This window comes from Mesorhizobium intechi, from assembly GCF_002879535.1.
Classification (GTDB): Bacteria; Pseudomonadota; Alphaproteobacteria; order Rhizobiales; family Rhizobiaceae; genus Mesorhizobium; species Mesorhizobium intechi.
In genome coordinates, this window is the sequence record NZ_PNOT02000169.1 from 1 (window position 1) to 57,671 (window position 57,671).

General features: G+C 63.0%; 47 protein-coding genes (1 of these 47 running past the window's edge). 19 read left to right on the forward strand and 28 right to left on the reverse strand.

Annotation, left to right across the window (positions count from 1 at the left end):
- From C1D09_RS14170 to C1D09_RS14190, 5 genes are all read left to right on the forward strand, one after another.
- Window positions 1–4,023, forward strand: a 4,023-nt coding sequence (locus tag C1D09_RS14170; protein ID WP_143974904.1) for a collagen-like domain-containing protein, incomplete at its 5' end; no start/stop codon positions are given.
- A 188-nt stretch (window positions 4,024–4,211) separates the two neighbouring features.
- The gene (locus C1D09_RS14175; RefSeq protein WP_143974905.1) at window positions 4,212–6,509 is read left to right on the forward strand and encodes a peptidase domain-containing ABC transporter; all 2,298 of its coding nucleotides are present in this window, start codon (window positions 4,212–4,214) and stop codon (window positions 6,507–6,509) included.
- Between the two features lie 30 nt (window positions 6,510–6,539).
- Window positions 6,540–7,946 (forward strand): HlyD family type I secretion periplasmic adaptor subunit, encoded by a 1,407-nt coding sequence (locus C1D09_RS14180; protein WP_143974906.1) that lies wholly within the window; start codon window positions 6,540–6,542, stop codon window positions 7,944–7,946.
- A 46-nt stretch (window positions 7,947–7,992) separates the two neighbouring features.
- Window positions 7,993–9,726 carry a tetratricopeptide repeat protein gene (locus C1D09_RS14185; protein WP_143974907.1) on the forward strand — a complete coding sequence of 578 codons (1,734 nt, stop codon included), beginning with the start codon at window positions 7,993–7,995 and terminating at the stop codon, window positions 9,724–9,726.
- A gap of 2 nt (window positions 9,727–9,728) precedes the next feature.
- A complete protein-coding gene (locus C1D09_RS14190; RefSeq protein WP_143974908.1) occupies window positions 9,729–9,911 on the forward strand; it encodes a hypothetical protein in 183 nt (60 codons plus the stop codon).
- Here the strand turns inward: C1D09_RS14190 and C1D09_RS14195 are convergent.
- From C1D09_RS14195 to C1D09_RS14225, 7 genes are all read right to left on the reverse strand, one after another.
- On the reverse strand, window positions 9,892–10,704 hold the full coding sequence (locus C1D09_RS14195; RefSeq protein ID WP_143974909.1) for an SDR family NAD(P)-dependent oxidoreductase: 813 nt from the start codon (window positions 10,702–10,704) through the stop codon (window positions 9,892–9,894). The two genes, C1D09_RS14190 and C1D09_RS14195, sit on opposite strands and share 20 nt — an antisense overlap.
- The gene (locus C1D09_RS14200) at window positions 10,704–11,735 is read right to left on the reverse strand and encodes a sugar phosphate isomerase/epimerase family protein (protein ID WP_246135740.1); all 1,032 of its coding nucleotides are present in this window, start codon (window positions 11,733–11,735) and stop codon (window positions 10,704–10,706) included. Before C1D09_RS14200 ends, C1D09_RS14195 begins: the two co-directional genes overlap by 1 nt.
- Entirely contained in the window at window positions 11,732–12,499 is a 768-nt protein-coding gene (locus tag C1D09_RS14205; protein WP_143974911.1) for an SDR family NAD(P)-dependent oxidoreductase, read from the reverse strand. The genes C1D09_RS14200 and C1D09_RS14205 overlap by 4 nt, the downstream gene beginning before the upstream one ends.
- Before the next feature lie 14 nt (window positions 12,500–12,513).
- Complete coding sequence (locus C1D09_RS14210) at window positions 12,514–13,620, reverse strand: ABC transporter ATP-binding protein (RefSeq protein WP_143974912.1); 1,107 nt, start codon at window positions 13,618–13,620, stop codon at window positions 12,514–12,516.
- A 67-nt stretch (window positions 13,621–13,687) separates the two neighbouring features.
- On the reverse strand, window positions 13,688–14,596 hold the full coding sequence (locus tag C1D09_RS14215; protein ID WP_143974913.1) for a carbohydrate ABC transporter permease: 909 nt from the start codon (window positions 14,594–14,596) through the stop codon (window positions 13,688–13,690).
- Window positions 14,589–15,524, reverse strand: coding sequence for a carbohydrate ABC transporter permease (locus C1D09_RS14220; RefSeq protein WP_143974914.1), 936 nt, complete (start codon window positions 15,522–15,524; stop codon window positions 14,589–14,591). The genes C1D09_RS14215 and C1D09_RS14220 overlap by 8 nt, the downstream gene beginning before the upstream one ends.
- Window positions 15,525–15,589: 65 nt before the next feature.
- The gene (locus C1D09_RS14225) at window positions 15,590–16,843 is read right to left on the reverse strand and encodes an ABC transporter substrate-binding protein (RefSeq protein WP_246135741.1); all 1,254 of its coding nucleotides are present in this window, start codon (window positions 16,841–16,843) and stop codon (window positions 15,590–15,592) included.
- 184 nt (window positions 16,844–17,027) lie between these two features.
- Between C1D09_RS14225 and C1D09_RS14230 the strand changes: the two genes are divergently transcribed.
- On the forward strand, window positions 17,028–18,236 hold the full coding sequence (locus C1D09_RS14230) for an ROK family transcriptional regulator (RefSeq protein ID WP_167514607.1): 1,209 nt from the start codon (window positions 17,028–17,030) through the stop codon (window positions 18,234–18,236).
- Window positions 18,237–18,339: 103 nt separating this feature from the next.
- On the opposite strand, the gene ccoS is transcribed toward C1D09_RS14230, so the two are convergent.
- From ccoS to ccoN, 8 genes are all read right to left on the reverse strand, one after another.
- Window positions 18,340–18,492, reverse strand: a complete 153-nt coding sequence (gene ccoS / locus C1D09_RS14235; RefSeq protein ID WP_143974917.1) for a cbb3-type cytochrome oxidase assembly protein CcoS — start codon at window positions 18,490–18,492, stop codon at window positions 18,340–18,342.
- On the reverse strand, window positions 18,489–20,780 hold the full coding sequence (locus C1D09_RS14240; RefSeq protein WP_143974918.1) for a cation-translocating P-type ATPase: 2,292 nt from the start codon (window positions 20,778–20,780) through the stop codon (window positions 18,489–18,491). The genes ccoS and C1D09_RS14240 overlap by 4 nt, the downstream gene beginning before the upstream one ends.
- Window positions 20,777–21,274, reverse strand: a complete 498-nt coding sequence (locus tag C1D09_RS14245; RefSeq protein ID WP_143974919.1) for a FixH family protein — start codon at window positions 21,272–21,274, stop codon at window positions 20,777–20,779. Before C1D09_RS14245 ends, C1D09_RS14240 begins: the two co-directional genes overlap by 4 nt.
- Window positions 21,271–22,830: a cytochrome c oxidase accessory protein CcoG gene (gene ccoG / locus C1D09_RS14250; RefSeq protein WP_143974920.1), complete on the reverse strand. Its 1,560-nt coding sequence runs from the start codon at window positions 22,828–22,830 to the stop codon at window positions 21,271–21,273. The genes C1D09_RS14245 and ccoG overlap by 4 nt, the downstream gene beginning before the upstream one ends.
- Window positions 22,831–23,032: 202 nt before the next feature.
- On the reverse strand, window positions 23,033–23,896 hold the full coding sequence (gene ccoP / locus C1D09_RS14255; protein WP_143974921.1) for a cytochrome-c oxidase, cbb3-type subunit III: 864 nt from the start codon (window positions 23,894–23,896) through the stop codon (window positions 23,033–23,035).
- A 2-nt stretch (window positions 23,897–23,898) separates the two neighbouring features.
- Complete coding sequence (locus C1D09_RS14260) at window positions 23,899–24,048, reverse strand: cbb3-type cytochrome c oxidase subunit 3 (protein ID WP_143974922.1); 150 nt, start codon at window positions 24,046–24,048, stop codon at window positions 23,899–23,901.
- Window positions 24,049–24,059: 11 nt separating this feature from the next.
- Window positions 24,060–24,791, reverse strand: coding sequence for a cytochrome-c oxidase, cbb3-type subunit II (ccoO, locus tag C1D09_RS14265; RefSeq protein ID WP_143974923.1), 732 nt, complete (start codon window positions 24,789–24,791; stop codon window positions 24,060–24,062).
- Window positions 24,792–24,800: 9 nt separating this feature from the next.
- Window positions 24,801–26,411 carry a cytochrome-c oxidase, cbb3-type subunit I gene (ccoN, locus tag C1D09_RS14270; protein WP_143974924.1) on the reverse strand — a complete coding sequence of 537 codons (1,611 nt, stop codon included), beginning with the start codon at window positions 26,409–26,411 and terminating at the stop codon, window positions 24,801–24,803.
- A 242-nt stretch (window positions 26,412–26,653) separates the two neighbouring features.
- On the opposite strand from ccoN, the gene C1D09_RS14275 reads away from it, so the two are divergent.
- Window positions 26,654–27,064: a hemerythrin domain-containing protein gene (locus tag C1D09_RS14275; protein WP_143974979.1), complete on the forward strand. Its 411-nt coding sequence runs from the start codon at window positions 26,654–26,656 to the stop codon at window positions 27,062–27,064.
- Window positions 27,065–27,066: 2 nt separating this feature from the next.
- Here C1D09_RS14275 and C1D09_RS14280 read toward each other — a convergent pair whose 3' ends face one another.
- On the reverse strand, window positions 27,067–27,795 hold the full coding sequence (locus C1D09_RS14280) for a Crp/Fnr family transcriptional regulator (protein ID WP_143974925.1): 729 nt from the start codon (window positions 27,793–27,795) through the stop codon (window positions 27,067–27,069).
- Window positions 27,796–27,952: 157 nt separating this feature from the next.
- Here C1D09_RS14280 and hemN point away from each other — a divergent pair, with 157 nt between their 5' ends.
- Window positions 27,953–29,302 (forward strand): oxygen-independent coproporphyrinogen III oxidase, encoded by a 1,350-nt coding sequence (hemN, locus tag C1D09_RS14285; RefSeq protein ID WP_143974926.1) that lies wholly within the window; start codon window positions 27,953–27,955, stop codon window positions 29,300–29,302.
- 12 nt (window positions 29,303–29,314) lie between these two features.
- Here hemN and C1D09_RS14290 read toward each other — a convergent pair whose 3' ends face one another.
- Window positions 29,315–29,746 carry a potassium channel family protein gene (locus C1D09_RS14290; RefSeq protein ID WP_143974927.1) on the reverse strand — a complete coding sequence of 144 codons (432 nt, stop codon included), beginning with the start codon at window positions 29,744–29,746 and terminating at the stop codon, window positions 29,315–29,317.
- A gap of 313 nt (window positions 29,747–30,059) precedes the next feature.
- Here C1D09_RS14290 and C1D09_RS14295 point away from each other — a divergent pair, with 313 nt between their 5' ends.
- From C1D09_RS14295 to C1D09_RS14310, 4 genes are all read left to right on the forward strand, one after another.
- Complete coding sequence (locus C1D09_RS14295; RefSeq protein ID WP_246135742.1) at window positions 30,060–30,563, forward strand: putative pterin-binding protein; 504 nt, start codon at window positions 30,060–30,062, stop codon at window positions 30,561–30,563.
- Window positions 30,560–32,749 (forward strand): ATP-binding protein, encoded by a 2,190-nt coding sequence (locus C1D09_RS14300; protein WP_143974929.1) that lies wholly within the window; start codon window positions 30,560–30,562, stop codon window positions 32,747–32,749. Before C1D09_RS14295 ends, C1D09_RS14300 begins: the two co-directional genes overlap by 4 nt.
- The gene (locus C1D09_RS14305; RefSeq protein WP_246135743.1) at window positions 32,749–33,825 is read left to right on the forward strand and encodes an HD domain-containing phosphohydrolase; all 1,077 of its coding nucleotides are present in this window, start codon (window positions 32,749–32,751) and stop codon (window positions 33,823–33,825) included. The genes C1D09_RS14300 and C1D09_RS14305 overlap by 1 nt, the downstream gene beginning before the upstream one ends.
- Window positions 33,826–33,970: 145 nt before the next feature.
- Window positions 33,971–34,333 carry a hypothetical protein gene (locus C1D09_RS14310; RefSeq protein WP_143974930.1) on the forward strand — a complete coding sequence of 121 codons (363 nt, stop codon included), beginning with the start codon at window positions 33,971–33,973 and terminating at the stop codon, window positions 34,331–34,333.
- A gap of 145 nt (window positions 34,334–34,478) precedes the next feature.
- On the opposite strand, the gene C1D09_RS14315 is transcribed toward C1D09_RS14310, so the two are convergent.
- The 3 genes from C1D09_RS14315 to C1D09_RS14325 all read right to left on the reverse strand — a co-directional run bounded on the left by C1D09_RS14315 (window position 34,479) and on the right by C1D09_RS14325 (window position 37,508).
- Window positions 34,479–34,817, reverse strand: coding sequence for a DUF779 domain-containing protein (locus C1D09_RS14315; RefSeq protein WP_143974931.1), 339 nt, complete (start codon window positions 34,815–34,817; stop codon window positions 34,479–34,481).
- Between the two features lie 66 nt (window positions 34,818–34,883).
- On the reverse strand, window positions 34,884–36,401 hold the full coding sequence (adh, locus tag C1D09_RS14320; protein ID WP_143974932.1) for an aldehyde dehydrogenase: 1,518 nt from the start codon (window positions 36,399–36,401) through the stop codon (window positions 34,884–34,886).
- A gap of 144 nt (window positions 36,402–36,545) precedes the next feature.
- Complete coding sequence (locus tag C1D09_RS14325) at window positions 36,546–37,508, reverse strand: helix-turn-helix domain-containing protein (RefSeq protein ID WP_143974933.1); 963 nt, start codon at window positions 37,506–37,508, stop codon at window positions 36,546–36,548.
- Window positions 37,509–37,826: 318 nt separating this feature from the next.
- Here C1D09_RS14325 and C1D09_RS14330 point away from each other — a divergent pair, with 318 nt between their 5' ends.
- Entirely contained in the window at window positions 37,827–38,183 is a 357-nt protein-coding gene (locus tag C1D09_RS14330) for a hypothetical protein (RefSeq protein ID WP_246135744.1), read from the forward strand.
- A 96-nt stretch (window positions 38,184–38,279) separates the two neighbouring features.
- A complete protein-coding gene (locus C1D09_RS14335; RefSeq protein WP_143974934.1) occupies window positions 38,280–38,972 on the forward strand; it encodes a N5-glutamine methyltransferase family protein in 693 nt (230 codons plus the stop codon).
- A gap of 54 nt (window positions 38,973–39,026) precedes the next feature.
- On the opposite strand, the gene C1D09_RS14340 is transcribed toward C1D09_RS14335, so the two are convergent.
- From C1D09_RS14340 to C1D09_RS14360, 5 genes are read right to left on the reverse strand one after another with little or no spacing between them, the layout of a single operon-like run.
- Window positions 39,027–39,293 (reverse strand): acyl carrier protein, encoded by a 267-nt coding sequence (locus tag C1D09_RS14340; RefSeq protein ID WP_143974935.1) that lies wholly within the window; start codon window positions 39,291–39,293, stop codon window positions 39,027–39,029.
- Window positions 39,294–39,348: 55 nt separating this feature from the next.
- Window positions 39,349–40,902 carry a class I adenylate-forming enzyme family protein gene (locus C1D09_RS14345; RefSeq protein WP_167514608.1) on the reverse strand — a complete coding sequence of 518 codons (1,554 nt, stop codon included), beginning with the start codon at window positions 40,900–40,902 and terminating at the stop codon, window positions 39,349–39,351.
- Window positions 40,892–42,919, reverse strand: a complete 2,028-nt coding sequence (gene asnB / locus C1D09_RS14350; protein WP_143974936.1) for an asparagine synthase (glutamine-hydrolyzing) — start codon at window positions 42,917–42,919, stop codon at window positions 40,892–40,894. The genes C1D09_RS14345 and asnB (C1D09_RS14350) overlap by 11 nt, the downstream gene beginning before the upstream one ends.
- Window positions 42,920–42,925: 6 nt before the next feature.
- Entirely contained in the window at window positions 42,926–43,909 is a 984-nt protein-coding gene (nadE, locus tag C1D09_RS14355; protein WP_143974937.1) for an NAD(+) synthase, read from the reverse strand.
- Window positions 43,906–46,662 carry a non-ribosomal peptide synthetase gene (locus C1D09_RS14360; RefSeq protein WP_143974938.1) on the reverse strand — a complete coding sequence of 919 codons (2,757 nt, stop codon included), beginning with the start codon at window positions 46,660–46,662 and terminating at the stop codon, window positions 43,906–43,908. The genes nadE and C1D09_RS14360 overlap by 4 nt, the downstream gene beginning before the upstream one ends.
- A 316-nt stretch (window positions 46,663–46,978) precedes the next feature.
- Here C1D09_RS14360 and C1D09_RS14365 point away from each other — a divergent pair, with 316 nt between their 5' ends.
- Window positions 46,979–47,704, forward strand: coding sequence for an AAA family ATPase (locus tag C1D09_RS14365; RefSeq protein WP_143974939.1), 726 nt, complete (start codon window positions 46,979–46,981; stop codon window positions 47,702–47,704).
- Between the two features lie 137 nt (window positions 47,705–47,841).
- Here the strand turns inward: C1D09_RS14365 and C1D09_RS14370 are convergent, their stop codons facing one another.
- The 3 genes from C1D09_RS14370 to C1D09_RS14380 all read right to left on the reverse strand — a co-directional run bounded on the left by C1D09_RS14370 (window position 47,842) and on the right by C1D09_RS14380 (window position 52,500).
- Window positions 47,842–48,054 carry a DUF768 domain-containing protein gene (locus C1D09_RS14370; protein ID WP_143974940.1) on the reverse strand — a complete coding sequence of 71 codons (213 nt, stop codon included), beginning with the start codon at window positions 48,052–48,054 and terminating at the stop codon, window positions 47,842–47,844.
- Between the two features lie 95 nt (window positions 48,055–48,149).
- Window positions 48,150–49,538 carry a calcium-binding protein gene (locus C1D09_RS14375; protein WP_246135745.1) on the reverse strand — a complete coding sequence of 463 codons (1,389 nt, stop codon included), beginning with the start codon at window positions 49,536–49,538 and terminating at the stop codon, window positions 48,150–48,152.
- A 382-nt stretch (window positions 49,539–49,920) separates the two neighbouring features.
- Window positions 49,921–52,500, reverse strand: a complete 2,580-nt coding sequence (locus tag C1D09_RS14380) for an AMP-binding protein (protein WP_246135746.1) — start codon at window positions 52,498–52,500, stop codon at window positions 49,921–49,923.
- A gap of 486 nt (window positions 52,501–52,986) precedes the next feature.
- Between C1D09_RS14380 and C1D09_RS14385 the strand changes: the two genes are divergently transcribed.
- The 4 genes in view from C1D09_RS14385 to C1D09_RS14400 are tightly spaced (at most 1 nt apart) and all read left to right on the forward strand, a layout consistent with a single transcriptional unit that may run on beyond the window.
- On the forward strand, window positions 52,987–54,210 hold the full coding sequence (locus C1D09_RS14385; protein ID WP_143974943.1) for a glycosyltransferase: 1,224 nt from the start codon (window positions 52,987–52,989) through the stop codon (window positions 54,208–54,210).
- Complete coding sequence (locus tag C1D09_RS14390) at window positions 54,207–55,466, forward strand: O-antigen ligase family protein (RefSeq protein WP_143974944.1); 1,260 nt, start codon at window positions 54,207–54,209, stop codon at window positions 55,464–55,466. Before C1D09_RS14385 ends, C1D09_RS14390 begins: the two co-directional genes overlap by 4 nt.
- Before the next feature lies 1 nt (window position 55,467).
- On the forward strand, window positions 55,468–57,465 hold the full coding sequence (gene asnB / locus C1D09_RS14395; RefSeq protein ID WP_143974945.1) for an asparagine synthase (glutamine-hydrolyzing): 1,998 nt from the start codon (window positions 55,468–55,470) through the stop codon (window positions 57,463–57,465).
- A gap of 1 nt (window position 57,466) precedes the next feature.
- Window positions 57,467–57,671, forward strand: the 5' end (the start) of a protein-coding gene (locus C1D09_RS14400) for a GumC family protein (protein WP_143974946.1). Its footprint extends 2,000 nt past the window's final position; 205 of the gene's 2,205 nt are visible here — the first part of the coding sequence; it begins with the start codon at window positions 57,467–57,469; the stop codon falls past the right edge of the window.

Genomic DNA, 57,671 nt, shown 5'->3' on the forward strand with positions numbered 1-57,671 from the left:
GGCGCAACCGGTGCCACCGGTGCGACTGGCGATACCGGCGCTACGGGTTCGACCGGAGCAACCGGCGCCACAGGTGCGACCGGCGATACCGGGGCCACGGGTTCGACTGGAGCAACCGGTGCCACAGGTGCGACCGGCGATACTGGAGCCACCGGCTCGACCGGAGCCACGGGCTCGACTGGAGCAACCGGCGCCACGGGCGCAACCGGTGATACAGGCGCCACGGGCTCAACTGGCGCAACCGGTGCCACAGGTGCAACTGGTGACACCGGCGCTACGGGTTCGACCGGAGCAACCGGTGCCACAGGTGCGACCGGCGATACGGGTGCCACGGGTTCGACTGGAGCAACCGGTGCCACAGGCGCCACGGGCGATACCGGCGCCACGGGCGCCACGGGCGATACGGGTGCCACGGGCTCGACTGGCGCAACCGGTGCCACAGGTGCGACCGGCGATACGGGAGCCACGGGCTCAACTGGCGCAACCGGAGCCACCGGCGCCACAGGTGCGACCGGTGATACCGGCGCTACGGGTTCGACCGGAGCCACGGGAGCAACTGGCGATACTGGCGCCACCGGTTCGACCGGAGCGACAGGCTCGACTGGAGCTACAGGCGCCACCGGTGCGACTGGCGATACTGGCGCAACCGGCGATACCGGCGCTACGGGTTCGACCGGAGCCACTGGTGCGACTGGCGATACGGGCACCACGGGCTCGACTGGAGCTACCGGCGACACTGGCGCAACCGGCGATACAGGTGCCACGGGCTCGACCGGAGCCACAGGTGCGACCGGTGATACAGGCGCCACGGGCTCAACTGGCGCAACCGGTGCCACAGGTGCAACTGGTGACACCGGCGCTACGGGTTCGACCGGAGCAACCGGTGCCACAGGTGCAACCGGCGATACCGGTGCCACGGGTTCGACTGGAGCAACTGGCGCCACGGGTGCGACCGGCGATACCGGAGCCACGGGCTCAACTGGCGCTACCGGAGCCACCGGTGCGACTGGCGATACGGGTGCCACTGGCTCGACTGGAGCAACCGGCACCACAGGCGCGACCGGCGATACCGGGGCCACGGGTGCGACTGGGGCCACTGGCGCGACCGGCGATACCGGAGCTACGGGTTCGACCGGAGCAACCGGCGCCACTGGCGCAACCGGTGCCACCGGTGCAACTGGTGACACCGGAGCAACAGGTTCAACTGGGGCTACAGGCTCAACTGGCGCAACGGGCGCCACAGGCGCGACCGGCGATACCGGCGCTACGGGTTCGACCGGAGCAACCGGCGCCACAGGCGCGACCGGCGATACCGGCGCTACGGGTTCGACCGGAGCAACCGGCGCCACAGGCGCGACCGGCGATACTGGAGCTAAGGGTTCGACCGGAGCAACCGGCGCCACAGGCGCGACCGGCGATACGGGCGCCACAGGTTCGACCGGGGCAACCGGTGCCACTGGCGCCACCGGCTCGACCGGAGCCACGGGGTCGACCGGCGCCACCGGTGACACTGGCGATACGGGCGCCACAGGTTCGACCGGGGCAACCGGTGCCACTGGCGCGACCGGCGATACGGGCGCCACGGGCTCGACTGGAGCAACCGGAGCCACAGGTGCGACCGGCGATACCGGGGCCACGGGTGCGACTGGCGCCACCGGTGCCACTGGCGCGACCGGCGATACGGGCGCCACGGGCTCGACTGGAGCAACCGGAGCCACAGGTGCGACCGGCGATACGGGCGCCACCGGCTCGACCGGAGCCACCGGCGCCACTGGTGCGACCGGCGATACCGGAGCTACGGGTTCGACCGGAGCAACCGGCGCCACTGGCGCAACCGGTGCCACCGGTGCAACTGGTGACACCGGAGCAACAGGTTCAACTGGGGCTACAGGCTCAACTGGCGCAACGGGCGCGACCGGCGATACCGGCGCTACGGGTTCGACCGGAGCAACGGGCGCCACAGGCGCGACCGGCGATACTGGAGCAACCGGCGCCACAGGCGCGACCGGCGATACGGGCGCCACAGGTTCGATCGGAGCAACCGGCGCCACAGGCGCAACCGGTGATACAGGCGCCACGGGCTCGACCGGAGCCACTGGTGCGACTGGCGATACGGGCGCCACAGGGGCGACCGGCGATACCGGTGCCACAGGCGCAACTGGAGCTACCGGCGCCACAGGTGCGACCGGAGCTACCGGCGCCACAGGTGCGACCGGTGATACCGGCGCCACAGGTGCGACCGGTGATACCGGCGCTACGGGTTCGACCGGAGCAACGGGCTCGACCGGAGCAACCGGCGCCACTGGTGAGACCGGCAATACCGGAGCCACGGGCTCACCTGGCGCAACCGGAGCCACCGGTGCGACTGGCGATACGGGCTCGACCGGCGCAACGGGTGCCACAGGTGCAACTGGTGACACCGGAGCAACAGGTTCAACCGGAGCCACCGGTGCGACTGGCGATACGGGTGCCACGGGCTCGACTGGAGCGACCGGAGCCACAGGTGCAACTGGTGACACCGGAGCAACAGGTTCAACCGGGGCTACAGGTTCAACTGGCGCAACAGGCGCCACAGGTGCGACCGGCGATACAGGCGCCACCGGCTCGACTGGAGCGACCGGAGCCACGGGAGCCGCGGGCGATACGGGAGCAACCGGTGCCACTGGCGCGACCGGCGATACAGGTGCGACTGGCTCGACCGGTGCGACTGGCCATACCGGGACAACTGGAGCCACAGGCGCGACCGGCGGTACCGGAACAACGGGCGCAACCGGTGCGACCGGACCCAAGGGCGACACCGGGCCGAAGGGCGCGACAGGTGCTACTGGCGCGACCGGTTCGACCGGTGCGACCGGACCCAAAGGCGACACCGGGCCGAAAGGCGCGACAGGTGCTACTGGTTCGACCGGTGCAACCGGACCCAAGGGTGATACCGGGCCGAAGGGCGTGACAGGTGCTACTGGTGCGACCGGTTCGACCGGACCCAAGGGCGACACCGGGCCGAAGGGCGCGACAGGTGCTACTGGCTCGACCGGTTCGACCGGTGCGACCGGACCCAAAGGTGACACCGGGCCGAAAGGCGCGACAGGTGCTACCGGCGCAACCGGTGCGACCGGACCCAAGGGTGATACCGGGCCGAAGGGCGTGACAGGTGCTACTGGTGCGACCGGTTCGACCGGTGCGACCGGACCGAAGGGCGATACCGGGCCGAAGGGCGCGACAGGTGCTACTGGCGCGACCGGTTCGACCGGTGCGACCGGACCCAAAGGCGACACCGGGCCGAAAGGCGCGACAGGTGCTACCGGCGCAACCGGTGCGACCGGACCCAAGGGCGACACCGGGCCGAAGGGCGCGACAGGTGCTACTGGCGCAACCGGTGCGACCGGACCCAAGGGCGACACGGGGCCGAAGGGCGCGACAGGTGCTACAGGCGCGACCGGTTCGACCGGTGCGACCGGACCCAAGGGCGACACAGGGCCGAAGGGCGCGACAGGTGCTACTGGCGCGACCGGTGCGACCGGACCCAAGGGTGATACCGGACCGAAGGGCCCGACAGGTGCTACTGGCGCAACCGGTGCAACCGGACCCAAGGGCGACACCGGGCCCAAGGGCCCGACGGGTCCGACCGGGGCAGCCGGTCCGACCGGACCCTCAAGCGGTCACAACGGCTTGATTGCTCCGTCAACCACGACCCTGGCGACGACGACCCAGAAGACCGCCAATGTCACGTCCGACTCGCTCGGCCTCAAGGACACCGCGAAATTCCTGGGTTCGGGTCTCGGCGACAGTGATCACGGCAACCAAGCGTCGTTCCGCAACCTGATCGGCCTGGCGTCCAAGTCGGTGGCGACAGATCTGCTCGGCGTCCTCAAGACGATCAGCGGATTTGGTCAGAACCAGAACAAGCCCTCCGGGACGAGCACGGATCTCACCTCGGACCAGACCAAGCCTGGCGCCGGCTACGCCAGCAACGAGCACACCGTCAAGACGTCCCTGAAGGATCTCTTGAAGCCGCACGAGTGAGCAGGAACCTTGAGGAAGGACCCCGGCGGAAAAACGGGCGAGCGTTCATCATCTCGAGACAGGAAGCGGCATGAGAGTCGCGCGCTCGACCAGTTCGGAGTACAATGCGGCGCTCCGGGAAACCTCGGCGGAAATGCCGAGGCCCGGCCGTCCTTGAAGTTTCGCCCTGCGTACCAGGTGAGAAGTCCATGGTGAACGTCCCCGCAAACGCCGAAAACCAGCCGGACTCGATCCGCGCCGGCGCCGTCGAGGCCGCGGCGGGCCAGCCGGGCGGCCAGAACACGGCGAGGGTACCCGGCGGTCCCGCCGAGCTCGACCAGGTCGGGCCGCGCCTCAAGGCAGTATTGCAGGCCGCCCGCTATCACGGCGTCGAACTCGACCCGGCCGAATTCAGGTCGGCGACCGCTGTTCCAACCGCCGCCGATCTCTCGGAGTGGGCGCAGAACGCCGGCATGTGGTCACGCGCCGTCCGCATCCGCTGGTCCCATCTCTTGCGCTTCCAGGACGCCGGACCGGTCGTCTTGTTGTTCAGCGATGGCGGCGCGGGTCTCCTTACCGGGGCAAGCGCCGAGCGCAATATCGTCTTCCTGAAGAGCGCCGACGCGCCCGAGGATGGCGAAGCCATCGCCGTCGATGAACTGCGCCTGTCCCAGGTGTGGACAGGCGACGCGGTAATGCTGCGCGCGACACGGTCCCAGGTCGCGGCGGATGCGCCCTTCACCCTTCACTGGCTCACCCAGCTGGTGCGGCTGGAAAGCCGGCCGCTGCGCGACATCGCCATCGCCTCGTTCACGCTCAGTGTCCTTACCATCTTGCCGCCGCTGATCGTCATGACGCTGGTCAACAAGGTGCTGCAGTTCAACAGCATCTCGACGCTCGTCCTGTTGTCGGCCATCATCGCCGTGGTCTTCGCCTACGAGACGTTGCTCGGGCACGCGCGGCGGCTGATCATTAACGTCGTCGGCGCTCGTCTGGACACCAAGCTGCAATTGCACGTCTTCAGCCGGCTGCTGCGCCTGCCTCTCGACTATTTCGAGCGTCATCCCGCCGGCGAGACGATGTACCATCTCGCCCAGGTCTACCGCATCCGCGAGTTCCTGACCGGAAAACTGCTGAGCACGTTCCTGGATCTGATTACGCTCTGCGTACTGTTGCCCGTGATGTTCTACATCAACGCAACGCTCGCTTGGGTCGTGGTAGCCTGCGGGGTCGTCATCCTGCTGATCATCCTCGCATTCCTCAAGCCGCTGCGTCGACGGTACCAGCGGGTGGTAGAGGCCGAGACCTGGAAGTCGGCGGCGATCGGCGAGACTGTCGTCGGCATCAAGACGGTGAAGGCACTCGGCCTCGAGCCGCAACGCAAGGCGCTCTGGGACGAGCGGGTGGCCGAAGCGGGAAAAGCGCGTCTCGCCTTCGGGCAGCTCGCCAGCTGGCCGCAGACCCTGGTCACGCCGATCGAACGGCTGATGGTGCTGGGCACCATGCTGATCGGCGCCTATCTCGCGATGAATGATCGTTCGGGCTATATGGTCGGCAGCCTGTTCGCCTTCATGATGATCTCCCAACGCGTCGCGCAGCCGCTGGTTGGCCTGGCGCGGCTGGTCGAAGACTACGAGGAGGTCGGTGCAGCGATCGGCGAAGCCGCGTCCGTCCTCAATCGGCCCTTGGAGGCCAGCTCGAATTCAATCGGTCTCAGGCCAAAGCTCGTCGGCGAGGTCAAGTTCAGCGATCTGACGTTCAGCTATATCGGCACCAAGACGCCGGCGCTCGATCGGATCAGCTTCGACATCCCGGCAGGGAGCATGTTCGGCATTGTCGGGCGCAGCGGGTCGGGAAAATCAACAGTCGCGCGCCTCTTGCAGGGGATCAACCGCGACTACAGTGGTTTCCTCAAGCTTGATGGCGTCGACCTCAAGGAGATCAACCTGCGCCATCTTCGCCAGGGGCTTGGCGTGGTCCTCCAGGACAATTTCCTGTTCCGCGGGTCGATCCGCGACAACATCATCGCCGGGCGTCCAGGCCTTACGCTTTCCGATGCCATGCGTGCCGCGCACCTCGCCGGCGCCCAGGAATTCATCGAACGCATGCCAAATGGCTACGACACCTACATCGAGGAAGGTTCGCCCAATTTGTCGGGCGGTCAAAAGCAGCGGCTGGCGATCGCACGCGCGCTGATCCACGATCCGACCATCCTCATCCTTGACGAAGCGACCAGCGCGCTCGACCCGGAAAGCGAGGCCATCGTCAGCGCCAACCTCATGCGTATCGCCACTGGGCGCACGATGATCATCGTTTCGCATCGGCTCGCCTCGCTGACGGAGTGCGACCAGATCTTGGTCATGGAGCAGGGCAAGGTTCTCGACGTCGCTCCGCACGCAGTCTTGCTCGAACGATGCCCGCTCTATCGGCAGTTGTGGGCACAGCAGAACCGGCACCTCGACGGCCACCAGGGCCGCCCGGTCGCCGTTTTGCCGCGATTGGTTTGACGATGTCGCGCTTCGCAGGGGTCCGGTACCATGAGTAGCACCTCGCTCACCACCCACCCGGCGCGCTGGCATCGGAGGCAGGCCAGCGATCCGACGACGCCGGCCATACTCGAATTCCAATGGCCTTCGACGGCTGTCGCCAACGCACCCATTCCGCGTGCGGCGCGCGGAATCGTCTGGATCATTTCGAGCCTGGTCATCGCCTTGGTTGCCCTGGCTGGGCTGATACCGGTCGATCAGGTCGTGACGACCAGAGGCCTCGTGGTCTCACAGTCGCCCAACATCGTCGTGCAGCCACTGGAGACAGCGATCATCCGCTCGATCGAGGTGCGGGAAGGACAGCACGTGCAGGCTGGTCAATTGCTTGCTCGCCTCGATGCGACCTTTGCCTCAGCTGACCTCACGTCGTTGGCGATGCAGGTTTCGACGCTGGAAGCCGAAGTGGCGCGGTTGAAGGCGGAGGCCGACGGCAAGGCCTTCAACTATGATGGTCTCGACCCAAGCTGGACCCTGCAGGCGTCGATCTTCGAGCGCCGCAAGGCGGTTTACGACGCCAAGCTGGAGAATTTCGACCGGCAGCACGATGAACTCAGCTCCGTGATCTCGCGTGCTCAATCGGATGCCGTTGGCTACCGGCAGCGGCTCTCGGTCGCGGCCTCAATCGAACAGATGCGCAAGCAGCTGGAAGCAAGAGAGGTCGGCAGCCGCCTCAATACCCTTCTCGCCGAGGACAATTCGGCGGAAATGTCCCGAGCTCTCGGCAATGCCGAACAGACAGCGGAAGCCGCGAAGCGTCAGCAGGCAGGAGTGGCTGCCGAGCGCGACGGCTACATTCAAAGCTGGCGAGCGGAAGTCTCACAGGGCCTGTCGGAGGCGAGTTCGCGGATGTCCGATGCCCGCGAACTCCTCAACAAGGCAAAGCTTCGCAAGCAGCTGGTGGAGTTGAGGAGCGAAGCAGACGCAATCGTCCAGTCCGTGGCGAAGGTCTCGGTCGGCTCGGTCTTGCAGTCAGGCGAGCGGTTGATCACGCTGGTGCCGGCCAACGCGCAGCTCGAGATCGAGACGAACATCATCGGCAGGAGCAGCGGTTTTGTGCACGTCGGCGATCCCGTGGTGATCAAGTTCGACACCTTCCCCTATTCGCAATACGGTCTCGCTCATGGAACCGTGCGAGCGCTCAGCCCCGATTCGTTCTCGGCCCAGGAGCAAGCACGCGATCCAAATAGCTCTCTGGCCATGCTGCCTTCGGACGCCGAGCCGTTCTATCGCACGCGCATTTCCATCGACCAGGTCGCCCTCCACGGCGTACCCGCCGGTTTCACCGTCAGCCCCGGCATGCCCGTGACCGCCGACGTCAAGGTCGGCCGGCGCACGGTCCTCAAATACATTCTTGGCGTGATGCTCCCGATTGGGCAGGAAGCGATGCGGGAGCCTTAGGCGCAGCGCGACAGGCGACAAACGGAACAATCTAGGGCTTGGATCGATGTCAATTCTGGACCGGCTGACTGGTCTCGCCAACCCGAGAGTTGCCCTGCGCCGGGCGATCCATCTCTACGACGGCGGCAAACCCGCTGAAGCCTTTCCGCTCATGGCGATCGCCGCGCGCGCCGGGATCGCCGACGCCGAGTTTCGGGTCGCGCGTTGCTATCTGGAAGGTTCGGGCGTACCGGCGAGCCGCATGGAGGGCGCGCGGTGGCTGCGGCAGGCGGCCAATCACGGGAGCGCCGAAGCGCAGGCGCTCCTCGCCGCACTCTACGTGACCGGGCTAGCGCCGGCGGAAGCTGATGGCAAAGGCCCTGGGTCGGAGCGCTTGTTCGAACGGGATTACTCGGGCAAGCCTGACTTCGCGGCAGCGCTTGACCTCGCCACCAAAGCGGCCGAGGGGGGCTCGGCGACGGGACAGGCGATCCTCGGTTATATCCTTACCAGCGGCCCCAAACCAATGCGCGATGCGGATGCCGCGCACCACTGGTATGAGAAGTCGGCTCTGGCTGGCTGCGCCGAAGGGTGTCTCGGCCTTGCCCTATCGTTCGCCCGGCGTGGCAAACGCGAAGACCGGATCAGGATTGCGAGCGAGGTAAGACGCGCGGCCGACGCCGGCCTTCCGACCGCGACCTATCTTCTCGCGGTCCTTACCGAGCACGGGCTCGGCGTAACCCGCGACATGGCTGCAGCCGCGCAACTGTATCAGGCCGCCGCGGAGAAGGGACTTCCCTCCGCCCAGTTCCGGTTGGGACTCGCGCTGATCGAGGGGGGGCTCGTCGACCATGATCCCGCCGCCGGAGAGGCCTGGATGCGGCGTGCCGCCCTGGCCGGCAATATCGAGGCAGCCTATTTCCTCGGCGATCGCTATGCGAAAACGCAGCCGCCGGATTATGCGGAGGCCGCGGCCTGGTATCGGCGGGCGGCCGAAGCGGGTCACCAAGCCGCCGCCCGCGCCTTGGCGTCTCTCTACCTGACGGGCAATGGCGTGGCCAAGGACGTCGAAGAGGGAACACGCTTGCTGCGGACCTCCGCGGATGGCGGCAATCAGGACGCACAGATCGACCTCGCCAATCTCATCCTCGGCGGAGCCGGCGAGCCGGACGACCGTACAAGCGTTGCCGGATGGTTCGAGGCGGCCGCAACATCGGGCGATCTGATCGCGGCATTCAATCTTGGGCTCTGCTTCGCCAAGGGTGTCGGCGTCCGCCAGGACGAGGGGCAAGCGGCGCTATGGTTGAGGCGCGCGGCAGAAGGCGTACCCGAGGCGCAATATATGTATGCCCGCCTCCTCCAGGATGGGCGCGGGGTGGCGGCCGACCCATCGCGGGCACGCGTCTGGTTCGCGCGGGCGGCCAATGCCGGCGTACTTGACGCTCAGGTGTCGCTTGCCGAGATGCTGCTCAATGGGCGCGGCGGCGCGCGCTCGCCAGAGACCGCAATGGAGCTGTTCAAGCGGGCGGCCGAAGACGGCCACGCCGGGGCGATGTTTGCGCTTGGCGCGCTGTACGCGGCCGGCCAGGATCTGCCGGCCGACCAAACGGCGGCGCAGAAATGGTTCGCGGCCGCCGCCGAGCATGGGCATGGCCAAGCCCAACTCATGCTCGGGCGCTATCTCTCCAAAGGTCTCGCCGGGGAGCACGACCTGGTGGCCGGTCGCCTTTGGCTCGAGCGATCTGCTGAGCACGGTATCCAAGAAGCTGTCGAAGAACTCGCCGAGTTCGCTTCGGATTGAAATTGGTCGAGATACTCGAACGGCTGCGTCACCTGACCGCATTACAACTGCGCGGCCGCGTCGATGCCTCGCGCACTCAGCCGACCTTCATCAGCGCGCCGGGCTATGAGGCCGAGCGCTTTGCGCCGCATATCAAAAAAGCGGACGTCGCCAAACGGCGCCCGCTCAACCTGGAAAGATGGTGAAACCACCATCGACGCGGATGACCTGGCCGTTGATGAACCGCGCGCGCGGACCGGCGAGAAAGGCCACCGCCTCGGCGATCTCTTCCGGCTCCGCATAGCGGTTCAGCGACTTCTTGCTCGAATCCATGCGGGCCGGATCGACCGTCCGGGTCGCCTGGAACCGGGCCGTCTTGGTGGCGCCGGGGCTGACCGCATTGATGCGCACGCCGTCGTCGATCAGTTCCTTGGCGAGGCAGCGCGTGTAATGCACGACCGCGGCCTTCAACGTCGAGTAGACAACCTCGGGTGAGACGCCGAGATGTGCTGCCGCCGACGCGATGTTGATGACGGAGCCGCCGCCACGCTGCTTCATGGGCGGCACGAAGGCCTGGCAGACCAGCATCGTGCCGATCAGATTGTTTTCGGTGAGCACACGGATGTCGTCCAGTTCGATGTCGAGGGCGTTGTTCGGGTTCGGCTTGCCACCCTTGGCGCCGATGTCGCCGCCGGCGCAATTGACCAGCACATGCACGTCGCCGAGATTGGCCTCGATCTTACGCTTCATCTCGGCCACCGCCTTTTGGTCGCCAATGTTGCCGGTCACCGTTGTGACCTTCGTGCCATGACGCTTCAGGCGCTCGGCCACCTCTGCGAGATTGGCGAACTCGCCGTATTTGGCCGGCGCTGTTTCGTCCATGTCATGGATCGCGACATTGGCGCCGAGCTCCGCCAGGCGCTCGGCCATCACGCGACCGAGGCCACGGCCTGAGCCGGTCACGAAGGCGGTCAATCCATCGAGTTCACGTGCCGTCATCAGATCTTCTCCACTTTCATCAAACCAAGGTTGCGCATGTTGGCGGCGCTGCGCCGGATCATGTCGAGCTCATAGGAAACGAGGGAGCCGTCGGCTTCGCGCTCCCACGGGGTGCGGTAGTCGGCATCATCGGGCAACCGATTGCGCTGCGCGGCCCGCAGGCAGGCGGCAAATTCGCGCGCCGTCTTCGGCGGATAGCCGTGCCACCAGTCGTCGCTGAGAAAGCGGACATGCCGCGCCTCCAACGCGCCCGGCTCGAGAACGGCGGTCATGCGATCGTGGTGTTCGGCAAGAATGGCCAACAGCTCGGCAAACGGCACGGCTCCATCGCCGATGGCACAGCGGATCAGCCTGTAGCCTTCGGTCGTGAACTGTACGCGGTAGTCCTTGAGGTGGACATGGCGGACATGCGGTGCGATCCGCCGCGTAAAATCGAGCGGCGCTTCGCCGACGGGGAATGTGTTGCCGGTGTCGAAGGTGACGCCGACGCCTTCGCCGCCGAGCGTGCAGAAATCGACGAGTTCCTGGCTAGTGAAGTCCTGGTGGTTTTCGATCGCAAGGACATGGCCTTCGGCGATCGCGCGGGGACCCCATTCCTGTAATCTCGCGCGAATGATGCCGGCGAACTCGCTCCATTTCTCGCCGGCAGCGTTGCGGTCGCCACACAGAACCGGCGTCAGGGCCGTTCGGATGATCTTGGCCTTGAGCAGGCGCGCGGCCCGAAAGGCATCATCGAGCGGTTCACCGACCAAAAGGCCGCCGCTGACGATCGGGGTGATGCCGAGGCCGGCGAGCCTGTCGCGCAGCGCGATGACCGCATCGTCGGAAAGCTCCGCCAGCCATGGCACCCAGATCTCCAGCACCCTGGCGCCGAGCTCGGTCGCAAGCGCGATGAAACCCTCCAGGCCCGCCGGCTCGGGATTGGCGCGTGGCGTGCCGCGAGCCTGGAGGCCGAGATGATAGGTCAGACCGTAGGGGTTCAGGCCGACCTGGAGCATGGCGCGATCCTTGGATTCGGGTTTCGCCGTCATCGCAGCCCGGCGTCCACGGTGATCGACTGCTTGGTGATCATGCGGCTGTCGTCGGCAGCGAGGAACAGCACCGTACGCGCGATCTCTTCTCCCAGCAGAACCCGGCGGATCATCTGGCGCTGCACGACCTGGTCTACCGAGTCCTGTGTCTTGAACCAAAGCTGCCGTTGCCGCTCGGTAATGACGGCGCCCGGCTCGATGGCGTTGACGCGGATGTTATCGGGGCCAAACGCCCGCGCCAGCGCGAATGTCAACCCGACCACCGCAGCCTTGGCAGTCGCATAGGGTGCCATATCCGCCGCGCCGAAACGCCAGGCGATCGAGGAAAAATTGACGATCGAACCAAAGCCCAGCTCCTTCATGTGCGGATGCACGGCTTGGGCGGCGAAGAAGTGGTGCCTGAGGTTCACCTCCTGAGCATGGTCCCAGTACTCCTGCGTCACGTCGGCGACTGGGTGGCGATTGTCGTCGGCGGCGTTGTTGACGAGAACCGCAACGGATCCGAGGCGGTCGCGCACCGTGTCGATCGCAGCCTGGAGCGCGGGAATGTCGGTGACGTCGCAGTGCACGAATAGCGGCGGATGCGCCGCCATGGCGGCGAGTTCTCGCGCGAGCTCTTCGCCGGCCTCCTGCTGCAGATCGAGAAACGCGACGCGTGCGCCATTGGCGGCAAAGGCGCGAACCGTGTCGGCGCCGATGCCAGACGCGCCGCCGGTAATCAGCACGACGCGGTCGGCCAGGCTCGGATAGGTGGCAAAGGGCAAAGGCGGAACTCTCTTCAGATCAGGCGTTGGGTCGTCGGATCGAACAAGCACGCGCGCGCCATGTCGATGCCGAGCGTCACCGTCTCACCCATCCGAGGCGTGCCGTCGGGGTCGAAACGGCCGGTGACCTCCTTGCCCCCCAGGCGCAGAACGGCCATGGTCTCCGCACCCGTCGGCTCGACCAGTTCGACCACGGCATCGATTTGCGCGATGCTTGGCTTGCGACGGGCAAGATCGGGATCAAACCGGTAGATGTGCTCAGGCCGGATGCCGAGCAGGAGCTGTCGCGGCGTATCGGACGGCAGCGCCTGGACGATCGGCAGGCTGGCCGTCTTGCCATCGACGGTCGGCAAGACAGCGGTCGGGCGGCCGCCTTCCTCGCTCAGTTCGGCCGGCAAGAAATTCATCGCCGGCGAACCCATGAAGCCCGCCACGAACATGTTGGCCGGACGGTTGTAGATCGTGGCCGGCTCCTCGAATTGCTGGACCGAGCCCTGATGCATCACGGCGATGCGCGAGGCGAGCGTCATCGCCTCGACCTGATCATGCGTGACGTAAACCGTCGTCTTGCCGACGCGGTGATGCAGCTTCTTGATTTCGGTACGCATGTCGACGCGCAGCTTGGCGTCGAGATTGGAGAGCGGCTCGTCGAACAGGAACAGTTTCGGATCACGCACCAGCGCCCGACCCATCGCGACACGCTGGCGCTGGCCGCCCGAAAGCTGTCCGGGCTTGCGCCTAAGCAGCGGTTCGATCTGCAGGAACGCTGCAACCCGCTTGACGGCCTCGTCCTGCTGCGGCTTCGGCACGCGGCGGCTTTCCATGCCGAAGGTGATGTTCTCGCGCACCGTCATCGTCGGGTAAAGCGCGTAGGACTGGAACACCATGGCGATGTCGCGGTCTTTGGGCGCAATCGAATTGACCAGCCGGCCGTCGATGCGGATCTCGCCGGAGGTTACGGTTTCCAGCCCGGCGATCATCGCGAGCAAAGTGGACTTGCCGCAACCGGACGGTCCGACCAAAGCGATGAACTCGCCGTCCTGAGCCTCGAGATCGATGCCCTTCAGCACCTCGACCGAGCCGTAGTTCTTGCGCAGGGATCGGATGGTCAACGTCGACATGCGATGCCCTTCTTGCGGGGTGAAGCTATTGGCGACATGAGGTAGGTTCCGCTCACTCGATCGTGCCTCACTTGATCGCGCCCTGGGTCAGGCCGCGGACGAAATACTTGCCGCCGAAGAGATAGATCAGCAGCGGTGGCAGCGCGCCGATCAGCACGGCTGCGCTCATGACATCGTAGGCGCGCACATTCGTTCCGCTTGCCGTCAGCGCGACGAGTGCGGCCGTGATCGGCTGTTGCTGCCCGGAGGTGAAGACGACGCCGAACAGATATTCGTTCCAGATGCCGGTGAACTGCCAGATCACCGTGACGATCAGGATCGGTGAGGAGAGCGGGAGAATGATCTTGCGGAAGATGCGCCAGAAGCCCGCGCCGTCGATGCGTGCCGCCTTGATCAGGTCGTCGGGGATGCTGACGTAGTAGTTGCGGCAGAACAGCGTGGTGAACGAAATGCCCTGGATCACGTGGATGACGATGAGCCCGTAGGTGGAATTGCTGAGGCCCAGATTGCCGAGGATGAACGCCCAGGGCATCAACGAAATCTGGCCCGGAATGAAGACGCCGAGCAGCATGCAGGTGAACAGCGCTTCCGAGCCCTTGAAGCGCCATTTCGACAAGATGTAACCGTTCATCGCGCCGACCACCGTCGAGATGATTGTCGCCGGGATCGTCATTTTCAGAGAGTTGTAAAAGTTGCGCTGCATGCCCTCGCAGGTGCCGCCGATGCAATATGTGCTCCAGGCTTGGCCCCAGGCTTCGAGGCGGAAGCTGCGTGGCAGCGAGATCAACCCGTTGCGCGCGATCTCCTGCTGATCGCGGAATGAATTGAGCACCACGACCAGCAACGGGACCAGGTAGATCGCCGCGAAGATAACCAGCAGCCCATAGATGACGAAGCGGGTGAGGAAATGCCTGCGCGCCGCAACTGTGGCAGCGTGACGATCATGCATCTGGTCCAGCGAGACGTCGTCAGCCATGGCCGGCTTCCTTGCGCCGGCGCCAAACCACCCAGAAGGAATACGGCACCAGCACCACGGCAAGAGCGGCAAGCATCATGATGGCCGCCGCGGCGCCTTCGCCGATCTGGCCGCGTTGGAACATCAGGTCATAGACGTAAATGGCAGGGAACGTGGTCGAGATACCTGGCCCCCCTTTCGTGAGGGCCGCCACGAGGTCGAAGGTCTTGATGGCGAATTGGATCTGGATGACGGCGACGGCCAGGAAGATCGGCGCAATCGTTGGCAGAAGCACTTTGCGATAGATGCGGAAGGTCGATGCACCGTCGATCTGCGCGGCCTTGATGAGGTCCGAATCGACCGAGCGCAGACCCGCCAGGAAGAGCGCCATGGCAAAGCCCGAGGACTGCCAGACGCCGGTGATGATCACCGCATAGATTGCATAGCGTCGGTCGCTGGCGAGTGCGAAACTGAAATTCGTCCAGCCCAGTCCGCGCACCATCGCTTGGATACCGTCGGTCGGGTTGTAGAGCCAACTCCAGACCGTGCCGGTGACGATGAAGGAGACGGCCAGCGGATAGAGAAATATCGTGCGCCAGACCGCTTCGCCGCGCACACGCTGGTCGATCAGGATCGCCAGCAGCAGTCCCACCGTCATCGAGCCGACAATGTAGAAACCGCTGAAGAGAAAGAGGTTATTGTAAGCGATGTTCCAGCGCCGGTTCGCCCACAGCGACGCGTAGTTGTCCAGACCGACGAAGCCGTAGGTCGGGAGCAGCGAGGAGTTGGAGAGCGAGATGTAGAGCGTCCAGCCGGTGAACACGAAGACGTAGACGAAGCTCGCCAAAAGCGAGGGGCCGAGCACCAGCAAGGGCATCGCGGAGCCCAGCCGCTCGCGCCAGGGGCGGGCGACCGCCGGGGTCGACAGGATCAGGTCGTGGTTTGACATTTGCGGCGCGGAACTGGATGGGGGATGGCCGGGTGCCGATAGAAATTGCGCCCGGCCGTTCCCGTCTACTTCTGTGCTTCGGCAGCGTCGGCCATCGCATTGGCGCCGTCCTCGGGTGACATGTCCGGCGTCGCCACGAACTCGGTAATGGCGTCCATGATCGCACCGCGCATCTTCTGCGGGATGGTCATGTTGTGCGCCATCGAGCGGACCAGCGTGCCGTCCTTGATGGAAGCCTGCAGATCCTTCTGCGAGAGCTGCTGGCAAGGATTGAAGCCCTTCGAAAGATCGATATCGAGGCGCGCGGGGATCGAGCCCTTGGCCTGGTTGAAGACAGTCTGGAAGTCGGGCGACAGGATCAGGCTGGCAAGCAGCTTCTGGCCGTCAATGTAATCCTGTTCCTTCTGCTTGAAGAACACGACCGAGTCCGAGTTGAGTACGAAGCCGGGTTTGCCCCAATCGGTCGGTGCCTGGGCGCAGACATAGTCGGTGCCTTCCTTGAAGCCGGCGGCGGTCAGCAGGCCGATCGTCCAGTCGCCCATGATATGGAAAGCGGCATCGCCCTTGCCCACGAGCGCCGACATCGAATCCCAGTCGCGGCCAACCATGCCCGGATCCATGTACTTGGTCGTCATCAGGCGCATCTGCTGGAAGGCCTTGACCATCCCCGGGCTGCGCATGGATTCGACATCGCCCTCGACGAAGGCCTTGCGATAGAGATCGATGTCCTGGCCGTAGAGCACGACTTCGAACACCGTCGAATCCGTCCAGTCGGCGGTCGAATGTGAGATGCAGATCTTGCCGGAGGCGACGATCTTGTCGCAAGCTGCATTGAACTCGGCCCAGGTCTTGGGCATTTCCGTCACGCCGGCGGCCTGCATGACTTTCGGCGAGGCCCAAAGCCAGTTGATGCGGTGGATGTTCATGGGGGCGGCGACCCATTTGCCGGTCGGTTTCATCACCGGAAGCAATTCCGGCGCGACCACTTTTTCCCATCCTTCCGAGGCCGCCAGCTCATCGAGATCAGCGGTCATGCCGGTCTTGTTCCACTCGGCGATTTCCGGACCTTTCAGCTGCACGGCGGGTGGGGCATTGCCGGCGATCACGTCGGCGCGCAGCTTGGCCAGCGTGTTGGCCGTGTGACCGGCGATCGAGGTCTGTTCCCATTTGCCGCCCTTGGCGGTGAACATCTCGCCGAGCTTGGCGATCGCCTGCGCGTCCGATCCAGTCGCCCACTGGTGCAGCAGGTTCGTCTTGGGCTCGGCGAAGGCTGCTCCGGCGGCAAAGGTGCACGCAACGGCGGCCGCGAGGGCGGTCATGACGCATTTCATGGTTTCACTCCCATATGGTGTTGTACGGTTCGTATCGACCGCTTATGGCCGCGGTTTGAAGCCGCCGCCGGCGAGATGAGTTAATCTCAAGTTCTTTCCAAGATGACATATTGGAGCTATCAGTCAACGATGTTTATGTTGGTCCATGACAAAACCTTCGCTTAGAGCCTGGTTGATCGACAGGCCGTCCGCGTCGCCGGAGAGCATGATTGTGCGCTGCCTGGGTGAACGCGGCGCCCTCTCGGCGTCGCAGATCGCACGCGTCACCGGGCTGGCGCGCTCGACGGTCTCAACCGCGCTCAATGGCTTGAGAAAATCGGGCATGGTGATCGAAGCCCCGAGCAGTCGCGAGGGAATCAGAGCTATTGGCAGGCCGGCCGCGGCCGTGACGCTCAATCCGACAGCGGGTACCTGCGTCGGAATTCACCTGGGGCTTCAGCAGATACGGCTGATCGTTGCCGATGTCTCGCATTCCGTCATTGCCGAACAAACCATTTCCATGGCACTGGACTATCAACCGCAGCAGGCGGCCCAGGTGGCCAAATCGGCAATTGCCCGATCTTACGAGGAAAATGGTCTGCCGATGGCGGGGCTCCTGGGGGTTGGGATTTCCGTCTCTGGTCCTGTCAGCCGCGATGGAGTGGTCCTGCGCGCGAGCATCGTTCCAACATGGGCCGGCGTCAACATACGAGATGTGTTCGGACCCGTCCTTGAGCAGCCGATCTTCGCCGACAACGAGAGCAACTGCTCGGCCATCGCGGAGCTGATGTGGGGCGCTGCAGTCGGTCATGACGACTTCGTGCTGTTCAAGATCGACCTGGGAGTCGGTGGCGCCATTGTCCAGCATGGCCGGCTGGTTACGGGCATCGCCGGCGGCGCCGGCGAATTCGGGCACATCAGCATCGATCCAGGCGGCGATCTTTGTCGGTGCGGCAATCGCGGATGCCTGGAGCTCTATGCGAGTTTTGCCCGGCCACTGGAACAGATTTCGCGTGTCGTGCGGCGGCAGGTCACCATGGACGATGTCATCATGATGGCCAAGGAGGGCGACGTCAGGGCGTTGCGGATGATCGAGGATACCGCCGAGATAGCCGGCCGCGGTCTCGGCTTGATCGGCTCGGTGCTCAATCCGCCGCTTATCATCATCGGGGGCCAGATGGCGTTGGCGGGCGACATTCTGTTGACGCCGCTGATCGCGTCCTATGAACGCCACACGCTCATCAAGTCCCGCGATATCGCTCCGGCCCTTCGCACGCGGATAATCGTTGGCAAGCACACCGAGAACGATGCATTGCTGGGCGCGGTCGGCCTCGTGCTGAGACACCAGACGAAGGAACTCTCGGCTGATCGGCTTGGGTCAAGTCGCGACCGCGACCCTTGAGGTTTGAAGATCCGCTGTCGTCCTTCCTTGAGGGCAAGCCAGTCTTTATCGGACGACCGGGCGATCCAGGCTTTGACCTGCCTAGGTCCCAGAGCAGGCGCGGTCACTTCGGCGGCTCATCTCCATCGATGAGAATGCGCTCCGCCGCTCCATCAAGATCCTCATACTGACCGCTTTTCAAGGCCCACAGAAAGCCGCCCAGCCCAAGCGCTCCGAGGAAGAGCGCCACGGGGATGAGATAGATCAGCGTCCTCATGGGTGTTGGACCGACATGCCGGGGCGTCCGCGTCGGTCGCGCGAGGCGCGTTCAGGCGATGGCGTTTTCGTGAAGCCTTGCAGCCGCATGGCGTTTCCGATCACCAGCATCGACGAGGCGGACATCGCGATCGCCGCAATGAGCGGCGTCACGTGCCCCGATATGGCGATCGGCACCGCGAACGCGTTGTAGACGATGGCAATGGCGATGTTTTGTCGAATGAGCCGGCCTGCCTTTCGCGAAACATCCAGCGCCAAGGGCACAGCCAGGAGGCTTTCCCGCAGGAACACGAAATCGGCGGCATTGCGCCCGACGTCGGCCGCGGTGGCCGGGGCCATCGAGACATGCGCGGCGCCCAGCGCCGGCGTATCGTTGAGTCCGTCGCCCACCATCAGGACCTTGTGACCTTCCCTGGACAGCGCCTCGATCCATTCGACCTTGCCGGACGGGAGCAAGGCCGGAACGAAGTCTTCGATCCCCAAGGTCCCGGCGACGTCGCGACAGGCGTTGGCGGTGTCGCCGGACAACATCTGGACCGACATGCCGGCATCCTGCAATTGCTCGACCGTCGCCCTTGCGTCGGCGCGCGCGGTGTCTTCGAAGGCAAAGGTAGCCACGATCATCCCGTTCTTCGAAAGCACTGTCCCGCCATGGCCGCCACGTTTGCCTTCGCCGCCGGTCCGCGCCTTCCATCCGGCCCATCCGCGCCGGCCGAGACGCCAGGTGTTGCCCTCGGTGACGGCTTCCATGCCGAAGCCTGGGTGCTCGCTGACGGAGTGGAGCCCCGGTCGGCTGGTAGAGCCCGCGAAACCGGCTATGGCCTTCGAGAAGGGATGGCGCGAATGCGCGGCCATATCGGCTGCGATCGCCAGCATGGCCGGGTCGATGGACGGGCCATTGATCAGCCTTGGCTGTCCGAGCGTCAGGGTCCCGGTCTTGTCGAACAGCACCGTGTCGATCGCCGCCAGTCGTTCCATGGCCGAACCGTCCTTGACCATGACGCCGGCCTCGAAAAGACGCCGCGCCGCGACGACCTGCACGATCGGTACGGCCAGGCCGAGCGCGCATGGGCAGGTGATGATGAGAACGGCAATCGCGATCGTCATTGCCAGATGCCAGTCGCCCGAAGCGATCATCCATCCAAGGAATGTCAGCAAGGCAGCGAGGTGGACCACCGGCGCGTAGAGCGCCGAGACCCGATCGGCTATCCTGCGGTACTGCGAGCGGCCGCCCTCCGCGGCTTCCATGAGCCGGACCATTTCGGCCAGGAAAGAATCCTTCGCCGCGGCCGTCGCCTTCATGGTCAGCGGACCAGTGAGATTGAGCGTGCCTGCCTGGACCTGGACTCCCGCTCCCACGGTCCGGGGCTTGCTTTCCCCGGATACCAGTGAACAATCGAGATCCGAAATGCCGCTGAGGATATTGCCGTCGACCGGAATTCGTTCACCGGCGGCGATGTGCAACTCCATGCCGGGTTCGATCTCGCCGACCGGCAGGTAATCGCGCACGCCATTGCCGCGCAGCACGACGGCTCCGCGCGCCGCCAGCCGCGACAGGCCATTCACGGCGGTGCGCGCCCGTTCGCGCATCACGTGGTCCAGCGTGCGGCCGATCAGGAGGAAGAACAGCAGCGAAACGGACGCGTCGAAATAGGCATGGTCGCCATGGTTGATGGTTTCGTAGAGGCTCATGGCGTAGGCAAGCGACACACCGACCGCTATCGGGACGTCCATGTTCATGCGCCCGTGGCGCAATGCATTCCAGGCCGAGCGGAAATAGATGCCGCCGGCAAAGGCCAGGGCCGGGACGGCGATCAGTGCCGAGACCCAGTGGAACAGGTCGCGGGTCGCGCCTTCAGCGCCGGACCAGACCGAGACCGACAGCAGCATGATGTTGCCGGCGGCAAAGCCCGCCACCGCGACCGCGCGGATCAGTTCGGAAAGCGTCTTGTCCTCTTTGCCGGTCTCTGGATCGAAGAGATGCGCTTGATAGCCCAGTCGCCCCAGCGTTGCGAAAAATGGCGGAGCCTCCTCGCCACGCCACTGGACCGAAACTCGTTTGGTCGACAGGTTGACGCGAGCGTTCTCGACGCGATCGAGCCTGCCCAGTGCCGTCTCGATCGTCTGGATGCAGGCCGCGCAGTGGACCGTCGGTACCGAAAGGTCAGTCTGGCAAAGGTTGTCGCCGATCGATCGGCTTGCCAGCCTGATCTCCTGGCTGGACGGCAGAACCGATGTCGCGTCGGCCAGATCCAGCGTCATTTCAGCGCCCGGTGCACAACAGCTCATTCCATCGCCCCATGGGAAATCATGATCCTGCGGACGTCACGATAGGCTCTGTCCAGACCGGCATCGGCGTCGACTTCGACGATCCAGACACCGTCCTTAGGCGTATGCTGCGCGGCGAAGTCCTGGCCCGAGCCGAGGGCGAGCGTGATGGCCTTATCCTCCTTCTCATAGGCGGGATGGCGAAACAGCACCTTGACGCCATGCAGGGGAACCGGCTTTCCGGCGGCATCGGTGAGGCTGTAGCGGACTTCACCCCAGGCGATGGTCAGTTTGCCGGTCCAGCCGAGGGCCGCCTGCGCGCGCCCTTCCTCTGCCTTCTTGTTGAATTGCTGGCTCGCCACATAGGTGTTCTCGACGACCAGGCCGGTCCAGCTCGTGCTGGCGAGCGTCGCCATGGTCAGATTGACCGCGATGACTACGCCGAAAAAGGCAACGATGACGACCAGCATGTGCCTGCCGGTGAATTCGCGGGATTTTTGCGCCTTGGCGGTCATCTGGCGATCTCCGGTGCGTTGAAGGTGGCGGTGTATTCGTCCGACTCGAAGCTCGCCTTGTCCTCGGCCCGGAACTTGAAGGTCTGTGCCGTGCCCTGGATCTGGCCCGCCGGCTGGCGTACGAAAACCTTCAGCATCTTCAGCCGGTCGGGTTCGACCGAGATGGGAACGGAACGGCCTGCCGGCAGATCGATCCCGACCACGCTCATCTCGGCTCCTTCCAGGCCCTGAAGGGTAACGACGATCGTTCTTGGCTCGGGGATCATGTTGAGCAGCTTGACGGTGTAGCCGTTGCGGATGGAGCCGTCGGACAGGGTGACGAACTGCGGATTGCGGTCGTGCAGCACGTTGACTTCGAGCCGGTCTCGCGTCAGCAGCGAATACAGCAGGCCCAGGCCGATCAGCGACCAGATACCCATGTAGACGTAGGTGCGCGGCCGAAAAATCTTGCGGATATGGAAATGGGCCACCTTGTCTGAGAACGGGCCATCAGCCGTTCTGATCAGCGACGGGTTGACCGAAGTGGCGCCACCCGCGGTCGCCAGCATCATGTTGGCGTTATAGTCGGAGAGCGTCGCGTAGGAGATCAGCCCATGCTCCCTGCCGAGCTTGTCCATGACGCTGTCGCAGGCGTCGATGCAGAGCGCGCAGGTGATGCATTCGAGTTGCTGGCCGTCGCGGATGTCGATCCCCATTGGGCAGACCGCGACGCAGGCATTGCAGTCGACGCAGTCGCCGACAGGCTGCCCCGCGGCGAGCACCTTCTTGGCGTGACGCGAGCGGGGTTCGCCGCGCCAGTCATTGTAGGTGACGGTAAGGGAGTGCTCGTCGAGCATGGCCGCCTGGATACGCGGCCACGGGCACATGTAAGTGCAGACCTGCTCGCGCATCAACCCGCCGAACGTATAGGTCGTCGCCGTCAGTACGGCGACGGTGATGTAGGCGATGGGAGCCGCCGTGCCTGTGAAGAGTTCGCGGGCCAGCGTCGGCGCATCGGCGAAGTAGAAGATCCAGGCGCCGCCGGTGACCGCGCCTATGACCAGCCAGATGGCGTGTTTCGAGATCCGCAGCACGAGCTTGCGAGCGGTCCAGGGACCGGCATCGAGCTTGATGCGAGCGTTGCGATCGCCTTCGATGGCGCGCTCGACGACCAGAAACAGATCGACCCACACCGTCTGTGGGCATGTATAGCCGCACCAGGCGCGCCCGACCGTCGACGTGATCAGGAACAGGCCGACGCCGGCCATGACCAGAAGGGCGGCCACATAGTAGAATTCCTGCGGCCATATCTCGATGAAGAAGAAGTAGAAACGCCGGTTGGCGAGATCGAGCAGCACGGCCTGGTCTGGGGCAAACGGGCCGCGATCCCATCGCAACCACGGCGTCAGATAGTAAATGCCGAGCGTGATCGCCATCACCAGCCATTTGAACTGACGAAAGCTGCCCGTTGCGCGCTTGGGGAAAACCTTCTTGCGCGCCGCATACAGCGGCTGGCGCACTTTCGCGGAGTTGACCGCCTCGGCTTCGAGCCGTTCTATCTGTGTATTGTCCAGCACCAGTGTCTCCCGTTGCGCATTTCGCCGGCCCTGATTGGCCTCAGGGCAAGTGGGCAAAATGCAGCGTCATCCAAACCTTGGCGCCGACGGCGTTGCGCCGCGTTGATGCAGGTCAATCGCCGCATTCCGCAAAAAAGATCGAGGCCCGGCAGAGCCGGGCCTCGTCGCCTGGACGGAAAGCACCGGAGAATAGCCCCCGTCGCTATTCTCCACCGCCAAGCGAATGCACGTAGACTGCCAGCTCCTTGACCTTGGTTTCGCCGAGACGGCCAACCCAGGCCGGCATGACACCATGTTTGGGCGCGCGAACCTGGGCGGCGATGGCAGCCTCACCGGACCCGTAGAGCCAGATGGCATCGGTCAGATCAGGGGCGCCAAGGTCCCTGTTGCCCTTTGCCTTGTCGCCATGGCAGGCCACGCAATTTTCCGCGAAGACCTTGGCGCCGGGCTCGATCAGGCTTGCGTCCTGGACCTTGCCGGAGAGGCTCGCCACGTAGGCGCTGACCTGTGCGATCTGCTCGGGCGTGATGATATCGCCAAAGGCCGGCATCTCGGACATGCGCGTATCCGGGTCGGACGCGAAGCGGATGCCGTGTGTGATCGTCTGCTGAATCTGGTCGGCCTTGCCGCCCCACAGCCAGTCGTCGTCATTCAGGTTGGGAAAGCCTTTTGACCCCTGTGCACCCGAACCATGGCACTGCACGCAATTGACCTTGAACGCCGCGCCGCCGGCAGCGACAGCGAATTCACGCAACGCATCGTCGGCGGCGATTTCGGACACGGTCTTGGATTGAATTGCCGCGACATACTTGCCCTTCGCAAGTTCGGCCGCCGCCAGCTCGTTCTTGACGTCATTTCGGCTGGAGTAGCCGAGCAGCCCGCTCGTCGCGGAGGACAGCATCGGCCAAGCCGGATAGAAGATGGTGTAGCCGATCGCCCAGACGATGGTGAAATAGAACGTCCAGATCCACCAGCGCGGGAGGGGATTGTTGAGCTCCCTGATCCCATCCCATTCGTGGCCGGTCGTCGAAACGCCGGACACTTCGTCAATATGCTCGTTGCTCATGGTCAGTCGTCCTTGAGTGGAATGCGCGCGGCTTCTTCGGCCTCTTTGCGGCCGCCGGGACGGAGCGCGAAGGCGATTGCGCCGACGAAGAAAAGTGCCATCGCGAGCAAGCCCCAACTGTCGGCGAATTCCCGCATCAGATTGTAGTCCATGGTCATCCTCCTCAGCGGTAACCAGCGGCTTCGTCGTAGTGTTTGAAATCAACCAGCGTGCCGAGCATCTGCAGATAGGCGACAAGCGCGTCCATCTCGGTGACCTGCTGCGGATTGCCGTCGAGATCGCCGACCTTCGCTTTCGGATAGCGGGCCAGAAGGCCGGATGTGTCGGCGTTGGGATCGGCCTGCGCCATCAAGTCGGCGTTGGCTTGCGCGATCATGTCGTCGGAGTACGGGACGCCAACGCGCCTGTTCGCAACCAGATGCGTCGAGAAGTCCTTCACCTCGATCGGCGTGTCCTTGAGGAAGGCATAGCTCGGCATGATCGATTCCGGCACCACCGATCGCGGATCGGACAGATGCTGCACATGCCACGTGTTCGAGTAGCGATCGCCGACGCGGGCCAGATCCGGCCCGGTTCGCTTCGATCCCCATTGGAACGGGTGATCGTACATCGACTCCGCCGCCAGGCTGTAGTGACCATAGCGCTCGACCTCGTCGCGGAATGGCCTGATCATCTGGCTGTGGCAGAGGTAGCAGCCCTCCCGCACATAGATGTTGCGGCCGGCGAGTTCGAGCGGCGAGTAAGGCCGCATGCCTTCGACCTTCTCGATCGTATTGTCGAGATAGAAGAGCGGGGCGATCTCGACGATGCCGCCGACCGTCACCACCAGAAGGGAACCAACGAGAAGAAGCGTCGCGTTCTTCTCGATGATCGCGTGTCTGTCCATCAAGCCCATTTCTGGCTCCTATTGTGCAGGCTGGAGGGCGGGAACGGAGCCCGGTATCGGTTGCTCCTGGCGCTGGCGGCCGAGGATCGTCATGGTGATGTTCCAGGCCATGATCAGGGCGCCCGACAGGTACATGGCTCCGCCGATGGCGCGCATGACGTAGTAGGGATGCATGGCGGCGACCGTCTCGGCGAAGGAATAGACCAGGAAGCCCTGCTCGTCGTATTCGCGCCACATCAGGCCCTGCATGATGCCGGACACCCACATGACCGCGGCGTAGACAACGATACCGAGCGTCGCCAGCCAGAAGTGCCAAGTGACCAGCCGCAGCGAATAGAGGCGCTCGCGGTTCCACAGTTTCGGCACCATGTAGTAGATCGCGCCGAACGAGATCATGCCAACCCAGCCGAGTGCGCCGGAATGGACGTGGCCGATGGTCCAGTCGGTGTAGTGACTGAGCGAATTGACCGACTTGATCGACATCATCGGGCCTTCGAAGGTCGACATGCCGTAGAAGGCGATGGCGATCACCATCATGCGGATGATCGGGTCGGTGCGGATCTTGTCCCAGGCACCGGACAGCGTCATCAGGCCGTTGATCATGCCGCCCCATGATGGCATCCAGAGCATGATCGAGAACACCATGCCGAGCGTCTGCGCCCAATCGGGCAGGGCGGTATAGTGAAGATGATGGGGGCCGGCCCAGATATAGAGGAAGATCAGCGCCCAGAAGTGGATGATCGAAAGGCGATAGGAGTAGACCGGCCGGTTGGCCTGCTTGGGCACGAAGTAATACATCATGCCGAGGAAGCCTGCCGTCAGGAAGAAGCCGACCGCGTTGTGGCCATACCACCATTGCGTCAGCGCATCCTGGACACCGGAAAATGCGGAGTAGCTCTTCGATCCCAGGAAGGAGGCCGGCATCGACAGGTTGTTGACCACATGCAGCATCGCGATGGTCACGATGAAGGAGAGGTAGAACCAGTTGGCGACGTAGATATGCGGCTCCTTGCGCTTCAGGAGCGTGCCGAGGAACAGGAGGAGATAGGCGACCCAGACGATGGTCAGCCAGATGTCGACATACCATTCAGGCTCGGCGTATTCGCGGGACTCGGTGATGCCGAGCAGATAGCCGGTGGCCGCCATGACGATGAAAAGCTGGTAACCCCAGAACACGAACCAGGCGAGATTGCCGCCGAAAAGTCGGGCGCGGCAGGTGCGCTGCACCACATACATGGACGTGCAAAGCAGGGCGTTGCCGCCGAAGGCAAAAACGACGCCGGATGTGTGCAGCGGCCGCAGACGCCCGAAATTGAACCAGGGCTGGATGTTGAGATTCGGATAGGCGAGCTGTAGCGCGATGATCACGCCGACAAGCATGCCGACCACGCCCCAGAACATGGTCGCGATGGCGCCGTAGCGGATCGGCCCGTCCATATACGCGGACGGATCGATCGGAGCCGCCGGCGCAAAACTGGCCTTGCGCAGAAGAACAGCGACAAAGCCCAGCAGCACGATGAACAGCACCCACATATGCTGGCGGAAAGGCTCATCCACGCCAAAGCCGGCGGCCACCAGGGCCGCGAATGCAAACAGGCTTAGAGCCACAGTTTCAGTGCCGAATTTCATGACATGTCCCCGACCTCGGATTCCGTGCGCGGAAAACAATCCGCAGCAGCACCAATTCCTCAGCCGGGCCCACGGCGCCTTGATCCAGGTCAAAGCCCACCGCGTTATCATTAGGCAGCGTAAGCCTTGCAAAAGACCGGAGGCTGACATTGAACTCGGAGAAAGTGCGAGGATCGTCACTGTTTGAAAACCGCCGTGACATCTCCACGCCGGCCGGCCGGGAGGCCGTCCCGACCGTGGTGATGCGGCGGGGGCATGACGAGAAGCTCCGCCTTTGCGATGCCCTGGAAAGAATCGCGGACGCACTGCCAGGTGTTGATCGGATGATATGCCTCAGCACAGCCAACTCGATCGTGCCGCTTCTGCGCAGCATCCATCAGTACGAAGAGGCCATCATTTTTCCGGCTTACGAGGAGGCGGTGGTCGGCAGCGAGGCGAACCTTGCCTCGACCCGACGGTTGCGGGCCGAGCATGTGGAAGACGAATGCTTTGCCGGTGAGGTGACTGAAACCCTGCTGGCCATCGGACATGGCGAGGCAGTCGAGAATCCCGAAGCCATCGGGTTCATGTTGCGCGGCCTGTTCGAGAACTTGCGCCGGCACATCGCGTTTGAACGCGAGCACGTGCTGCCGATGATCGGGATCGCTGACTGAGGTCAGGCGCCGGAGCGACTGGCCAAGCGTTTAAGGCTGGTCACCGTCACATGTCGATTGTTCTCGATCCGGATCAGCCCGTCTGTCCGCAGGCGGGTCAACTGGCGGCTCACCGTCTCGATCGTCAGCCCGAGGAAATCGGCGATGTCGGCGCGTGTGAGCGGCAGCTCGAAGCTCGTCGTGTTGGTGGCCGGATCGAGCGCGGGATCGATGTTTCTGGCAATCATCAGCAGGAAGCTCGCCACTTTTTCCGCGGCCGTCTTGCGCCCCAGCGTCACCATCCACTCGCGTGCTTCGTCAAGCTCGTTCAATGTCTGCTTGAGCAGGCGATGCTCGAGCTCTGGCGATTCCCTAATCATCCTCTCGATGGACGCTCTCGGAAACGAGCACAGGGAGACGGCCGTTGCCGCTTCAGCGTTGATCGCGCTTTCCACCTTGAATGGCCGCCCCAGAAAGTCAGGAGCAAACTGAAGCCCCACAATCTGTTGGCGCCCGTCCGAAAGGCTTTTCGTCAGCTTCACCACGCCGGAGAGCACGTTGGAATAGCTGTCGACGGTCTCGGCGTCGCCAATCAGTTCCACGCCCGGTTCAATGGTCTGCTTCGATGAAATCTTGGCGAGCCCAACCAACTGATCGGGGTCGAGCGCACCGCAGACGCCGCGATGCCGCGCCTCGCATGATTGGCAAAGCACGGGAATGCCGACGCTATGAACATCTTGACGCACTGTCATCACGATCGTCCGGGGACCCTGGGTATCGGCAAGATAAGTGTCGGCCGTTGAAAAAGCCTTGTGACAGTTTGTCCGGTGCAAAGGCATTGACCGAAATCAAGGCATTGGCGCGCGGTTGCGGCCATTGCCTTGACTTGGCAAACACAGGGAAGGCGACATGCAACCGGAAGTGGCCGCCAGGCTTGGCGAAAATGTACCGCGGTACACGAGCTATCCGACAGCGCCCCATTTCCACCCGGGGGTTGACGCGGCTGTCTGTCGGACCTGGCTCGAAGCGCTCGAAAGCGATGATGAGATATCGCTCTATCTGCATATTCCCTACTGCGACAAGCTGTGCTGGTTCTGCGCATGCCACACCAAGCAGACCCGGCACTATCAGCCGGTGGCGACCTTTCTGCACTCCCTGCATAGGGAGATCGAGACGGTTGGCAGCCTGGTGCGCGGCAAGGGCCGGGTGCGCGCCATCCATTTCGGCGGGGGTTCACCGACCATGCTCAAGCCCGAGGACATCCTGTCGCTTGGAAAAGCGCTGCGGGATCGTTTCGATGTGCTAGACGATGCCAGCCTCAGTGTCGAAATCGATCCCAGCGACATGGATGAGGCACGGCTCGACGCCTTGGCGGCGATCGGCATGACGAGGGCGAGCCTCGGCGTCCAGGATTTCGATCCCAAGGTACAAAAAGCCATCAATCGCGAGCAAAGCTTCCTGCTGACCAAGAGCGTGGTGGACGCCGTGCGCGCGCGTGGCGTGAAGTCCGTGAACCTCGACCTGCTCTACGGCCTGCCGCACCAGACCCTTGACAGTGTAGCTCACACCGTCGCCCAGGCGTTGACGTTGCAGCCCGACAGGCTGGCGCTGTTCGGCTATGCGCATGTGCCCTGGTTCAAGAAGCATCAAACCATGATCGACGAAGCATGGCTCCCCGATTCTGCCGGACGGTTGGCGCAATCGCAACTCGCCGCCGGGCTGATCGTGGACGCCGGATACGAGGCCCTGGGGCTGGATCATTTCGCCAAGCCGAACGATACGCTCGCGATGTCGGCCCGCATCGGCAAGATCCGTCGCAATTTCCAGGGCTATACAGAGGACAATTGCGAGACTTTGATCGGGCTTGGGCCCTCCGCGATCAGCCGATACCGCCAGGGCTATGCCCAGAACATCGTCGCGACCGGTGTATACGAGAAGACCGTGGATTCTGGACAGCTGGCAGTGGCGCGCGGCATCGAGCTCAGCGTCGACGATCTGGCGAGAGGCTGGATCATCGAGCGTCTGATGTGCCATTTCGCTTTCTCGGCGATCGAACTGGTCGAACGCTTCGGCGACGTCGGCCAAAGGCTCCTGGCCACGGCAAGTCGAGTTGCGATCAGCGGCGCCGGCCTTCTGCTTCAGCTCGATGGCGAAAACTTCGTCGTTCCGAAGGACAGCCGCCCGCTTGTCAGGACGGTGGCGGCGAAGTTCGACAAGTACCTCGAAGCCGGCACGGCCAGGCATTCAGTGGCGGTCTGAGCGCCGGTCCGGTCAGAAGTGCTCGCCGACCCTGAACGGGCCGATACGCGTTCCCGCCGCGATCAGATAGGCGGTCGACCAGCCGATGAGCAGAAATCCGTTCACGCCCTCGAGCGCCGCCAGGACGCGCCAGCCATGGGCGGGAACCACGTCCCCATATCCGACCGTTGAAAAGGTGATGGTGGAAAAATAGAGCGCCGTCTCGAAGTCCGGCAGCACGCCGAGTTCAAGATACACGCCGGCCCACAGCCACACCTCGGCCGTGATGACGCCAAAGAGGCCCATGACGACGCTGATCATCGCGATCACTCGGCTGCGCCGGCCATGCATCCGGAAGCGAGCCACGAGGTGCGCCATGGCATGGGTGATCGCGATGAGACCGAAGGTGTGGATGAGGACCGTCAGGCTGATGACGATCGTGCCGGCGAACAGATTTGTGACCATGGGTTGTTCGTAGCGATGCAGCGGCGCTTTGCATTGTGCAAGATCAAACCGATGGCCAGCGGCCCTCTTCTGGGGCGCCGGCCAAGATCCGGCATTGCGCAAATATTTCGCGTTCGACTTTACCGAATTACAATCAGTCATCTGCTAAGCTACATCCATAACTCGGACGATCGCCGCCAGGCGAAGGCATGATGCCGCCCCGCCCGAGCCGGTTCGAGGCCGGCGGTTGCGCTCTTCACGCATGACAGCGGCGCCTGCGACGCGCCCTGTTTCGCCGCCGCGCCAAGCGCGTCGGCTCCCGAAAGGCTATCCGATGAAAATCCTGATCGTGGCCGCGCTGCTGGGCGCATTGCCACTCTCCAATGCCATGTGCGCCAAGCTTGGAGCACCCAGGGGCGACGTCGTCCTGACCATCACCGGTCAGATCGACAACACCAACGCCGGAAACGCCGCGACCTTTGATATGGCGATGCTGCAGGCACTAGCCGGCAGGCGGGCAATCATGGAAACCCCCTGGACCGACGGCGCCACCGAGTTCGATGGTCCATATCTGAAGGCCGTCCTCGATGCTGCGGGTGCCCATGGCAAGACGCTGCGGATCAAGGCCCTCAACGACTACGCGGCCGACGTTCCCGTCGAGGATGCCTCCGACTATGAGACGATCCTCGCACTCAAGATGAACGGCAAGCCGATGTCGGTTCGCGACAAGGGCCCGCTCTTCATGATCTACCCGTTCGACAAGAACCACGAACTCTACAACGAGAAATACTTCTCGCGTTCAGTGTGGCAGATCAAGGAAATCGAGGTCGTCGATTGAAACCCGACCTGATCGAGAGCCGGGAGGCCGTTCGACGGGCGGGGAAGGCGACGCGATACCTGATCGCGGTCTCCGTGGGGCTGATGCTTGCGCTTGGCGGCGCCTTCGCGCATCTGGCGGCTAGGCAGAACACACTGCAGGATAGCATTCGCGAGGATGCGTTGTGGGCGGTCTACCAGCTGGATAGGGAAAGCCGGAGCCTCGCGCAGGCGATAGACCGGCTGACCAGCAAAAGCGCCGTCAGCCCCGAGGAGGTCAGGGCGCTCAATCTGCGCTATGACATCCTTTATTCGCGGCTCTCGATCCTCGACAATTCCAAATATGCCTCCTTCTTTCAAACCAACGAAACCTTCCGGGGTGTGCGCACGCAGGTGCGGGGTCTCGTCGTCGGACTTGAATCCGTCTTCGACCGCATAGCCGCCGACGGAGCGGTCGAGCATGCGACCTTGATCAGCGCCTCGGATACCCTTGCTCGCTTGCTGAAGGTCACGGAAGGCCTGCTCAGCTACACCAACGCCTCGGTTTCGGCCTCACGCGCCGATGCCCGCGACGAGGTGATGCGGCTGCAGCAACTGTCGGCGCTGGTCGTCCTGGCGCTGGGCTGCTCGATCGGACTGCTGATCCTGAATCTCATGCGCCAGTTGCGCATCGTTCAGGTCACCAGCCGTCAGCTTGAGGCGACGGCGGACGAATTGTCGATGGCGTACCGTGCGGCCGAGGTTGGCAACCGCGCCAAGTCCGAATTCATGGCAACCATCGGCCATGAGATCCGCACTCCGCTCAATGCCATTCTCGGCATGTCCGAGCTGCTCTCCCTTTCGCAGCTCGCGCCGCGCGACATGGAGAGTGTGCGTATCATCACAAGCTCCGGCCAGGCCCTGCTCGAGGTCATCAATGAGATCCTCGACTTCGCCAAGATCGAACACGGCGACTTCGCCGCCGAAAGTGTTCCCTTCGACGCGCCGGCCATGTTGCGTGACGTCGCTAGGGTCATGGAGGGCAGGGCGGGCGAGCAGCGCGATCGCATCGAGATATCGAACGGCTGCGCGCATCATGCCGGATGGTACGTCGGCGATCCCACCCGGTTGCGGCGCGTGCTGCTCAATCTGTTGAGCAACGCGGTGAAATTCACCGAGAATGGCCTGATACGTCTCAGCATGGCCGAAAGCGAAGATGGGACGCGGTTGCGCTTCCAGGTGTCCGACACCGGCATCGGAATCTCGCTGGAATCACGCCATCGCCTGTTCATGCCGTTCAGCCAGGTCGATGGCACGATCAGCAGACGCTTCGGGGGGACGGGCCTTGGGTTGGCCATCTGCAAGAAAGTGGTCGAGGGGCTCGGTGGCACGATCGGGGTCGACAGCAGGTTAGGGGTCGGCAGCTGCTTCTGGTTCGAGGTCCCGGCCAAGCGCGTCGATCCGCCCGTCGCCACCACGACGCGCGCCGTTGTGCTACCATCATTCAACATCCTTGTAGTCGAGGACAATGCGGTAAACCGCGAGGTGGCGCAGCAGTTTCTCGAATTGCTGGGCCAACGCGCCGTTCTGGCCGCAGATGGCCGCGAAGGCGTTCGCCTGGCATCCGAATGGCAGTTCGATCTGATCCTCATGGACATGCAGATGCCGGTCATGGACGGGATCGAAGCCACCCGCACCATCAGGGCGGCGGGCGATCGGGTGCCGATCGTTGCGATGACGGCGAACGCGTCCGATGAAGATCGCAGACGCTGCATCGAGGCGGGCATGGACGGGTTCGAGGCCAAGCCGGTCACCATGGCGAGGCTGGGCCATCTGATTGACGGGCTCGCCGGAACCGCCGGCCGAATGGCGCCTGTCATACCCCGCCTGGGCGGCGATGAAGCCGCTGACGGCGGAACTCCCATGGACCGGCGGACGCGCGAATTGATCGAGACTCTTGGACAGGATGCATTCCACAGATTGATGGATTCGTTTCTGGAGGACTCCGCCGCGCTGCTTCGCGACCTGCATCGTGCAATGTCGAGCAGAGACCGGACGCTCGCCGACAGAACGCTCCATTCGCTCAAGGGCGCCGCTGCCAATATGGGCCTGACGTCACTCGCGGCATTGGCTGACGAGGGCCACTGCAGACCACTCGACGTCAAGCTGACAAAGGATATCGAGCAGGAAGTTGCGCGGATCGACCGAAACGGCAGAAGGGCGGCGTAGTGAAGAGGAACGAAAGCATCGGCATATTGATCGTCGAGGACAACCGCACCAACCGGATGCTGATGGAGATGCTGGTCGGCCAGATCCCGAACTGTGTTGCCATCAGCTATCCGGCGCCGGCGGATGTGCTGCGCGATCTGTCTTCGATCAGCTTCGACCTGGGCATCGTCGACTACCAGATGCCAGGCATCAACGGCATCGAGCTGATCGAACACATCCGCAGCGACCGACGGTTCGCCGACACGCCCTTCGTGATGGTGACGGCCGATGGCGACGCCAGCACGCGCATGGATGCCATCCATGCGGGCGCTATCGAATTTCTGCACAAGCCGATCGAGCCTGTGGAGTTCAAGGCTCGCACGAGAAACCTGGTAAGGCTGTGCGAGGCGCAGAAGGAGCTTGCCCACAGGGCGGAGTGGCTGAGGAGCGAGGTGGATAAGGCCACGCTCGAACTGCGCCACCGCGAGGAAGAGATCATAAATCGCTTGACCCTTGCCGCCGGGTACAAGGACCGGGAGACCGCCATGCACACGACCAGGATGGCGCGCTACAGCGCCGTGCTGGCGAAACAGCTGGGATTTTCCCCCGAGCAATGCCGCGACATCCAGCTGGCGTCACCGATGCATGACATCGGCAAGGTGGGAATTTGCGATGCGATCCTCCTCAAACAGGAGAAGCTCAGCGATGCCGAGCGACAGCGGATGAACGAACACACACTGATCGGCAGCGCCATCCTCTCCGGATCGACATGCTCGCTCCTGAAACTGGCCGCCGAAATCGCTGAATCGCACCATGAGCGCTGGGACGGGGGTGGGTATCCAAACGGTCTCAAGGGCGAGGCAATTCCGCTGGTCGGACGCATCGCCGCGGTGGCCGATGTCTTCGATGCCCTCACCTCGGAGCGTCCTTACAAAGCCGCTTGGCCTGTCGCCAGGGCATTCGACTATATCAAGGAACAATCCGAACGCCATTTCGACCCAGCCTGCGTCCAGGCACTGCTGGCGGCGTCCGACGACATCCTCGAGGTGAAAGCCGCCTATCCGGACGATCCCGCCGAGAAGCGCTACATGGCTTGAAGTCGCATCCAGGTTCCAGCACCCGGGGCGCAGGTCTGCCAGTTCCCTCCTTGCCGCCTGTTCCCACGCCTTTGCGCCAGATCAAAGCCCGACTGTCGTTTGTGTGCGAAACGCTCCGGAGAGGCGAGGGAGCATACGCGACGTCATGTCCAACGGCATCAGCACAATGATCCATATGACGCTGGCCAAGGCCGTCCCCTATGTTACTGGCGCGCTGGCCGCCCATGGCTTCGACGTCGTGCAGTCCATTGGCATGAGGAGCCAAAAGCGGGCCGAAGACGGTTCCAGGATTTTCGGCTTCAGGGTGCTCGGAGTTTCCAATCGCGATATCGTCTTCCGAGGTGCCAACGGCACCGCCAACGCGATCTGGTGCAATGTGTTTCTGTCCGAGCACAGTGAGAACGCGGTCAAGGTCATGGCGGTGGATCCGCTGCCATCGGTAGCTGCGGCCGATCCATCGGCGATGAACGTACGCCTGGCACTGTCCAAGGCTATCCTAAGCCTTTAAGGCGCTGCCGGGCGCGCAGGTCTTGCTTCGCGAAACCGCCTTCGTCCAAGAGCTGCCGATTTGCCCGCTGCCGTCGCAGGTGGCGCGTTCGGACTGGTGCGTTGCTTTCACCGAGACAAAGGGGAAGCAGCTCGATGCAGCGATATCACATCGCAACGGCGCAGATCGTCGACCGCGTCAGGAATCGCTTCTCACGACCATTGTCGAGCGAGAACATGCCGCCGCGACCAGGCACCACGTCGATGATCAGATCGGTGTGCTTCCAGGCCTCGAATTGCGAAGCGCCGATGTAGAAGGGCGCGTCTTGGATGTGGCCGAGCAGTACATCGTGGTCGCCGACGATGAAGCCGGCGCGTGGGTAGCACATGGGCGAGGAGCCGTCGCAGCAGCCGCCGGATTGGTGGAACAGCACCGGCCCATGCTCGGCAACGATCTCCGCGATCAGTTCGAGGGCGGCCGGCGTCGCCGTGACCTTTGCGTGCATGTCTTTCCGATCTCCGGTCTTGGGCGCGGCTCCTCGCGGAGCCGCGCCTGTGCGACAAAGAGTCGATCAGAAGAAGCCAAGCTTCTTCGGGCTATAGCTGACCAGCATGTTCTTGGTCTGCTGATAATGGTCGAGCATCATCTTGTGCGTCTCGCGGCCGATGCCGGACTGTTTGTAGCCGCCGAAGGCCGCATGCGCGGGATAGGCGTGGTAGCAGTTGGTCCAGACGCGGCCAGCCTGGATCGCGCGGCCGAAGCGATAGGCGCGGTTGCCGTCACGTGTCCAGACGCCGGCACCGAGCCCGTAGAGCGTGTCGTTGGCAATGCTGAGCGCTTCGTTGTCGTCCTTGAAGGTCGTGACCGAAACCACCGGTCCGAAAATCTCCTCCTGGAAGATGCGCATCTTGTTGTGGCCCCTGAACACGGTCGGCTTGACGTAATAGCCGCCCGCCAGATCGCCAGGCAGGACATTGCGGGCGCCGCCGGTCAGCACCTCTGCGCCTTCCTGGCGGCCGATGTCGATGTAGGACAGGATCTTTTCCAGCTGCTCCGACGAGGCCTGGGCACCAATCATCGTCGCAGGATCGAGCGGATCGCCCTGCACGATCGCTTCGACACGCTTGAGGGCACGTTCCATGAACCGGTCGTAGATCGATTCATGGATGAGGGCGCGGCTCGGGCAGGTGCAGACCTCACCCTGGTTCAGCGCGAACATGACGAAGCCTTCGATGGCCTTGTCGAAGAAATCGTCGTCCTCGGCGACAACGTCCTTGAAGAAGATGTTGGGCGACTTGCCGCCCAGCTCCAGCGTGACGGGGATGAGGTTCTGGCTGGCATATTGCATGATCAGCCTGCCCGTTGTGGTCTCGCCGGTAAAGGCGATCTTGGCGATGCGCGGCGACGACGCGAGCGGTTTGCCGGCCTCGAGGCCGAAGCCGTTGACGATGTTGAGCACGCCTGGCGGCAGCAGATCGCCGATGAGATCGGCCCAGAGCAGGATGGCGGCCGGTGTCTGCTCGGCGGGCTTCAGCACGACGCAATTGCCGGCCGCAAGCGCGGGCGCGAGCTTCCAGCATGCCATCAGCAGCGGGAAGTTCCAGGGAATGATCTGGCCGACCACGCCGAGCGGCTCGTGGAAATGATAGGCGACGGTGTCGTCGTCGATCTGCGAAAGGCTGCCTTCCTGGCCGCGGACGGCGCCGGCGAAATAACGGAAATGGTCGATCGCCAGTGGCAGATCGGCGGCGGTCGTTTCCCGGATCGGCTTGCCGTTGTCCCAGGTTTCGGCGCAGGCAAGAAGATCGAGGTTCTCCTCCATGCGGTCGGCGATGCGGTTGAGGATAAGCGACCGTTCTGCCACGCTGGTGCGTCCCCACGCGTCCTTGGCGGCATGGGCCGCATCCAGGGCCGCCTCGATGTCCTGGGCGTCCGAGCGCGCCACCTCGCACAGCAGCTGGCCGTTCACCGGGGAGTGGTTCTCGAAGTAGCGGCCGGAGCGGGGTTCGGTCCATTTGCCGCCGATGAAATTGCCGTAGCGCTTGTCGAAAGGCGCCTTAACCGGGCGTGAGAATTCAACCTTGTTCATGTGTCTTCCTCCCAAATCTGACGTCGCGGGATGCGACGCTTCGGAAGAGACTTGCGATTTATGCTCCCAATGTCACCGCCCCGGAGACAGCGGGCAGGCGGGATGTGTCGCAGAATTGCGACAGTCGTGTGAGGTCTCGAATGGTCAGTGCGATCTGTGTACGTCCAGGCGGCTGAGCTTGCGGTGAAGCGTCGCGCGGCTGATGCCAAGCGCTTGGGCTGCGGCCGAGACATTCCCGTCTGCTCGCGCGAGCGCCCGCTGCAGGACACCGCGCTCCGCCTCGGCAAGGACTTCGGGGACGGTCCAGCCAAGGAGATCGGCAGCGGGCATCGGCTTGTCCAGGCACTGCTGGGTAATTCCAAGCGCAAGGCGAGCCGACCGGGTCGCGCCGACCACCAGATCGTCGCCATCTACGGCGATCAGTGCGCCGGAGCCTTTGTCGGCCACCGACGCCAGCAGAATGCGCGCCGTGGGGAATGCCATTTTGAAGTTCTCTGCCTCGATCCGACGCGCCGCGTCGATAACGGCCAGTGAAATAAGGTTGGCAAAAGCCTCGGTCAGGTCGGCGCGGCAGGAAGACACGTCGAGCGCGGCCACCAGATCTCCCTGGTGATCGTAGATCGGAGCCGTGGTGCAACTGAGCCCCGTATTGCGCGTATGGAAATGCTGGTCGCGGTGGATCGTCAGCGCGCGCTGTTCGACCAGACAGGTGCCGATACCGTTGGTGCCCTCGCTCTGTTCGTTCCAGACCGAGCCAGTCCACAAACCCCAGGAATGAAACGTTTCGTCATCCACAGATGCGCCGCGCCGTTCGACCGGCACGCCGTCACGATCGGCGAGGAGGACACAGCACCCGACGCCGCCGACCGCAAGATAGAGCCGGTCCAGACTCGATTGGGCGGCCCGGACGAGCGGTTCGATGCGTTGTCGCGCCTGCCCCAGCTCCGTCTCCGTGAGGTAGCGTGGGGAACGGCAGTCGGCTGGATCGAGCCGGTGCAAGTTGGACGACCGTCGCCATGATGCGACCAGCGCGGATTTCGCCGCAGCGTCCGAAGCGATCGCGGCCTGAATGCGGTCGGCATGATGACCGGATAGGTCCTCGCCCATGCTTGCTCCCAAAACCAGTCTTCCCTTCAACTAAACCAGTCTTCCTTCAACTCCCGGACCACCGCTGCTTCAAAGGTAGCGCTGGTTCCGTGCCAAGGTCGGCTTTCAATCATGACACTGTCAATTCGACAGAAGGACCAGAGGCGAGTCGTCGAATCGGGATATCCGGCCAAGCCATTGCCCTCCTCGCAGAGAACATTCCCTGCTCCTAGCCTCCCTTCAACTGGTTCAAAATCTAGCCCAATGAACTGGGCAGTCCTTGATCGAGAACAAAGATCTGCTCACCATGGCCCGGTCGCTGAGAATCGCCGCTTAGGCATGCAGATGGACTGCCCCGCCGATTGCCAATACCCCGCTGGAAGCGCGCGCTCACCGGCACAGAACGTTCGTAACGCACGGGACATTCTCAGGCCTCAATCGAATTGTCGCGAATTCACCGCTCGCAAGGAAATACTGGCCGCGCCTGGTGACCTCGGATACCGCGGCGGTCCGACTGAAATTGCTGGCGCATTCCTCGCCGATTACGCGTTCACAACGAATTCGGCCAGCGTCAGCCTCGTCTCCATGCCCAACAACGGACACCGCCATTTCAATCCGCGGCGACTGAAGAACGATCCAACACCCGAGCGCCTGAATGCCGTCATCGTCGCGCTCGACATGGGTGCCAAAGACTGATCGCATGGCAGTTTGCCGGGGTTGTCCAACGACAGGTTTGACTGGCGCAGGAATGCCGAACAGCTATACTGGAAAGATTAAGCCAGCGGGTTCGCCATGAGCAAAGAGTTCAGTGTCGCCGACGCCTATGGCACGGGCCGTGCCATTTTCATGGGACTTGAGTTGCTCGTAGCGCCCGGTGCGCTCGTCCCCCGTCCAGAGACGGAACTGCTGGGCACGACGGCCCTTGGTGTTTTACATCAAATGAACCTGCCGGCGCCGCGCATCGTCGACATGTGCTGCGGCACTGGCAATCTGGCGTGTGCCATCGCCCACCACATTCCCACCGCACGTGTTTGGGCGAGCGACCTCACCGATGGATGCGTCGACGTGGCACGCCGTAACGCCGCCCATCACGGCATGGCTGACCGCGTTTCGGTGCTTCAGGGCGATTTGTTCGGCGCTCTCTCGGGCCTTGGGCTCGACGGAACGATCGACATTATCGTCTGCAATCCGCCCTACATTTCGGAGAAGCGGCTAGAGGGCGACCGCGCGCATCTGGTCGAACTCGAGCCGCGCGAAGCGTTCGCGGCCGGCCCTTACGGACTGAGCATCCATATGCGGGTGGTGAAGGACGCGCCACGATACTTGCGGCCTGGCGGCACCCTGCTCTTCGAGGTCGGCCTTGGCCAGGACCGGCAGGTGATGGCACTGCTGGAGCGCGGCAAGGCATACGAGAACATCCGCGCCGTGTCGAACGAAGCGGGCGAGGGCCGGGTGGTTCTGGGACAAGCCAAGGCGCAGGCATGAGCGTGCGGAAAGCCGGAGCAACTGCGCGAACCGGTCCGGGCTTTACGCCGGCATTCAGTTCATCTTGCGGATGATGTATTGCTCGATCCCTTGAATGGAATCGAGGTTTTCAGGCAAGAGCTCGCTGTCTTCGACGATGATGCCAAAGGTCTCCTCGATGAAGCCGATAATCTCAAGCACTCCCGTCGAGTCGACGATGCCCTGATCGAGCAAGGACGTGTCGTTCATCAATGTCTTCACGTCGCTCACGTAGAAATTCGAAACCAGGAAACTGCGGATCTGCTCGCTGTAGGTTCCTGTGCGGTCCTTGATCGTCAACATGAATTCGCCCTCTATAAGACACCATGAATTAAACGACGTCGTCCCGGAGCCCACCTTATGACAGGGCCGTTTTCTTGAGTTTGCCGGTATCCGTCATCGGCAGGCTGGCCACGACGACGATGGACTTCGGAACCATGAAATTTTCCAGTCGTTTCTGGCACTCCATCTGCAGCTGTTTTTCGCCGATGGTTCTTCCACTCTCCATCACGACAAACGCCTTCACCGCCTGCCCAAGGAGTTCGTCGGGAACACCGATGACCGCTGCTTCCCTGACGCCGGGAATATCCATAAGCACGTTCTCCACTTCCTTCGGCGCCACCTTCTCGCCTCGCGATTTTATGATCTCGTCACCGCGGCCGACGAAGTAGAGGTACCCGTCCGCGTCCATCCGGCAGTAGTCGCCGGTGTAAAGGACCTGCTCGCCGGGCAGCGGGCCGGGTTTGAGCTTCCTGGCCGTCGCTTCGGGCTTGCCCCAGTAGCCCTTCATCACCGTTGCGCCGCGAATGACGAGCTGGCCAACGACGCCGGGGTCGACCCTTCTGTCATGTTCGTCAACGATCCACATTTCCGTATTCGGGATTGCGATCCCGACGCTCAACGGCTTTCGCGCGAGATCCTCCGGCGGCAGATAGGTGCAACGCTTGCATTCGGTGAGGCCGTACATCGAATAGATGCGTGCGCTCGAAAACAGCTCCCGAAGCATGAGAATATGCTTGAGGGGCAGGGCCGCCGCGGTGTTCGTGACGTAGCGAATGCTTGAGAAATCCTGGTCCTTGAGGGACTTGAGCTCGGAGAGTGCCGCAAAGATGGTCGGCACGCCGGGAAAACCCGTAACCCCCTCTTGCCTGATCAGCGCAAGGACCTGCGCCGGGAAGGCGAACGAACGTTCGAGCACCAGCCGGGCGCCGGTGCGAAACGCCATGATCATCTGGTACAGGCCGTAATCGAAGGCGAGGGGCAGGACATTGAGGATCACCTCGTCCTCTGCAAGCTCGAGGTAGGAAGCGATCGACGCGCACGCGGTCATCATGTTCCTGTGCGTCAGCATCACGCCCTTGGGTTCACCCGTCGAGCCCGACGTGTAGATGATGGCGGCAAGATCGATATCGATGCAACGCCGCGCCGGCGGCGCGTCGCCGGCAGCGACCGCGGTGTCCCAGCGTACGGCTTGCGGCAATCGGGAGAGCTCGTCTTCATCGATCGATCCGGAAACGATCGTGCGCACAAGTGACGGGCATCTGCGCGCCGGTTCGCGGAAGATCGAGTGCAGATGCGCGTCCGTGATCAGCGCCGCCGGCAGGCAGTCGTTGAGCAGATAGTCAAGCTTGTCGCTCTTTGTCAGTGGGTTGACGATGCACACCACCGCATTCGCCTTGAGGACAGCCCAGAAGCTCACCACCGTCTCGACGGTGTTGTCGGCGAAGATCATCACGCGGTCGCCGCGCGCGACCCCCGATGCGGCCAAATCTGTGGCGATTGCGTTGGCGCGCGCCTCGAGCTCGCCATAGGTGACACGTTGCTTGCCGCACACCAGCGCCACCTTGTCGCCAAGCCGGCCGGCGGAGTGGGCGAGGTAGTCATGCAGCAGGGGTACGGCATCATGCAACATGCAAGCGCTCCTCCCGATGTTCGCGGTCGATGTCGACGCTGAGCCCACGCACGTGGGTTGCACTGGGACAGCTCGCGACAAACTGCTGGTGAAGGATTTGGGTCGACAGCACGCCGACGAGCGCCATGTTGTCGGCATTGGAAAGATCACCGTCACCGGTCCTCGCCTGGCACTTGCCGAGCAGGCGCGTGACCGAAGCCGGATCGAAAACATTCGCCTTGCGTATCGCCGTCTCCGAAAGCGCTTCGCGAATGTATTCCGGTGCGTCGTCGGCGACGAAGCAAAGCGCATTGGGCGCTCGGAACGGCTGCTTCTTGCGCGTTACGATCTCGGAGGGCACGATCGGCTCCGCCACGCGTTTCAGCACGTGCTTCTCATCGAGGACACGCAGCTTGTAGGAAGGCGGAAGTGAATTCGCGAGCCTGACAAGTTCATCGTCCAGGAACGGGAAGCGCCCCTCGACGGAGTGAGCCATCAGCATCCTGTCGCCCTGCGAGGAAAGCAGATAGCCCGACATCAACGTCTGGACCTCTAGGTACTGGTCCTGCGCAAGAGGGCTCCAACGCGAAAACGCCGCGGGCAAGCGGCCAAGCAACTCCGACACGGCATCGCGGCGCTGCGAATCGGCGCGCAGATCCGCGGAGAACAGGCGCTTGATGGCGCCGGTGCTGCGCCAGCGCGTGTCATGGGCAAAGCCGGGCGCGTCATAAGCCTCGATCCCGCGTCCGAAGAACTGGCGCGCCATCGCTTGCTGTTGCACCGGCGAGCGGGTGAGATACGGGTAGAGGCGCTCCAGGAGGCGTGGGCGTCGTGTCGACGCCGGCTGGCGTCCCCAGAATCGGCGGACCTTGGCTTCGCGGAACAGGTCGTAGCCGGCGAACATTTCGTCGGCACCCTCGCCGGTCAGCACGACCTTGATGCCACGCTCGCGCACCAGCCTCGATAGCAGGAACAGCGGCGCCGGGGCGGTCCTCAGGATCGGGCGCTCGGTGTGGTAGATCACATCAGGAAAGATTGCCGCGATATCGCCGCGCGAAACCACCACCTCATGGTGCTCGCTGCCGGTTGCTTCGGCAACCAGCCGCTGGAAGCGGGTCTCGTCATATTCGGCGTCGGCAAAACGCAAGGAGAATGTCTGGAAGCGTCGGCCCGCGAAGCGCCTTCCCAGTGTCGCCACAAGCGAGCTGTCCAGTCCTCCCGAGAGGTAACATCCGACAGGCACGTCGGCGCGCACCATCCGGAGTGCCGTCGCGGCCTCGAGGGCGCCACGCACGCGGTCCACCGCGTCATCGCACGACCCGGTGAACTCGTCCTGCAGCGCTCCGCCATTCTCGGGATAGGACGGCTGCCAAAAGACCTGCTCGCGAACGGTGCCGTCCTGGTAGATGCGGACATGCCCGGGTACGAGCTCGTGGATTCCTTGAAATACCCCCTGCGGTGGAACGATCGTCCAGAGCGTGAAAGTCTGATCGAGGCCGGCAGGATCAAACGCGCGAGGGATGGTTGGATCGGCTGCGAAAATGGCCTTCACTTCACTGGCGAAATAAAGGCGGCCCGCATGCTCACAAAAATGCAGGGGGCAAATGCCGAACCGGTCGCGCGACAAGACGAGACGACCTGCTATTGAGTCCCAGATTGCGATTGCCCATTGGCCGTTCATCCGCTCGAAGGCCGCTTCGCCCCACGCGCGATACGCATGCAGCGCGACCTCCGTGTCGCTGCGGGTTCGGAAGCGGTGGCCAAGCGCAATCAGCTTCTCCCGCAGCTCGACATAGTTGAATATTTCGCCGTTGAACACGATCCAGGTCGTATCGCCTGTGTCCGCAAGCGGCTGCTGGCCGCTGGAAAGATCGACGACGGACAGGCGGGCATGCGCCAGCCCCGCACGCTTGTCGCGGTAAAGGCCGCGCTCGTCCGGCCCGCGATGCGCCAGCGCGCCCACCATCCGCATCAGGGCCTCGCGTGAAGGAGAAGCCGCCGCGGCGTTCAGGGCCACAATTCCAGCGATGCCGCACATTCCCGGTCAATCCTCGCCAATTTCCACGGAGAGCAAAGGCCGTGCGTGAAGGTAGTGGGCGGCCCGCCGCTTCGCGTCGATGTCCTTGAAGACCTTCTGCAGCTGGGGCTCGGTGAGGCCGGCAACCGCCGCGACTTCATCGCTGGCGATCCCGTGGTTTAGGCCGTAGAGGCATAAATCCATCAGATGATAGGGCAGCGCGAAGTAGAACTCCTCCTGGCTTTGCGCCATGGAGAATGTGTCGGTGGTCGGTGCCCGCTGGCGGATTTCCTCGTCCACTCCGAGATATTCCGCGAGCTGATAAACCTGGGTTTTGTAAAGGTGGACGATCGGCATCACGTCGGCGGTTCCGTCGCCCTGCTTGACGAAAAACCCCTGGTCGTACTCCAAACGGTTTGGCGTCCCCGCAACCGCGTATCTGAGGCGGTCGGCGTGGTAGTATTCCGTCATCTTGCGCAGACGCTGCTTATAGTTGGTTGCCGCGACGATCTGCAGATAGGCGGCAGGCGACAGACGCACCGTGTCGACCTTGCCCTCCGGATCCTGGACGGTGAGCCGGGTGATGTTGAGGCCGTTGCTCTCGAGAACCGGTTCGATCACCAGCTTGCATTTCCAGCCGTCGCCATAGTCGGGAACGACGGTCCGGATCGCCTCGATCTGCCGACGGTAGGCGCCGACGGCTTCCACTGCCGGGCCTATGTCTTCCAGGATATTCTCAATGCCAAGCTGTGCCGCGACACGGCGGCCAAGTCTGAGCGAGTCGCCGGAGGAATCGCGCTCCGGCATGAACAGTCCCAGGACCCTGTCTTTGCCGAACGCCCGTGTGCACAGGGTTGCGACGACGGAGCTGTCGATGCCGCCGGAAAGGCCGACAACCACCCCGCGACGGCGGAGCGTGCCAAGAACCTGCTTGCGCAAGGTGTCAACGATGCGATCGACCTCAGCACGAGTATCGAGCACCAGCATGTCCTTGCTGAAATGTGAGATCACGTCGATGACAGATCCTCCCTTTTGCGAGACTCGGCCGGGGAGTAGGTCCGCACGACGGCCGTCTCGATGAGCGGGCGGTTGGTGGCAAGATTGGGCTCTATGACAAGGTCGATGTGGTTGCCCATGATCGGAACCACGTCCAAATGTGCCAGAGCGCTTTCCCAACCCAGGGCCCGAGGCATTCCCTCCCGACGGCATCGGAACAAGGTGCCGGCGATGGGCAGCGCCGGTTTGGGTGCCGCGAGCCACTGGAAGAACGATCGCGCCCGCAAGACTTCCTGCAGTTCCAGTTTGGTTCTGAAGCTTGTCGGGCTGAACTCTCCCTTGCCAAAGCGGTCGAGAATCCTGGCGAGATACGCCTCGCAGCGCATGGCGACGGTGATCTTGGCAAGAGCCCGGCAACCCATCCGGTGGGCGGATATGCGATTGGTGCGAATGCGATGGAATGTGCGGGTAAGTGTCTCCCAATGGTTGCTCGGCTCGTCCAGAAGGCTCGTATCGAGGATACCCAAGAACCTTACCGATCGACCGGCCGCCAGAAGCCGTGCCGCGACCTCGAACGCAACCGCGCCACCAAGTGAATGGCCGAGAAGTCGCACAGGGCCGTCAGGCTGGGCGCGGTGTATCTGCTCGACCGCGGCGGCAGCCATGGCAGAGAGACTGCTGTGTCCGTCCAATATCGCGGCGAGGCCAGGATACCGAATGGGGTTCACCCGGGCGACCTTGCCCATGGCGGCTGCGAACGCAGCCAGGCTCGGACCATAGCCGACGGACCCTGGGAACAGGAAAAGAACCGGAGGGTGATGCTTCTTCGCGTGTCGTTCGCCCGCCTGCGCGGAGAGCACCGCCTCAACCATCTCGTCGAAGCTCATGCCGACGGTGAAGGCCTCGAGGCCGAGCTCTTGCCCTATGGCGCTCTCGATCGCCATGACGCAATGCAGCAGCTGCAGCGAATCTCCCCCTGCCTCATCCCAATTTCCCGCCGCGGCGCCCGTGTTGAGAACCTGCATCCACGCGTGCTGCACCACTTGCCTTGTATTCAGTTGGCCTCCTGCGGGGAGCGGCCGGGCAGTGGGCGGCTGGACGGCCGGCGCGGTCTTTTTCTCCGTGCGATCCATTTCGGTGAGCGTTGCCAGGTCTACCTTACCTCCCGGCAAGCGCGGAATCTCCGCGATAGTGTGCAACCGCAAGGGACGCAGCGGCGCCGGCAACGTCGTTTTGACGAGCTGACGAAGCTCCTCGGCGAAAGCAGCCCCGGCGAAGCGCTGGGCAACCGCGAATGCGATGAGTTCCTCGGCCGGCGTCACGATTGCCACGGCATCCGCCACCGAAGGGGCACAACGCAGGACCCGTTCGAGCTCGGCGGGCTCGACGCGTCGACCATTGATCTTGATCTGGCGCCCCTTGCGGCCGACGATGCGCAACAGGCCATCGTCGCCCAGCCGAACGAGGTCGCCGGTCGCAAAAACCCGCACACCGGGATCGTTCGGGTCCGGCCGCGCGGGAATGACGACGCCGTTCTCCCAATGACCAAGCAGGACATAGGGGCTTTTGATCAGAAGCTCTCCACTCTCGCCTGTCCCGACATCGTGTCCTGCTTCGTCGACAATAGCGAATGCCATCCCGGGAAGCAGCCTGCCGACGGGGATCGATGCGTCTTGCTCCGGCCAATCTTGCGGCAGGAACCATTGCGAGCCGGTGGTCTCGGTTGACGAGTAGCCGATCTGGATCAGGCACTGGTCCGAAACGGCTTTGCGCAGCAAGGCGATGTCCGTCCACGATACCTTCTCACCACCGATCCGTGCCACTCTGAGCGACTGGAAAGCGTCAACGGGGGCCTCGGTCAACAGTGCCCGAAGCAGCGCCGGCACAAGATAGGCGATCGTCACGCCTTCGGCTTGAACCCGAGCACGGACTGCGCGGAGGCCGACCGCCTCGACCTCGAGAAGGTGCAACGTGGCGCCCGTCAGCAGTGCCGTAAAGATCTCCCGGCAACCGGCAATCGTGGCAGGCCCGGTCAGCGGCAGGAAAACGTCATCCGCGTTGATATGGCACGCGTCGACATATTGCCGGACCCGCCACAGCAGGCTGCGTTGGCTGTTGACGATGCCCTTGGGGCGTCCGGTGCTACCTGATGTGTAAAGCACCATTGCTGGCGCATCGACGGAAACCGAAGCGAGCTGTGGCTGCTGTGATGCCTGTTGACCGTTCGGCGCGACGCCAGCCGCAATATCGATCCATAGGACTTGCTGCGGCAAATCGATGAGGCGAACATTTCCAGCGCCTATGATGGCGCCGAGCCGTGCGGCATTCACAATCTCGATGATCCGAGAGCCCGGATCTCTCATGTTGAGGGGAACCGAAGGCCGCCCGGCCGCCATACTCGCCAGTAAGGCCACGGCGTACCAGGCCGAGTTGGCCTGAAGGATTCCGACCGCCTGTCCTTCGGGAACGACGGCAGCGATTCGGTGCGCCAATGTCTCGACAGCCCGGAAAAGCTCGGAATAAGTCAGGCGATTGGCGCCGTCGTCTATCGCGAGCTTGTCGGGATATTGCGTTGCGACGTTTCTAAGGTGATCGAAGACGGGAATGTCGGCAAAACCGGCGCCCATCCGCTGATAGGAGCGCCAGAGGGGCCCCCCTTGGTCAAGAGCATATTCGGGAATATCCGACCACCCGCGGGTCGTCGTCGGTCGACAATCCACCAGCAGATCTTCATGCACCGCTTCAGACTGCAAATACGCTGAAGACATTCAGGGCCCCACCAAGCTGAACGTCGACCATCACTCGCCATCGAAATCTTTTCATCAATCATTCGGATGATGCCTCGATCTCGATCAGACAGCGCTTTCCCGCCGGCGGCCTCGAGGAAGCTGTCCAATTCCCCTTCAGTAACGGCCGGTCCGCCCGAAGGTCCCCGATCTTGAGACGCTTGCCAAGGGCCAATGCCGCGTGCCTCCGGCATATATGAAAGGTCATTCGAATGAACGTTGGTGTGGCTCGTAATCCGGCTAAGCTTTGATAAGCAGGCGCATGACGGCTTGCTCGGAGACATTTGGGTATTGCGTGATGATCATCGAGTTGTTTGGACCGCCCGGTGCAGGCAAGACCACACTTCTTCGCGGCCTCTGCCAGGGGATGGCGAAACACGGCATCAACGTGAAGACAGTGAACGGCTACCGCCTGATTGAATATGGGTCGGCCCAGGACGATGGTCCGGAAGTTCGCCATGGCATTGGGCGCATTGGCAAAAAGATTGCCACCTCCGGCCCGGTCTTGCTGTCGACCCTGCCGAAGGATGGTGTCGCGGCGCGGCTTCTGGCGTCAATCCCACTACGAAGCCGCACATGGTCATGGCGCATGAAGGTCGATATCGCCCTGCTGTGCGAGTCGTGGCGTCAAGCGCAGCAATCGGAAGGCTATTTTATTTTCGAGGAGGGCCTGGTCCAGGCTTTATGCGCGCTGGTTGTGCTGGCGCGAACTCCAAGCATCGACGCGGTTCGTGACTGCCTGGCGTTCATGCCGCGACCAGACCTCCTTATCCAGCTCGATGCGCCGCAGGAAACATTGCGCCGCCGTCTCATGGATCGGCATGCGCAGCAACCGCTCCTGGAGGTCCTCCTGTTTGAACTCGGCGTGGAAAGAGGCTTGAGGCAGGCCGATATCTCAAGGGAGATCGGCAAATGCTTGCGTCAGGACGGATGGCCCCTGATGCAAGTCAACGGTGCTGAACCTCACGACCTCGACAAGGTCATCGGGCAAGTCTTGAAAGAGCACGAGACCGTCCCCGGCTGACCAAGGCGACAAAAGCCAACCATTGGATTGGCTGGCGATCAAGGACTTGGTGGCGCTCTCTTCGGCGAGGCGGGTAGGCGGGTCGACCATGGACCCGTACGGCGTCGCCAACGCGACCGGCCGCGCGGTCATCGCAATCATGTCGTATCGCGTTGGTCGAGCACTTCAAGCATGGTGGTCAACATGCTTCCGACTTCTTCCGAGATTTCCTCGGGGCGAATTCCCGCCTTGATGGCGTCCGCCGTCACCTGGTCGGCGAGTTTTGCCGCAAGGGTCGGATCGGATTGCGAATAGGGTGGCACATTATCCTCCACCCATTTCTGTAGAAATTCGATGCCCCGAGCGCTCATGGCGGATTAATGCGGGTTGGAGCGATTTCGTTCCGCCGAGATATGTTCAAGAAAACGTCAGACCCTGGTGATCCGGGTCTGACGTTCCCCAAGGCTCACGCTACGATGAACGACGACGCATTCAAAGACAGATGCGGAGAAAGAGTGGCGAACTGGATCTGATGCGCGCCACCCACGCCATCGCTGTCGAAAGACAGGGCGCCGGTCGAACTGTTGTAGATGATGTGGTCGCCGCTGTCGTGCGCACCCCTGCCCTCGTGGAATGCCGAGGTTGGAAGGGCGCCCGCTTGAAGGCCCGTGAACACGCTGTGGTCGAGCACGATCTTGTCCTGAGCCACGTTAAAATCGGTGATCTTGTCGACATTGCCGGTCTTGAGGGCGGCATTGAAGAAAAAGAAGTCCTTGCCCCCATTTCCCGTCAGCACGTCTTTCCCGCCACCGCCGTTGATGACGTTGCTGCCGGCGTTGCCGTCTATGGTTTGGGAGAACTCGTTTCCCTTGAGGTTCATGGTCGTAGTGCCGGACCTGCTCGTGATGGCGAGGTGCTCGATCTCCGAGCCGGCCGTCAGCGCGTAACTCACCGATGCCAGCACAGTATCGTTGCCGCCGCCCAACAGTTCCACCACCTTGTCGCCGACGTTGTTGACATAGTAGGTGTCATTGTAGCCGCCACCGATCATCGTGTCGGCGCCGGTGGTGCCGTGAAGCACATCCGCGCCGCCCGTGCCGTAGAAAGTGTGATCGCTGCTCGAAGGCACGGGACTGGGCGGGGGCACCGTGCTGGTGGGCGGAGTCGTTTCACCGGTCGAAGGCACGCTGGTGGTGCTCAGATTGTGCTGAAGGAAGAGGGCCTGCAGCGCCGGCGAGTCGCCAAGCGCGGTGTCACCCTGTTGAGAGCCCCACGCATAGGCGTAGTCGAAGGCGGGCGATGGCGCTACCTTGGCCCAGTGGTCCAGCATGGTCTGCTCCTGGGCGACGCTGGGAAGAACATATTGGCCGCCCGTATCGGTGGTGAAATTGCCGCCGCCGAACGTCTGGTAAACCGGAACGATCTGGCTGAGCGGCACGCCCGAGGCGACCGCCGCGGCCACGGTCCTGTCGATCATGTTGTAGTCGACCGTGCTCGTGCCGGTACGCACCGGGTAGGGATCCACGCCGTAATAGTCGATATGCGTGTTGGCGGGATTGAAGGTGTTTGAAAAATCGGGATTAGCCGAAGACCCCATGTTCATCATGGTGATGAAGGTCTTGGCGCCGGGCAGGTGGGTATGGATCCAGTCGGATTCCGCCTTCAGATTGTCGGCCGTGGCAAAGGTTCCCCATTTGCCCGTGGGATCGGGCTCGTCGACGAGGAAGAAGCCGAACACCTTCGGATTGCCGATAAAGGGCGTCACTTTGTCAATGAATGACGAGGTTGCGCCATTGGCTTCATTGAGCCAGACCAGACCTTTCGTGCCAGCCGGCAAGGCGTTGAGTTCGTCCACGGATGAAACGTCGACAAGATTGAACCCGGCGGTTGCGACCTCGGAGGCCGACCCACCCGAGGCATAGTGGAGGGTTGTCATGCAAATATCCTTCGTCCGATTCGGTGGCGCCCCATGCCTGCCTATTGGAAAGGATATATTAGGGCCAAATCAAATACCGGCGCCCATTGATAGAATCGTTGATCATGGCAAGGAAAGCCTATGCGACCGGAAGGCTGCCCTGGTCCTGGTACTTGTTGATTGTTTAGGGATATTTCAGCGCGGCGACGCAGGATCGGGCTGTTCTCGTTACAGCCGCAGCGCCAGCCGATTTGTTGTGGATCCGTCAGCAAGACACACGAGCGTCGTGTCTCGATTCAGCCTCCGGATGCGCGAATCACCACTATGCGCCGCTCACCGCAAAGGCTCTCTCTATCAGCGGACGGTTGTGGCTGAGATAAGGTTCGACGAGCATGTCCAGGTGCCCGCCGACGATCGGAACTATGTTCAGGCCGGTGACGAATGCGCTCCAGCCAAGGTCCGACGGAACGCCTGTGCGCCTGCATCGAAACAGGGTGGCGGTAATCGGCAATGTGGGCTTCGGTTGCGCGAGCCACTGGCCAAATGCGCGCATTCGCAGGACTTCTTCGAGCTCAAGGCGCAAGATGAATCGTGTTCTGGCGAAGCTCCTCCATTTCAGCCAGTCGATCCCCCTCGCAAGCACAGCCTCGGCGCCAAATTGGGCAAACAGTTTTGCCAGGGCCCGCAAAATCATGCGATCCACCGTCACTCGATGCGTGCGGATGCGCTGGGCGGTGCGTGCCAGTCTTTCACGATAGTTGTGCTGTCCAGGCCCGATATTGGTGTCGAGGATTCCCAGGAACGTGACCGACCGACCGGCGGCAACAAGTTTGGCGGCAACCTCGAAGGCGACGCCGCCGCCAAGCGAATAGCCGATCAGCTTCACATTGCCATCGGGCTGGGCCTGGCTGATCTGGTCGACAACCGCATCCACCATCCTCGGTATCGTGCCATGTCCCTTCAGCAGATCGTTCAGATCCCCGTAGCGTACGGCAACAACCCTGGCGACATTGCCGATCTCGGCACCGAAGGCCGCCAGACTCGGACCGTAGCCGATCGATCCGGGCACGATGAACAAAACGGGTCTCGGGTCGGAAGCCTCGACAAGCGAGCTGCTTGTGACTTGCCCTGGAGACGCTGCCCGGACGACATCGGCAAAACTCATCCCGACCGTGAACGCGTCCAGGTTGAGTTCCCGCCCCAGGGCGGTCTCCAGTTCCATGACGAATTGCAGCAATTTCAATGAATCGCCGCCGGCATCGTCCCAGCGGCTGCCAACTGCCCTTTTACCCGGGAGAATCCTCTCCCATACGGCCGCCGCGGTGCCTTCGATATCAAGCGGGTTTGCCGTCTCCCGGGCCATGGGCGTGTTCTGGGCGTCTTGCGGGTTCAGTGCGCGATCCAGTTCCCGCAGCTTGACACCGTCGACCTTGCCGCCTTTGAGCCGCGGTATCTCGGCAACACTGTGCAGGCGCGTCGGGTGAACCGCCGGCGGCAGGGCCGTCCTGATCAGGTCGCGCAATTCGGCGATGAACTCGCTTCCGCCAGGTCCGGCGGGGACGGCGAAGGCCACCAGTTCGTTCGAGTCCGTCACCACCGCAACGGCATCATCCACCTGAGGCGCCCGGCGCAGGACGAGTTCCAGTTCGGCAGGTTCGACCCGCCTTCCGTTTATTTTGATCTGGCGTCCCTTTCGTCCGACGATCCACATCATTCCCGTGTCGTCGACCTTGACCAGATCACCCGTTGCGAAGGTTCGAAGCAGGGGATTGCCGGAGTTCGCCTGAAGAGGGACGTTTTCCCCATCCGCCCAGTAGCCAAGCGTGGTGTAGTTGCTTCTGATCAGCAACTCTCCTTCATCGCCCGCGGCGACCTCGCATGCATTGTCATCCACGATGGCGTATTCGATGCCGGGCAGCACGAAGCCAACCGGGACCGTTGCGCCGCGTTCCTGATAGCCCTTCGGCAAGAACCATTGCGTGCCCGTCGTTTCCGTGGACGAATAGCTGATCTGGACAAGGCAGGACTCGGGAACGCTGGCGCGCAGCCGATCGATATCGGACCACAGAATCTTTTCTCCGCCGACCCGCACGATCCGCAAGGAAGAGAATGTGTTGGGCGCAGAACCATTCATCAACACACGCAGCAGCGCCGGCACGAGATAGACGACAGTCACCTGCCATTTCTCGAAATTGTCGCGAGCGGCGCGAATACCGGCGCTCTCTATATCCGAGAGGTACAATGTGGCGCCGCACAGCATCGGGGTCATCATTTCGCGGCATCCCGCGATCGTCGCCGGCCCGGTCAGCGGCATGAACACGTCGTCGGGGCCGAAATGGCAGGCATCCACGTATTGTTGAACGCGTTGGAGGATCGCCCGCTGGCTGTTCACGACGCCTTTCGGCGCCCCGGTGCTGCCTGACGTGTACAGAACGATTGCCGGAGCATCGACCGGCACTTCGGACGGCAACGCCGATAGGCCGCCACCCGGCGTTGCGGCCGTGCAACTTGCCGCGTCGATCCATTCAACCGATGGGGCATCCGGCCAGCCTGCCGGCTTGCCCGGCCCTGGCTTGATGATCGCGGCCAGCCGCGCGCTGGTGGAGATTGCCGCGAGGCGCTGAAATGGATCCCGGGGGTTCAATGGCACGGCGGGCCTGCCGGCCCGCATGGCGGCGAGCATGGCCACCGGATACCAGAGGGTATTTCCGACTAGAATCCCCACCGCCTTGCCTGGTGGGGTCGAGCCGGCAATTGCACCCGCCAGGTTTTGGACTGCGTTGAGCAGTTCCGAAAAGCTGAGGCACGTAGAGCCGTCACTGATCGCGATCTTGTCCGGGTATCTTTCGACGACCCGCTCCAGATGAGAGAACGCCGATTTTTCGGAGAAGTCTTCGCCCATCCGCGGGAACGCACGGGTGGTTGGTCCATCCATGTCCAGAGGGCGGGTGGAGGCCTGTTTCCATGTGAAGCCGTCTGGAGGGCTGGTGTTGCGAGTTATCACAACATCTTGATCCGTTGTCGGTCCGCCAACGGATGGCAAGGCACGTCGAAAACGGCTTTCTAAACGCGGGTAGCCCGACGTCTCCAACACAGCCCCCTTGTCTTGCTGATTGGCTTTGCCGTGTCGTACGCGACCATGCCGGCCATGGCATCGTTAGAACGAATGAGTACCCGCTCAACTCATCGACCCGACAGCGGTCGCCACGGCATCGCCGCATCGCCCAATTCCTTGCTTCATTCAAACAGACGAGGACAACGCGCAAGCCTGCTCCTAGCGTGAGGCTGGGTGTTGTGCGTACTGGGGCGATGAAGCCGGGCCGTGAACAGATCACAGGGCCAACGGCTTTGCGCGGTTGGGATTCTGCCGGCATCCAGGAGGGACAGGATGAGTCCACATCTGGTTTGCATAGGAGGCGAGGATCACCGGCTTAGAATTCCGTTCCTCCTGGCGCTGCGCGAAAGGGGCTTTCGGGTCACCGCCGTCTCGAGCGATGTAGGAGACGCCTTTTCACCTCACGGCATTCCACATCGCCGCTTTGGGTTCGACCGCTTTGCCAGTGGCGGTGGAGAATGGGGCGCTATCGGCGCGATCCGCAAATTAATGTCCGATTTGCGTCCCGACATTGTTCAGAGTTTCGACACCAAGCCCAACCTCCTGACGCCTCTGGCCGTGCGCGGGCAGGTTCCGGTCATTCGCACCATCAATGGGCTTGGTTGGACATTCTCGTCGCGGGAACCGCGGGCGCTGGCGCTGCGTCCGGTCTTTTGTGGCCTTCAGGGGCTGGCGTCACTTTGGACAGCCATGACGGTCTTCCAGAACCGTGACGATCAGGCCTTTTTCGACCGCTATCGGCTGGTGGGTCGCGGCAAAGGGCGACTGATCCGGAGTTCTGGCATCGACCCAAATGCATTCTCGACGGCAAGGTACCGTGGCCCTTCGGCCGCCGCCATGCGCGAGCAGCTTGGGCTTCAATCGGCCGAGGTCATAATCTTTGTCGGTCGGCTGACTCGCCAGAAAGGGATTCCGACCCTGATCAAGGCGGTTCCCCGCGTCCTCTCCGAGAGGCCCAATGCGCGTTTCGTGCTGGTTGGTCCGCAGGACTCTGAAGGCCCGTTCGCGGTCAGCAGGTCCGATATCGAGCAATATGCTCCTTACGTCGTCGCCTTGGGGCCAAGGCGGGACGTTCCAGCTCTCCTTGGCATGGCGGATCTGTTCGCGTTTCCAACACAGTATCGCGAGGGTGTTCCGCGGGTCCTACTGGAAGCGGGATTGTCCGGATTGCCAATCGTCGCCTCGAGGATGCCCGGCTGCAACGACGTGGTTGAAGATGGCTGGAATGGCTACCTTGTCGCGCCGCGCGATGCCGATGGCCTGGCGTCAAGAATAGTCGATCTTCTGTCCGACCGCGCCCGTGGCAAGATCATGGGCAGCCGTTCCGTCGGCCTCGTGCGGGAACGCTTTTCCCTGTCGTGGGTCGTCGACCAGTACTGCGATCTGTACAAGACGGTCCTCGGTTGGAAATACCGCGGCAGTCTTGCTCGGCCCGCGCCCGTGATCTTGCGGGAAGAGGGTGCGCGGGCCCCCCGACTGGGTGAGGCGCGGCAATGATCCGTGATGTGATCCTGGCCTTCGGCATCACAATGTCCTACGCGGTGCAGCTCAGCATCCCCGGGCTGCCGTTCGGCTACAGCGAACTGTTCCTCACGCTCTGGATATTGCTGTCGATCACCCGCATCCTTGCCGGCGGCCGACTGGAGGTTACGCCGGCCCTCACCAAACTTGCCTGTTTCTGGGTGATCCTGACGCTTGCCCTGGGCGTGGGTTCCATCATCGGCTTTATGACGACCACGCTGTTCCTTGATCCGTTGTTGCATGACACGATGGCGTATGTGCTGTTGGTCTGCGTTACCTGCCTGGCTGCCGCGGAACCCAACGCAGCTTCGCGTTTACGCCGCATCGCCTGGTGGATGATCGCTGTCGCGAATGCAGGCTTTGTCGTTCAGGTGGGGCTTGGTTTCGGCTGGATCCATCAGTCTGGCGTCCACCCCTGGTTCTGGGACCGCTTCTGCGGTTGGTCTGACAATCCGAACCAGCTTGCGCTCTACTGCGCGCTCCTCGGCCCCCTGGCCCTGCATCTTGCCACAACCACCAGCAATCCATGGGGAAGATGGCTCGGGCTGTCCAGCCTGATCCTCACCGTCTACGTCGGTAGGCTGACAAAGAGCGATACCTATCTCTACACGACGATCCTGGCCTGCCTGATCCTTCTTGGGCTGAGGATTCGGGCATGGCTCACGAGCGACGGCGGCAAGGTCAGCCTTTCACGGCAACTGGCCCTCCTGTTCACCATCGCATTCCTTCCATTGGCAGTCTCCATCACGCCTTATGCCCTCAGCGAGGCCGCCAACGCCGAGAACTTCGCCATGAGCCTCACCAAGGACAAGGGCGGGGAAGCAACCGCGGAAACCGCGGCGCTTCGCCTCCAGCTTTGGGACGAGGCATTGGACAAGGGAGCAAGATCCGGATCGCTGGGTCTCGGACCAGGCCCGCACCTTGATCGTCCCAACACAGTCGATCAGCAGTTTCTGCCGCGCCCTTTCGAGGCCCATAGCACGATTCTCGACCTCTACACTCAGGGTGGCCTGATTTCAGTCCTGGCCTTGCTCTGGATCCTCGGCTCGGCCGGCTTGTCCGCTTGGGGTGCGAGACAGGACTCGCTCGTGGCGCTCGTGGCATCGATCGCTGTCTTCAGTGCTCCGCACCTGATCATTCGCCATCCGATCGTGTGGTTCTGTCTGACCCTCTGCCTTGTTGCCGGAACGCCGCAGGCGGTCCCCGCGATCGTTCGCCAGAGGAGATATTAGAATGTGTGGGATCGCCGGAATTCTCTTGGCGCCCGATGCAGCCAATACGAACGCGCTCAGGACGATCGGGCCGATGATGACGGCCCTTCGTCATCGGGGGCCCGATGGCGAGGCGTTCTGGATGAGCCGTGAAGCCGGGATCGCGTTCGGGCACCGGCGTCTGGCCATCGTCGACCTGTCGGAGGCTGGTCGCCAGCCGATGCACTCCGCGAGCGGCCGGTATGTCATCACCTTCAATGGCGAAATATACAATTTTCTCGATCTGCGCCGCGAACTGGAAGGGGCGGGGCACCATTTCCGCGGCACCAGCGACACGGAAGTGATGTTGTGCGCGATCGAGAGCTGGGGCCTGGAGGCGGCACTTGCGCGCTTCGCCGGCATGTTCGCTTTCGGGCTATGGGATCTGAAGAACCGGATTCTCCACCTCGCCCGCGACCGAATGGGCAAAAAGCCGCTCTATGTCGCCTCGACACGTGAAGCGCTCGTCTTCGCCTCGGAGCTGAAGGCGATCAACTGTTTCCCGGGATTCGCCCCGGAACTCGATGTCGACGCGGCGGCGACGATGCTTTCGAAAGGGTGGGTGCCGGATGACCGTTGCATCTGGCAGGGCGTGTTCAAGCTGCCGCCCGGTTCAGTCCTGTCGGTGACGGCGCAGGATTTCGCCAATGCCCGTGGCGCCGGCTCGCTTGCGCATCGCATTCGCCGCTGGTGGTCGCTGGCCGATGTCGCCTGCAAGGCGCAGCGGGATCCGATCGCCGGCAGCGACGAGGACCTTACGACCGAACTCGACGGCCTGCTTCGCCTTGCCGTCAAAGAACGAATGGTTGCCGATGTGCCGCTTGGCGCCTTTCTGTCGGGTGGAATTGACAGCTCGACGGTCGTCGCCCTGATGCAGGCGCAGTCCCCGAAGCCCGTTCGCACGTTCACCATAGCGTTCGGCGAGAGCGGGTTCGACGAGGCTCCTCATGCGGCCGAGGTTGCGCGGCATCTGGGCACCGACCATACGGAACTTCATCTTTCACCGGCCGCGGCGCTCGAGGTCGTTCCGGAACTTCCAAGGATCTGGGACGAGCCGTTCGCCGACGAGTCTCAGATACCGACGCTGCTGGTGTCGCGCCTCGCCCGGCGACACGTCACCGTGGCTCTGTCGGGCGATGGCGGCGACGAGTGCTTCGCAGGCTATTCTCGACACTTCCTGGCAACCCGCCTCAAAAGGCAGCATGAGCTGCCATCATCATTTCGGCGGATGTTGGCGGCGGGGGCAGGATTACTGGCCCAGGCCTCCCAGAAGGACATCTTCGGCAGCCTGCCGCTTTCGGCGACCATGCGGCACGGATTGCGCGGTGACCGGTTGAACCGCCTCGCCCGCCTGTTCGCGGCGGCAGATGAGGACCAACTGCTTCAGCGGCTGACGGAATCTTCGACCAACAAGCTTCTTCATCACAAGCCGGCGGCATCCAATGCCAGCGCGCCAGGGCTCGACGACCTGCTGTCGCGCCTCCTGTTCGACGACATGACCGGCTATCTCCCCGGCGACATCCTGGTGAAGCTCGACCGCGCCACCATGGCCAACAGCCTCGAGGGGCGATGCCCGATCCTGGACCATCGCGTCGTTGAATTCGCGTGGCGCCTGCCAGCCGATGCCAAGGTTCGAAGTGGCAAGGGCAAATGGATACTGCGCCAACTCCTCGATCGTTATGTGCCGCGCCGACTGGTCGATCGTCCCAAGCAGGGTTTCGACGTTCCGGTCGGAGCCTGGCTGAGAGGGCCCCTGCGCGACTGGGCAACGGACATCATCGCCACGACACGCCTGTCCGCAGACGGGGTCATCGACTGTGCGAAGGTCGACGCATGCTGGCGCGATCATCTGCGTGGAAACCACGATCATTTCCGTGACTTGTGGCCGCTGCTGATGTTCCAGGCATGGCGCAACGAAGCCATGCGGCCATCGGCGCCGGCAACGCGCGCTTCTTACGATATCGAACTGACAGGGGATTGAAATGGAAGGTTCCATAGCCAGCCGCGCCAGGCTTCCTCGTGCTACGCAGATGGCCGTCGCTACGGTTGACACCAATCTGCGGATGAGGCGACCGCCGCGCGAGCCCATGCAACCGCCGTCTCCCTTCCGCCAGCTCGTCGTCACCCTGGCGACGGGAAAATGGCTCTTGCTTGCCGTAGCCCTTCTGGGCGGCATACTGGCCGGCC

Excerpts from the sequence above, each read along its gene's own strand:
- C1D09_RS14175 (WP_143974905.1), top strand. The coding sequence starts at position 4,212 with ATGGTGAACGTCCCCGCAAACGCCGAAAACCAGCCGGACTCGATCCGC.
- C1D09_RS14180 (WP_143974906.1), top strand. The coding sequence starts at position 6,540 with ATGAGTAGCACCTCGCTCACCACCCACCCGGCGCGCTGGCATCGGAGG.
- C1D09_RS14185 (WP_143974907.1), top strand. The coding sequence starts at position 7,993 with ATGTCAATTCTGGACCGGCTGACTGGTCTCGCCAACCCGAGAGTTGCC.
- C1D09_RS14195 (WP_143974909.1), bottom strand. The coding sequence starts at position 10,704 with ATGACGGCACGTGAACTCGATGGATTGACCGCCTTCGTGACCGGCTCA.
- C1D09_RS14200 (WP_246135740.1), bottom strand. The coding sequence starts at position 11,735 with ATGACGGCGAAACCCGAATCCAAGGATCGCGCCATGCTCCAGGTCGGC.
- C1D09_RS14210 (WP_143974912.1), bottom strand. The coding sequence starts at position 13,620 with ATGTCGACGTTGACCATCCGATCCCTGCGCAAGAACTACGGCTCGGTC.
- C1D09_RS14215 (WP_143974913.1), bottom strand. The coding sequence starts at position 14,596 with ATGGCTGACGACGTCTCGCTGGACCAGATGCATGATCGTCACGCTGCC.
- C1D09_RS14220 (WP_143974914.1), bottom strand. The coding sequence starts at position 15,524 with ATGTCAAACCACGACCTGATCCTGTCGACCCCGGCGGTCGCCCGCCCC.
- C1D09_RS14225 (WP_246135741.1), bottom strand. The coding sequence starts at position 16,843 with ATGACCGCCCTCGCGGCCGCCGTTGCGTGCACCTTTGCCGCCGGAGCA.
- ccoS (WP_143974917.1), bottom strand. The coding sequence starts at position 18,492 with ATGAGGACGCTGATCTATCTCATCCCCGTGGCGCTCTTCCTCGGAGCG.
- C1D09_RS14240 (WP_143974918.1), bottom strand. The coding sequence starts at position 20,780 with ATGAGCTGTTGTGCACCGGGCGCTGAAATGACGCTGGATCTGGCCGAC.
- C1D09_RS14245 (WP_143974919.1), bottom strand. The coding sequence starts at position 21,274 with ATGACCGCCAAGGCGCAAAAATCCCGCGAATTCACCGGCAGGCACATG.
- ccoP (WP_143974921.1), bottom strand. The coding sequence starts at position 23,896 with ATGAGCAACGAGCATATTGACGAAGTGTCCGGCGTTTCGACGACCGGC.
- C1D09_RS14260 (WP_143974922.1), bottom strand. The coding sequence starts at position 24,048 with ATGGACTACAATCTGATGCGGGAATTCGCCGACAGTTGGGGCTTGCTC.
- ccoO (WP_143974923.1), bottom strand. The coding sequence starts at position 24,791 with ATGGGCTTGATGGACAGACACGCGATCATCGAGAAGAACGCGACGCTT.
- ccoN (WP_143974924.1), bottom strand. The coding sequence starts at position 26,411 with ATGAAATTCGGCACTGAAACTGTGGCTCTAAGCCTGTTTGCATTCGCG.
- C1D09_RS14275 (WP_143974979.1), top strand. The coding sequence starts at position 26,654 with ATGCGGCGGGGGCATGACGAGAAGCTCCGCCTTTGCGATGCCCTGGAA.
- C1D09_RS14280 (WP_143974925.1), bottom strand. The coding sequence starts at position 27,795 with ATGACAGTGCGTCAAGATGTTCATAGCGTCGGCATTCCCGTGCTTTGC.
- hemN (WP_143974926.1), top strand. The coding sequence starts at position 27,953 with ATGCAACCGGAAGTGGCCGCCAGGCTTGGCGAAAATGTACCGCGGTAC.
- C1D09_RS14290 (WP_143974927.1), bottom strand. The coding sequence starts at position 29,746 with ATGGTCACAAATCTGTTCGCCGGCACGATCGTCATCAGCCTGACGGTC.
- C1D09_RS14295 (WP_246135742.1), top strand. The coding sequence starts at position 30,060 with ATGAAAATCCTGATCGTGGCCGCGCTGCTGGGCGCATTGCCACTCTCC.
- C1D09_RS14310 (WP_143974930.1), top strand. The coding sequence starts at position 33,971 with ATGTCCAACGGCATCAGCACAATGATCCATATGACGCTGGCCAAGGCC.
- C1D09_RS14315 (WP_143974931.1), bottom strand. The coding sequence starts at position 34,817 with ATGCACGCAAAGGTCACGGCGACGCCGGCCGCCCTCGAACTGATCGCG.
- adh (WP_143974932.1), bottom strand. The coding sequence starts at position 36,401 with ATGAACAAGGTTGAATTCTCACGCCCGGTTAAGGCGCCTTTCGACAAG.
- C1D09_RS14325 (WP_143974933.1), bottom strand. The coding sequence starts at position 37,508 with ATGGGCGAGGACCTATCCGGTCATCATGCCGACCGCATTCAGGCCGCG.
- C1D09_RS14330 (WP_246135744.1), top strand. The coding sequence starts at position 37,827 with ATGCAGATGGACTGCCCCGCCGATTGCCAATACCCCGCTGGAAGCGCG.
- C1D09_RS14335 (WP_143974934.1), top strand. The coding sequence starts at position 38,280 with ATGAGCAAAGAGTTCAGTGTCGCCGACGCCTATGGCACGGGCCGTGCC.
- C1D09_RS14340 (WP_143974935.1), bottom strand. The coding sequence starts at position 39,293 with ATGTTGACGATCAAGGACCGCACAGGAACCTACAGCGAGCAGATCCGC.
- C1D09_RS14345 (WP_167514608.1), bottom strand. The coding sequence starts at position 40,902 with ATGTTGCATGATGCCGTACCCCTGCTGCATGACTACCTCGCCCACTCC.
- asnB (WP_143974936.1), bottom strand. The coding sequence starts at position 42,919 with ATGTGCGGCATCGCTGGAATTGTGGCCCTGAACGCCGCGGCGGCTTCT.
- C1D09_RS14360 (WP_143974938.1), bottom strand. The coding sequence starts at position 46,662 with ATGTCTTCAGCGTATTTGCAGTCTGAAGCGGTGCATGAAGATCTGCTG.
- C1D09_RS14365 (WP_143974939.1), top strand. The coding sequence starts at position 46,979 with ATGATCATCGAGTTGTTTGGACCGCCCGGTGCAGGCAAGACCACACTT.
- C1D09_RS14370 (WP_143974940.1), bottom strand. The coding sequence starts at position 48,054 with ATGAGCGCTCGGGGCATCGAATTTCTACAGAAATGGGTGGAGGATAAT.
- C1D09_RS14380 (WP_246135746.1), bottom strand. The coding sequence starts at position 52,500 with ATGGGCGAAGACTTCTCCGAAAAATCGGCGTTCTCTCATCTGGAGCGG.
- C1D09_RS14385 (WP_143974943.1), top strand. The coding sequence starts at position 52,987 with ATGAGTCCACATCTGGTTTGCATAGGAGGCGAGGATCACCGGCTTAGA.
- C1D09_RS14390 (WP_143974944.1), top strand. The coding sequence starts at position 54,207 with ATGATCCGTGATGTGATCCTGGCCTTCGGCATCACAATGTCCTACGCG.
- asnB (WP_143974945.1), top strand. The coding sequence starts at position 55,468 with ATGTGTGGGATCGCCGGAATTCTCTTGGCGCCCGATGCAGCCAATACG.